At 62.3% G+C, this 41,814-nt stretch carries 31 protein-coding genes and 1 pseudogene; 19 read left to right on the top strand and 13 right to left on the bottom strand.

Annotated elements, in window-relative coordinates; translation table 11 throughout:
- Positions 1–334: 334 nt before the first annotated feature.
- A pseudogene (locus QCE73_RS11385) lies at positions 335–1,357 on the top strand (IS110 family transposase).
- Between the two features lie 293 nt (positions 1,358–1,650).
- On the opposite strand, the gene QCE73_RS11380 reads toward QCE73_RS11385, so the two are convergent.
- Positions 1,651–4,629: a glycosyltransferase gene (locus tag QCE73_RS11380; protein WP_309881260.1), complete on the bottom strand. Its 2,979-nt coding sequence runs from the start codon at positions 4,627–4,629 to the stop codon at positions 1,651–1,653.
- 607 nt (positions 4,630–5,236) lie between these two features.
- On the opposite strand from QCE73_RS11380, the gene QCE73_RS11375 reads away from it, so the two are divergent.
- The 6 genes from QCE73_RS11375 to QCE73_RS11350 all read left to right on the top strand — a co-directional run bounded on the left by QCE73_RS11375 (position 5,237) and on the right by QCE73_RS11350 (position 10,652).
- Positions 5,237–6,181, top strand: a complete 945-nt coding sequence (locus QCE73_RS11375) for an NAD-dependent epimerase/dehydratase family protein (protein WP_309881259.1) — start codon at positions 5,237–5,239, stop codon at positions 6,179–6,181.
- Positions 6,182–6,319: 138 nt separating this feature from the next.
- Positions 6,320–7,381 carry a dTDP-glucose 4,6-dehydratase gene (gene rfbB, locus QCE73_RS11370; protein WP_309881258.1) on the top strand — a complete coding sequence of 354 codons (1,062 nt, stop codon included), beginning with the start codon at positions 6,320–6,322 and terminating at the stop codon, positions 7,379–7,381.
- 10 nt (positions 7,382–7,391) lie between these two features.
- A complete protein-coding gene (gene rfbA, locus QCE73_RS11365; RefSeq protein WP_309881257.1) occupies positions 7,392–8,285 on the top strand; it encodes a glucose-1-phosphate thymidylyltransferase RfbA in 894 nt (297 codons plus the stop codon).
- Positions 8,270–8,821, top strand: a complete 552-nt coding sequence (gene rfbC / locus QCE73_RS11360) for a dTDP-4-dehydrorhamnose 3,5-epimerase (protein ID WP_035500877.1) — start codon at positions 8,270–8,272, stop codon at positions 8,819–8,821. The genes rfbA and rfbC overlap by 16 nt, the downstream gene beginning before the upstream one ends.
- Positions 8,822–8,835: 14 nt before the next feature.
- On the top strand, positions 8,836–9,735 hold the full coding sequence (rfbD, locus tag QCE73_RS11355) for a dTDP-4-dehydrorhamnose reductase (RefSeq protein WP_309881256.1): 900 nt from the start codon (positions 8,836–8,838) through the stop codon (positions 9,733–9,735).
- Positions 9,717–10,652: a glycosyltransferase family 2 protein gene (locus QCE73_RS11350; RefSeq protein ID WP_309881255.1), complete on the top strand. Its 936-nt coding sequence runs from the start codon at positions 9,717–9,719 to the stop codon at positions 10,650–10,652. Before rfbD ends, QCE73_RS11350 begins: the two co-directional genes overlap by 19 nt.
- Before the next feature lie 18 nt (positions 10,653–10,670).
- Here QCE73_RS11350 and QCE73_RS11345 read toward each other — a convergent pair whose 3' ends face one another.
- Positions 10,671–12,518 (bottom strand): glycosyltransferase family 2 protein, encoded by a 1,848-nt coding sequence (locus QCE73_RS11345; RefSeq protein ID WP_309881988.1) that lies wholly within the window; start codon positions 12,516–12,518, stop codon positions 10,671–10,673.
- Between the two features lie 730 nt (positions 12,519–13,248).
- Between QCE73_RS11345 and QCE73_RS11340 the strand changes: the two genes are divergently transcribed.
- The 5 genes from QCE73_RS11340 (at position 13,249) to QCE73_RS11320 (ending at position 20,661) form a co-directional block, all read left to right on the top strand.
- Entirely contained in the window at positions 13,249–14,067 is an 819-nt protein-coding gene (locus QCE73_RS11340) for an ABC transporter permease (protein ID WP_309881254.1), read from the top strand.
- A gap of 3 nt (positions 14,068–14,070) precedes the next feature.
- A complete protein-coding gene (locus tag QCE73_RS11335) occupies positions 14,071–14,784 on the top strand; it encodes an ABC transporter ATP-binding protein (RefSeq protein ID WP_035500883.1) in 714 nt (237 codons plus the stop codon).
- Between the two features lie 165 nt (positions 14,785–14,949).
- Positions 14,950–17,127: a glycosyltransferase gene (locus QCE73_RS11330; RefSeq protein ID WP_309881252.1), complete on the top strand. Its 2,178-nt coding sequence runs from the start codon at positions 14,950–14,952 to the stop codon at positions 17,125–17,127.
- 39 nt (positions 17,128–17,166) lie between these two features.
- On the top strand, positions 17,167–18,462 hold the full coding sequence (locus QCE73_RS11325) for a hypothetical protein (RefSeq protein WP_309881251.1): 1,296 nt from the start codon (positions 17,167–17,169) through the stop codon (positions 18,460–18,462).
- A 9-nt stretch (positions 18,463–18,471) separates the two neighbouring features.
- Entirely contained in the window at positions 18,472–20,661 is a 2,190-nt protein-coding gene (locus tag QCE73_RS11320; protein ID WP_309881249.1) for a glycosyltransferase, read from the top strand.
- A gap of 29 nt (positions 20,662–20,690) precedes the next feature.
- Here QCE73_RS11320 and QCE73_RS11315 read toward each other — a convergent pair whose 3' ends face one another.
- From QCE73_RS11315 to QCE73_RS11300, 4 genes are all read right to left on the bottom strand, one after another.
- Positions 20,691–22,415, bottom strand: coding sequence for a polysaccharide pyruvyl transferase family protein (locus tag QCE73_RS11315; RefSeq protein WP_309881248.1), 1,725 nt, complete (start codon positions 22,413–22,415; stop codon positions 20,691–20,693).
- 200 nt (positions 22,416–22,615) lie between these two features.
- Entirely contained in the window at positions 22,616–24,571 is a 1,956-nt protein-coding gene (locus QCE73_RS11310; RefSeq protein WP_309881247.1) for a hypothetical protein, read from the bottom strand.
- Complete coding sequence (locus tag QCE73_RS11305; protein WP_309881246.1) at positions 24,532–24,948, bottom strand: GtrA family protein; 417 nt, start codon at positions 24,946–24,948, stop codon at positions 24,532–24,534. The genes QCE73_RS11310 and QCE73_RS11305 overlap by 40 nt, the downstream gene beginning before the upstream one ends.
- The gene (locus QCE73_RS11300) at positions 24,941–25,891 is read right to left on the bottom strand and encodes a glycosyltransferase family 2 protein (RefSeq protein ID WP_035500899.1); all 951 of its coding nucleotides are present in this window, start codon (positions 25,889–25,891) and stop codon (positions 24,941–24,943) included. Before QCE73_RS11300 ends, QCE73_RS11305 begins: the two co-directional genes overlap by 8 nt.
- Positions 25,892–26,243: 352 nt before the next feature.
- On the opposite strand from QCE73_RS11300, the gene QCE73_RS11295 reads away from it, so the two are divergent.
- Positions 26,244–27,677, top strand: coding sequence for a DUF2142 domain-containing protein (locus tag QCE73_RS11295; RefSeq protein ID WP_309881245.1), 1,434 nt, complete (start codon positions 26,244–26,246; stop codon positions 27,675–27,677).
- Between the two features lie 11 nt (positions 27,678–27,688).
- Here the strand turns inward: QCE73_RS11295 and QCE73_RS11290 are convergent, their stop codons facing one another.
- Positions 27,689–28,552, bottom strand: coding sequence for an FkbM family methyltransferase (locus QCE73_RS11290; protein ID WP_309881244.1), 864 nt, complete (start codon positions 28,550–28,552; stop codon positions 27,689–27,691).
- 104 nt (positions 28,553–28,656) lie between these two features.
- Here QCE73_RS11290 and QCE73_RS11285 point away from each other — a divergent pair, with 104 nt between their 5' ends.
- Positions 28,657–29,055, top strand: coding sequence for a GtrA family protein (locus QCE73_RS11285; protein WP_035500904.1), 399 nt, complete (start codon positions 28,657–28,659; stop codon positions 29,053–29,055).
- A 1-nt stretch (position 29,056) separates the two neighbouring features.
- Here the strand turns inward: QCE73_RS11285 and QCE73_RS11280 are convergent, their stop codons facing one another.
- Genes QCE73_RS11280 through QCE73_RS11270 form a run of 3 tightly spaced genes read right to left on the bottom strand, consistent with a single transcriptional unit; the run spans position 29,057 to position 32,535 of the window.
- Entirely contained in the window at positions 29,057–29,797 is a 741-nt protein-coding gene (locus QCE73_RS11280) for an SDR family oxidoreductase (protein WP_309881243.1), read from the bottom strand.
- Positions 29,794–31,110: an FAD-binding oxidoreductase gene (locus tag QCE73_RS11275; RefSeq protein ID WP_309881241.1), complete on the bottom strand. Its 1,317-nt coding sequence runs from the start codon at positions 31,108–31,110 to the stop codon at positions 29,794–29,796. The genes QCE73_RS11280 and QCE73_RS11275 overlap by 4 nt, the downstream gene beginning before the upstream one ends.
- A gap of 3 nt (positions 31,111–31,113) precedes the next feature.
- A complete protein-coding gene (locus QCE73_RS11270) occupies positions 31,114–32,535 on the bottom strand; it encodes a UbiA family prenyltransferase (RefSeq protein ID WP_035500909.1) in 1,422 nt (473 codons plus the stop codon).
- Positions 32,536–32,781: 246 nt separating this feature from the next.
- On the opposite strand from QCE73_RS11270, the gene QCE73_RS11265 reads away from it, so the two are divergent.
- From QCE73_RS11265 to QCE73_RS11245, 5 genes are all read left to right on the top strand, one after another.
- Positions 32,782–33,606, top strand: coding sequence for a glycosyltransferase family 2 protein (locus QCE73_RS11265; protein ID WP_035500911.1), 825 nt, complete (start codon positions 32,782–32,784; stop codon positions 33,604–33,606).
- The gene (locus QCE73_RS11260; RefSeq protein WP_309881239.1) at positions 33,603–34,577 is read left to right on the top strand and encodes an NAD-dependent epimerase/dehydratase family protein; all 975 of its coding nucleotides are present in this window, start codon (positions 33,603–33,605) and stop codon (positions 34,575–34,577) included. Before QCE73_RS11265 ends, QCE73_RS11260 begins: the two co-directional genes overlap by 4 nt.
- Before the next feature lie 180 nt (positions 34,578–34,757).
- Complete coding sequence (locus QCE73_RS11255) at positions 34,758–35,783, top strand: glycosyltransferase family 4 protein (protein ID WP_309881237.1); 1,026 nt, start codon at positions 34,758–34,760, stop codon at positions 35,781–35,783.
- A gap of 12 nt (positions 35,784–35,795) precedes the next feature.
- Entirely contained in the window at positions 35,796–37,694 is a 1,899-nt protein-coding gene (locus QCE73_RS11250; protein ID WP_035500915.1) for a nucleoside-diphosphate sugar epimerase/dehydratase, read from the top strand.
- A gap of 15 nt (positions 37,695–37,709) precedes the next feature.
- Entirely contained in the window at positions 37,710–38,810 is a 1,101-nt protein-coding gene (locus QCE73_RS11245; protein ID WP_309881236.1) for an ADP-heptose--LPS heptosyltransferase, read from the top strand.
- On the opposite strand, the gene QCE73_RS11240 is transcribed toward QCE73_RS11245, so the two are convergent.
- The 3 genes from QCE73_RS11240 to QCE73_RS11230 form a co-directional block, all read right to left on the bottom strand.
- A complete protein-coding gene (locus QCE73_RS11240; RefSeq protein ID WP_309881235.1) occupies positions 38,737–39,666 on the bottom strand; it encodes a LysR family transcriptional regulator in 930 nt (309 codons plus the stop codon). The genes QCE73_RS11245 and QCE73_RS11240 overlap by 74 nt on opposite strands.
- Positions 39,667–39,779: 113 nt before the next feature.
- The gene (locus QCE73_RS11235) at positions 39,780–40,367 is read right to left on the bottom strand and encodes a phosphatase PAP2 family protein (protein ID WP_309881234.1); all 588 of its coding nucleotides are present in this window, start codon (positions 40,365–40,367) and stop codon (positions 39,780–39,782) included.
- Positions 40,368–40,413: 46 nt separating this feature from the next.
- Positions 40,414–41,472, bottom strand: a complete 1,059-nt coding sequence (locus QCE73_RS11230; protein WP_309881232.1) for a helix-turn-helix domain-containing protein — start codon at positions 41,470–41,472, stop codon at positions 40,414–40,416.
- Between the last annotated feature and the right edge of the window lie 342 nt (positions 41,473–41,814).

The raw sequence follows: 41,814 nt of genomic DNA, 5'->3' as shown, positions 1-41,814 counted from the left end.
TCCGGAGGAAATCGCGTATCGCAAGAAGTGGATCGGCGAGGAACAACTGCTCGCGCTCGCCAAGCCCTTGTCGAAGAACGCCTACGGTCAATATCTGCTCAATCTTCCGAAGGACCAAGTCGCATGGCCGTCTGCGTGACGCGGCTACGAAGCAACGTCACGCGATGACCTCAGAGGAAGAACGGCACGGGCAACCGCCGCTAGTCGCCCGAGATGGAATGGACACCACCCTCCCTCCGGGGAATTGGGCCTATTGAGGGCCTCCAGGACCGAACGGCATCAATGTGCCAAAGTGGGAGTTGCGACACAACCACTTGAGGAACGGAGGCCCCAGATGAATGCTACGACATACGGACTCGACATTGCAAAACGGGTGTTCCAGATGTACTGGGTCGACGCCCAAACTGGCGAGATCGCGAATCGGAAGTTCGGACGAGACGATCTAATTGCATTTTTGGCGCAGCGCCCCACCGGTCGCGTCGCCCTCTAAGCTTGCGGTAGTGCTCATTGGTGGGCGCGCAAGATTCGCGCGCTCGGACATGAGGTGGTGCTACTACACGCGCAATTCATTCGACCTTTCGTGCAAACGAACAAGACTGACGCGGCGGACGCCCGGGCAATCTGGACTGCAGTGCAGCAACCCGGCATGCGCACGGTTGCCGTAAAGACGGAGGATCAGCAAGTGATGTTGAGCCTTCACCGTATGCGCTCGCTGCTCGTCAAGTTCCGAACAATGCAGATAAATCAGTTGCGCGGGTTGCTGTATGAATTCGGCGTTACGTTTCGCGCAGGACGCGTAGCAGGACTCGACGAGATCAGGAAGCGCATGGCAGAACTCGAAGAAACACTGCCACGATCGATACTTCTTAACCTTCTCGAACAGTTGCGTCGCATCAACCTGTTTGAGGAGGACATCGATCAACTCGAGAAGCGGATTGGTGCCTGGCAGAAACACGAAGCGGCATGTCGTGCGATCTCCGAAGTGCCGGGTATCGGCCGCCTGACTGCAACGGCTCTGGTGACAACAATTGGAGATGCGAAGACATTCAGGTCGGGGCGCGAGTTCGCTGCATTTCTGGGACTTGTTCCTCGTCAGAATGGTACCGGAGGAAAGATACGGCTGGGCTCGATCTCCCGACGTGGTGACCCATACTTGCGTACGTTGCTGATACATGGAGCGCGTTCTGTTCTGTGTCACACCAAGGTACCAACCGCATGGCAAAAGGCGATACAGGTGCGACGTCCAGCAAACGTAGCAACAGTGGCCATGGCGAACAAAATGGCGCGAATCGCCTGGGCGATACTCGCTCACAGAACTCCCTACGAAGCGCATCATGTGAGCAACAGACCTGCATAGCAGGATGAGTACTTTGAACGTTGTGGAACTGGTAGGTTGCTAAGGATGATTTCAATGTGATGGCGAGACAGGTCGGACCGCAGGAACGCAAACCTGAACACAGTCTTGTGCTTCAAGCACGTGGCCGAGATGAGGACGTTCCTGGCGTATTCCATCAGGGCCCGCAGCTTCGGCTTGCAAAAGGCCGCATATAAGACCGCAGCCGATACCTCGTTCACGTATCACACACAATCAACTTGGCAAACCGGGCGGTGTCCATATAAGACTGTGAGGGAAGCTCTCCCTCATTCTGATCACGGTCGCGTCAACTTCCGAATCAAGCGGTAACCTGCGCGGACAACACGTCGAACGTAGCGAGAGAGTCTTGGGCTGGAGGCAGCTACTTCACGAAGCTTGCGCGTTGCACGCCAGGTCGTGCTTGCTTCTATTGCGGAGAGTCGCTCGAGTTCAGCCTGACTCTCCCGCATCGACAGTTCCATCTCCTGCATCGACAGTTGCGTTTCCCGCATCGACAGTTCCAACTCGCTGATTCGATGTCGCAGCGAATCCTGCGCGCTCAAATGAAGAGCATTCGGCGTCAGCACCGCGCGCATGGTCGTGAAGCGCTGGTTGGCGGGAAGGCCAGGGAACGCATGTGAAAGACGAATCCAGCCCGGAAACGTGGGGTAGGTTCTCAACATCGAAGCAGGCCGAACGCGATAAAGAAAGCCGACTTTGGGCATTACCCAGACTTCCTTACCCAATCCGGCCATTCGGGAAAAAAGCTGCCAATCTTCCCATGTGCCTCGGCTCGTGTCGTCCCATCCTCCCAGTTCTTTCAGGACACTTGTCCTGAAGACCGCCAGGGAAGGTCCGTACGGATTTTCCGTAAGGCCTAAACCAAAATCCATTCCAATCGGACGATAGATGTAATCGTTGGTGATAGATTTTTCACCGAACCAATTGTCTCCATCGTTGAATGCCCGGTCATAGCACGTGACGGCCGCGACATGAGGATTTTCATCGAGTATCCTGCAAGCGTCGCCGAGGAAATTATTCAGCATGATGTCGTCGTTATCATGCGTGCAAACGTACGGAGCCTTTACATGCTGCAATCCAGCATTTCGGGCGCCCGCGAGGCCGACATTACGTTCGTTTCGAACGACCAGCGTTTCCCCGCCGACCACGGTTTCGGAAACTTCCGCCATCGTCTGGAATTTTTCTTCCGTACTTTTATCGTCGACGAATATGGTTTTCGCGGGACGATGGAAGGAGTTGTTGATTCCGAAGACCACGTCGGCCAGATGCGCCCGGCTGCCGTTGAAATTGCTGATAATCAAATCGACATTGCCACGGGGCTGTTGTGCCAATCGCGGGCTCTGCTTGAACGATTCAAGCATCGCCAGGTAGCTTTCGCTATGCAGTCGGTACATCGACGCCATTGCGTGCCGTGTGCGGGCAATGAGCGCGGTCCGTTCATGGAACGGCATTGACACACTGCGAGCAATCGCGTTGGCGAGCGCTAGCGAATTTGGCTCGCACATCACCTCCGGGTGCACGACCGTCGGAATTTGTTCTGGCAGCCCGCCAGCCTTGAATGCAACGAACTGGCAATTCGCTCCGACTATTTCGAAAATAGACAGCGGGTGGTTGTCTCCCTTGTAGGGGAGAATCGCGAGGGAATCAATTGAAAGCTCCTCAAGCTTCGTTACCACCGCATTTCGGCTGTACTTGCCGCAGCTAATCTTGACGTCGGGAATCGCATACAGGCGCTCGTCGGCGCGCTCGGTTCCCAGAACCACGATCTCTTCGATTTGTCTTGCGACGTCGACGAATTGCGGATCCGCGAATAGCTGAAGCAGCGCATTGCAGAACTCGGGATAACCCTTTTGCGCGTTCGGCTTACCGTAGAACACGATCTTCGAGATTCGTCCGAATTTCGTCTCGAGAAGATCGGCGTCCGCGAGTTGAACAGGATATGGCTGAAGTCTGTGCTGACGCGGTAGAAACCCGAGTTTGTTGAGGTAAAGATCCTCCATGAACCGCGTCGGAAACACGAGGCAATCTGCCAGCTCGGCGCTGAGCCGCTCCATGGCATCGTACTTTACCGGCCGCTCCCTAGAGATTTCGCCTGCGGCGTTATCGAGATAGCCGTGATTGCCGTGCGCATAAGCCATGAGGAAGGTTTCGGGAGGAAGCATTCCCGCCCGTTTCGCTTGCGCCACCCTGAAGCCGATGCCGACATAATCCTGATATTCGACCAGCTTCACCGCGTCGTAGATGAACAGAGCGATCTGAAGAGCCGTTAGCACCTCCTCCGCATCGATTTGAAGGTCGTCCCTACGCGCTGCCGAGCGGCCGCATAGTGCGGTTGCGTGCAGCCAGCCAGCGTCATGAGAGAACGTTACCCAATCCTCGGGCAGTCCGGTCGAACCGGAAAACAGGACGATTCGCTTGTGTCCGGAATGTTCTTCGGCCACCTGATAATACGTGCCAATTCCGCCAGTACTCAGCGCATTGGAATGTTCGGACGTAATGACGAGGTGGTCCGACTGCTCGGGAAGGCCCCTGTCTCGAAGAAAGGCGGAATAGAAGTCGTCGTCACATGACACCTCCGCCAGAATGGTCCGCGAGAACTTGTCGAATTGATTTTGCGGAACGAGCGCAAGATTCTTGACGTCGAGAGCGGAAGCGCGCAGAAAGACGCTGAATTCACTCGCATTCCACTGGCGCGCATGAGCCGGATTATCGGGAATATTCTTCGAACTGATGCCGTCGACGCGATCGCGATCGGGCGTGGATATAATCAGCCGATTGGCGCGATTCCTTTTGAGGATTTTCCGGAAAATGCGGATAATCGGACGGACATCATTCAGATGCTCGATGACATCCGAGAAAATAATCAGCGTCGGAGTGTCATCATCGACGGCTCTGCGAAAAAGCTCGACATCCCGCGGATCTTCGAGATTTGCCTGCAGAAAAGGCGGAAGAGGCTTGCCTTCAACACGATCCCGCTTATCTGCCCAGTCGACCTGCAAAAACTCGCCTTCATAATCGGCAAAAGCGGCGAGCAATTTCTGCCCGCCACCGACTCCCACATCCACGATGCGCCGCGCGCGCTGCGTCTCCGCAATTGTTCGGGCATGTTCATAGACGGACTGCTGCCAAATCACGGCTGCGTCGGAGTGAAGCCGATTAATATCTACGACTTTTCGGGCATCGCCACCGGCACCGAAATTGTGTTCGGGAGAGAGCAGCGCCAAATCAAGAATTGCTTGCGGAATTTGTTTCATCGTGCTAGGCGAATTTATTCTTTAAAGGAATTGCGGCGCGGCGAACGTATCTCAGCCCTGCACACCAAGCAGGTCGGGCCGGTAAAGCTTGCGGAAGAGCAAATCGGTCACACTCGGCATACATGCTCGCTTACGCTTCGGTGCGCCAATTGATAAGGACTTGGAAGTGAAGCCGGACCCGAATCTCCCTGGATGTCGACATCTTCGCAGAGATCGCAGTTTAGCGTAAACGTTTGATTCGACAGCTTCTCGTCCGAAGTAGGCGCGTCACGGGTTAGCCGGAGGGACCTGGGCTTCGGCCTCCGCCCGCAAAGGGCGTCGTGGCCCGGCAGCGCGCGATGGCCGCCGTGCCGGACGCCCGTGCACCGCTCAGGCGCTGACCGGATTGCCGATCGATCGGAAATTTGGGATCATTCGGTGCGTCGTGACCGGAAAATTGAAAGTTGCGAAAGCGCATTTAGCAAAGCATTGCATCGCGATATAGCTGATTAATCGGGAAATAAGTGTTTCCTTTGGTAATTTTTAATGCGGGCGGCACGTGATTCCGGCGATATTGAGCGATTGATATGCGGCGATGATTCCAAACGGTCCGGTTGGTGTGAGGCGAGTGTTGAAAACAAAAACGTATCTGGTTACTGGTGCTTCCGGATTCATTGGGCGGGCTCTCGTCGAGCGTCTTCAGGCTGATGGGCATTCTGTGCGTCGGGCACTGAGACATGAGCCCAATAATTCCAACGACATCCGCTGTCCTCTCGACGCCTCTTCTGATGAATGGGCTCGCGCGCTGGAGGGCGTCGATGGTGTTTTCCATCTGGCGTGGTCGACGGTGCCACGCAGCGCGAACAGCGCACCGCTCAGTGATCTGACGACTAATCTCGCCGGAACGGTTGCACTGCTGGAAGCCATGAGGCGTTATCCGGGCGTACCGCTGATGTTCGTCTCTTCCGGCGGAACTGTTTATGGAGCGCCCACCGAGACGCCCATCAGCGAAACGCATCCGCTGAAACCCATCAGTGTGTACGGCGCATCCAAGGTTTCAGCGGAAACCTATGCGCTCGTTTATCGTCGCCAGTTTTCTGTCGATACGCGTATCGTTCGGCTGAGTAATCCATTCGGACCTGGGCAGAATGCGCGAGGGCAGTTTGGCGCCGCTTCAGTATTTGCGTGGCGGGCGCTTGCTGGTCGTCCTATCGACGTCTGGGGCGATGGCTCGATAATTCGCGATTATATATTCATCGACGATACGGTGAATGCGTTACAGCGCGTAATGAATGCGCCAGCCAGTGTTTTTTCGGATGTCGATCCGGTATTGAACATCGGCTCTGGAAAGGGCACATCGTTGCTGGAGATCGTTCGGGTAATCGAAGAACTTCTCGGGGTTCGACTCCAGATTAATTTCCAGCCCGCGCGTGGATTCGATGTTCCCGTCAATGTTCTCGATATTTCTTTGGCGAAGCGTCTGCTGGGATGGTCGCCGGCGACGAGTTTCGTCGAAGGAATGCAAACGACCCTGGCTCAACTTGGAAAACGTTCGACCGATGTTTCGGCATGATGTAAGCGGTAATTGGAAAAGTGTTGAGAAGATTCGATCTTCAAGCGCTTCGCTCTTCAAGGAGCAGCGATCGGGAAGCGGCACTTCTTAATTATTCGATCTTCTTCGAACGTAAAAGCTGCTTGAGGAGAGACGCAAATGATTTTGGTAACAGGCGGCGCCGGTTTCATCGGCGCCAATTTTGTTCTGGATTGGCTCAACGGTTCGGATGAGCCTGTTCTGAACGTCGACAAGCTGACGTACGCGGGCAATCTCGGCACGCTCAAGTCGCTCGAAGGCGATGCCCGCCACGTATTCGCGCGCGCGGACATTTGCGACCGCACCACCATCGATGCGCTGCTGGCCACGCACAAACCGCGCGCCATCCTGCATTTCGCCGCCGAAAGTCACGTCGATCGCTCGATTCACGGCCCGGCCGATTTCGTGCAGACCAACGTCGTCGGCACGTTCACGCTGCTCGAAGCCGCGCGGATGTACTGGAGCACGCTCCCCGAAGACGAGAAACAGGCGTTTCGCTTTCTGCACGTGTCGACCGACGAGGTGTACGGCTCGCTGTCGGCCACCGATCCACAGTTTTCCGAGACCACGCCGTACGCACCGAACAGTCCCTATTCGGCGACCAAAGCGGGCTCCGATCACCTGGTGCGCGCGTATCACCATACGTACGGCCTGCCGGTTCTGACGACCAATTGCTCGAACAACTACGGGCCGTACCAGTTCCCTGAAAAGCTGATTCCGCTGATGATCGCGAACGCACTCGCGAGCAAGCCGCTGCCGGTGTATGGCGACGGCCAGAACGTGCGCGACTGGTTGTACGTGGGCGATCACTGCGCCGCGATTCGTGAAGTGCTCGCACGCGGCGTGCCGGGCGAGACCTACAACGTCGGCGGCTGGAACGAGAAGAAGAACCTCGAAGTCGTGTACACGCTGTGCGATCTGCTGGACAAGGCGAAGCCGAAGTCGGGCGGCTCCTATCGCGATCAGATCACCTATGTGAAGGATCGTCCGGGCCACGACCGTCGCTATGCCATCGATGCGCGCAAGCTCGAACGCGAACTCGGCTGGAAGCCCGCGGAAACGTTCGAAACGGGTCTGGCGAAGACGGTCCAATGGTATCTGGACAATCAGGCGTGGGCGGACGAAGTGGCCTCCGGCGAATATCGCAAATGGGTCGAGACGAACTACGCGCAGCGCGCGTAAGGAGCTGACGATGGCACGCAAAGGCATCATTCTGGCGGGCGGCTCCGGCACGCGGCTCTATCCGATCACGCATGCGGTGTCGAAGCAACTGCTGCCGGTGTACGACAAGCCGATGATCTACTATCCGCTGTCCACGCTGATGATCGCGGGGATTCGCGACGTGCTCGTCATCTCGACGCCGCAGGACACGCCGCGCTTCGAGTCGATGCTCGGCGACGGCAGTCAGTGGGGCATGAACATCCAGTACGCGGTGCAGCCGTCGCCGGACGGGCTCGCGCAGGCGTTCATCATCGGGCGGGAGTTTGTCGGCAATGATCCGTCGGCGCTGATTCTCGGCGACAACATCTTCTACGGGCACGATCTGGCCAAGCAACTCGAAGGCGCGAGTTCGCGCACGGAGGGCGCCACGGTGTTCGCGTATCACGTGCACGATCCCGAGCGCTATGGCGTGGTCGAGTTCGATCAGCAGTTCCGCGCATTGTCCATCGAGGAAAAGCCGGCGACGCCGCGGTCGAATTACGCGGTGACGGGGCTTTACTTCTACGACAATCAGGTGTGCGAGATTGCCGCGGACATCAAGCCGTCGGCGCGCGGCGAACTCGAAATCACGGACGTCAATTCACGCTATCTCGCGAGCAAGAAGCTCGATGTCGAGATCATGGGGCGTGGCTATGCGTGGCTCGACACCGGCACACACGATTCGCTGATCGAAGCGGCGACGTTCATCGCGACGTTGCAGAAGCGTCAGGGACTGGTGGTGGCGTGTCCGGAGGAAATCGCGTATCGCAAGAAGTGGATCGGCGAGGAACAACTGCTCGCGCTCGCCAAGCCCTTGTCGAAGAACGCCTACGGTCAATATCTGCTTAATCTTCCGAAGGACCAAGTCGCATGGCTATCCAAGTAACCGCTACCGCGCTGCCCGAAGTCAAAATCATCGAACCCAAGGTGTTCGGCGATGCACGCGGTTTCTTCTACGAAAGCTTCAACGCGCGCGAATTCGCGGAGCACGTGGAAGGCGGCCTAGAGTTCGTACAAGACAACCACTCCCGATCGGCGAAGGGCGTGCTGCGCGGGCTGCATTATCAGATTCAGCATCCGCAGGGCAAGCTCGTGCGCGTGGTCGAAGGCGAAGTGTTCGATGTCGCGGTCGACATTCGCAAGAGCTCGCCGAACTTCGGCAAATGGGTGGGCGTGAATCTGTCCGCGGAAAACCATCGGCAGGTGTGGGTGCCGCCCGGGTTTGCGCACGGCTTCGTCGTGCTGTCGGAAACCGCGCAGTTTCTCTACAAGACCACGGACTACTGGTATCAGGCGCACGAGCGCAGCATCTTGTGGAACGATCCGGAGATCGGCATCGAATGGCCGATCGATTTCGAGCCCTTGCTCGCGGCGAAGGATGCAGCGGGCACGCGCTTGGCAGATGCCGAGGTATTCGCTTGAAAGAAGAGAAAGTCATGACCGCACGGGCGCCACGCACGATCCTCGTCACGGGCGTGAACGGGCAGGTGGGCTTCGAACTGAGACGCTCGCTGCAAGGACTCGGGCGAATCGTCGCGGCGGACCGCGCCGCGCTCGACCTCGCTGATCCGGTCAGCATCCGCGCGTGCATTCGGTCGGTGAAGCCCGACGTCATCGTGAACTCCGCTGCGTACACCGCGGTGGATCAGGCCGAGAGCGATACAGCGGCCGCGCGCACGATCAACGCGGAAGCGCCCGCGGTGCTCGCCGACGAAGCGAAGCGCCTCGACGCTTTGCTCGTTCATTATTCGACCGACTACGTATTCGACGGCACGGCGACCCACGCCTATCGCGAAGACGACGCGACCAATCCGCAAAACGTCTACGGCGCGACCAAACTCGAGGGCGAGCAGGCCATCGCCGCTTCGGGCGCATCGAATCTGGTGTTTCGCACGAGCTGGGTCTATGGGCAGCGCGGCCGCAATTTTCTTCTGACGATGCTGAAGCTCGCGGGTGAGCGCGACGAACTGCGCGTCGTCGCGGATCAGATCGGCGCACCGACCTGGTCGGCGACCATCGCTGCGCTGACCGCATCCGTTATCGCGCAGGGCCTCGCGCACGACGCCAGCCTGGCTGACTGGGCACGCGAGAAGAGCGGCGTCTATCATCTGACGTCGGGCGGCTCGACGTCGTGGGCAGGTTTCGCCGAAGCGATCTTCGCCGAAGCGCGGCTCGAGCATCCGCCGCGCGTGATTCCGATTCCGTCGTCGGATTATCCGACGCCCGCACGGCGCCCCTTGAATTCCCGGCTGGATGGCGGCAGGCTGGCCCGCGCGTTCGGGCTCGCCGCGCCGGACTGGCGCGAAGCGCTCGCACTGTGTCTGGCGTCGCGCTGAACGTGGCGGATCAGGCTTGCGAAGCGCGCCTCGCGGGACTCGGCGCCGTCATCGTCTTCTATCACCCGGATTCGGGCTGCATCGAGCGGGCGAACCGGCTTGCGCGCTGGTGCCGGTGCGTGGTCATCGACAATACGCCCGTGCCCGAGGAAAGCGAACGCACGAAGGCGTTGCTCGACGATGCCGTAATCTATCTGCCGAACAACGCGAATGTCGGCATTGCGACGGCGCTCAATCAAGGTATCGAGCGATTGATTGCCGACGGTTACGAGCTCGCCATGCTGTTCGACCAGGACAGCGAATCGACGCTCGAACTGATCGGCGGTCTGACGGACGTGATGCGGGCGTGCATTGCGCGGCGCGAACGGGTGGCGCTCGTCGGACCGGCCTACGAGGATGCTCGCCTGCGTGGTGTCGCGCCGTTCGTGCGCTTCGGGTACTTCAGACTCGAGCGCGTGATGCCGGCCGGCGACGCACCGCTCGACGTCGACTTTCTCATCAGCTCGGGTTCGTGCGTGAATCTCGCCTGCTGGCGCGACGTCGGTCCGATGGACGATGCGCTTTTCATCGATTTCGTCGATACCGAGTGGTGCATTCGCGCGAAATCGCGAGGTTTCCGCGTGCTGGGCGTGCCGTGGATCAGCATGACTCACGAACTCGGTGAAGAACCCGTGCGCGCGTTCGGCCGCAACTATCCGATGCACAGTCCCGTGCGGCATTACTACCTGTTCAGGAACGCCGTCACGCTGCTCAAGCGCGGCTATGTGCCGTGCAAATGGAAATCCACCGAGCTCATCAAGCTGCCGGTGCGCCTCGTGATCTATGCGTGCTTCGTCCCCGACGGCCGCACGCACGTGAAGATGTCACTGCGAGGCCTGTGGCATGGCCTGATCGGGCGTCTCGGCCCGCTGGCCTGAACGCGCGGGCGCGCGCCTTCAGTCGAACTGGCCGATGCGCGGATCGTCGGCGAGCGCGAAGGGCCGCCTGGACGTGTCGAGCGAAAGATTCGGGTTGTAGGCCGGATCGCGCAGCAGGGCGTCACCCCAGCGGCTTTCCATCAGGCGCACTTCGCGCTGAAAGCGCTGGAATTTCTCCGGCGCCATGTCCGAACCGCGCGTCGCCGACTCGTGGTGATAAAGCTCGGCGTGCGGCGTCCACACGTTGCGATAACCCGCTTCGCGCACGCGGATGCAGAAGTCGACATCGTTGAAGGCCACGGCGAAATCCTCGTCCAGGCCGCCGACTTCCTCGTAAATCGACCTGCGGATCACGAGACATGCCGCCGTCACGACGGACATGTTCTGCACGGCGACCGCGCGGCCGAAGTAACCGAAAGCGCCGCGTCGCATCTTGTAGTGCATGTGGCCGGCGACGCCGCCCAGGCCCAGCACGACGCCGCCGTGCTGCAAGGTATCGTTCGGATACCAGAGACACGCGCCGACCGCGCCGTTTCCGGGCTGCGCCGCGATCGACACGAGTTCTTCGAGCCAGTCGGGCGAAATCACTTCGATGTCGTTGTTCAGCAGGCAGACGAATTCACCCGCGGCGAGCTTCACGGCCGCGTTGTTCAGCGCGGAGAAGTTGAACGGGCGGTCGTCGCGGATCACGCGAACGGCGGCCCGCGCGCGCAGCGTGTCGAAATACGCGTGCGTCTCGGGCTTCATGCTGCCGTTGTCGACCACGATGATCTCGAAGTTCGGATACGTGCTCTTCGCGAAAATGCTCTCGATGCACTGGCGCAGCAACTCGACGCCATCGCGGGTCGGAATGACGATGGAAACGAGCGGGGCCGGCGAAGGGGGCGCATAACGCACGCGCAGGATGCCGATATCGCTCGCGAGCTGGGAAACCGCGCCCTGCACGCCGGTGCGCGCGAGATGCTCTTCGACCGCACGGATGCCGGCGGTGAGGGCGTAGGGCTTTTCCGTGCCGGCGCCCGCCGTGCTGCCCGGCACGATGCGCCAGTGATAGAGCACATGCGGAATGTGATGGACGGCGTCGTGTCCGGCGATCTCGATGCAGCGCAGCGCGAGATCGTGATCCTGACTGCCTTCGAAGCCTTTGCGGAAGCCGCCGGCCTGCCGCACCAGCGCCGTTTCGTACACGCCGAGATGCGAGAACAGATTCTGTACGAGGAAAAGCTCGGGATTCCAGTCGCTCTTGAAGTAAGGCGCGCTGCGCCGGCCCTCGGGCGTGAGCTTGTCCTCGTCGCTGTAGAAGAGGCGCGCGCGCGGATGCGCGTTGATCGCCGCGGCGACCTGATAGAGCGCGTGCTCGGGCAGGATGTCGTCGTGATCGAGCAGCGCGACGAATTCACCCGTGACGAGCGCGAGGGCGCTGTTGCTCGCCTCGGAGATGTGGCCGTTCTGCTCGCGCAGGGCGATCTTGATGCGGGCGTCGCGCGCGGCGTAGTCCCGCAGAACCGTGACCACCTCGGGGTCGGGCGAGGCATCGTCGGCGATGCACAGTTCCCAGTGCGAATACACCTGCGCCTGCACCGACTCGATCATCGCGCGCAGCAGCGCAACGTTGCTGTTGTAAGTCGGGACGAGAACGGAGATCAGCGGCTGCCTCGGCAGTGCCCGTGCTCGCGCGAGAAGGCTGTCGCGCTTGGCCTCGTCGATCGTGTCGTACTGTTCGATCCAGCGTGCGTAAGCTTCGGGGCTGTCTTCGAGCTGCTCGCTCGCGAGAATGCGACGCCCGCGCCGCACGATGCCGTCAATGCCTTCCTTGCGCCAGATCGCGTAGTAGTGCGCGAGCGCGGCGCGCAGTCCGCCGCGCATCCGGATGGCGTGCGCCGCCGACTCGACCGACCGATTGGCCTGACTCGCCCGCACGGACGCCGCCCGCAACGGCGCCGTGACCCGCCACGACATCGACATGCGCAGTGCGGTCAGTTCCGCTTCCAGCAACGCGATGGTTTTCTGCTGATCCTCGATTGCCGAATTCGCGTGTCCGGACGACGTCAGTTTGCGTTGCAGATCGGCGACCGTCGTTTCGAGCGCCGCGATGCGCTCGGCATCCGACGCTTCGCGCGCGCCGCGCTCCTGCGACGGATCGGTGTTGTGCGGGGACGACGGTGTGTCGCGCGAAGTGTCTGGAGTCATTCGGGGTGCGGGCGGCCCGCAGCCTGGGGGTGCAGTGCCGTTTCTCGGGCGGATTGCAAATTATATCGGAGGGCCGCCTGAGCTCCGGCCGGCGGGGCGGCGGGAAAGTGCTTCCAAAAGTAACGCGGGTGAACCCGGATACGGGGCGGGCGGTCCGAACACCGTCGAGAACGAACGGCCTCGCCGCGGTGTGCGGCGTACGCACGTTGGAACTTCGGGGTCTCGACTATTACAATACGGCCTCGATATTCAGGCCGGCAGCCCTTCCAGTGCGCCGGTCGCGCGGCGCGGGCCGCACTCCGTTCCGTTCATCGCGGCTCATCCGCGCCACCGCCAGGTGCGCTCCGGGCTACCATGGCCCCATCGCGGAACCGCTATCTGGAATCAAAAAGGGTCTAACTTTACAATGCAACAACAAATTTCGGTACGAGGCGGCGAGACGAAAGCAGTCCTCGCCTCGCGCGACGTGGTTGACGGCATTCATGCCTACCCGATCTGGTCGACGCTCGCGTGGCAGGATATCCGCCAGCGCTACCGGCGCTCGGTGCTCGGGCCGTTCTGGATCACACTCACCATGGTGGTGACGATCGCCGGCATGGGCCCGCTCTACGGCGCGCTGCTGAACATCAGCATGGAGGAATTCGTTCCTTACCTCGCGCTCGGCATCATCACGTGGGGCCTCATTTCGACGCTCATCCTCGACGGATGCATGGTGTTCATCGGCTCGGACAGTATCGTGCGATCGGTGCGCCTGCCCATCACGCTGCACGTGTACCGCACCGTCTATCGCAACGTGCTTTTCTTTGCGCACAACGTCCTCGCGTATATCCCGGTGATGCTCTACCTGAGGCTCGCGCCGCGCCTCGAATGGCTGATGGCGATTCCCGGGCTGCTCATCATCGTGATCGCCGCGGTGCCGCTCAACATCATTCTCGGCATTTTCTGCGCGCGCTGTCGCTACATGCAGCCAATCGTCGGCAGCGTCGTGCAACTGGCGTTCTTTCTCACGCCGATCTTCTGGAAGCCGTCGGCGCTCGGTCATCGTGCGTACGTCGTGGACTTCAATCCGCTCTACATGTTCGTCGAACTCGTGCGCGCGCCGATGTACGGCGCGGGGCTCAATCCAAAGATCTATATCGGCGCCGGCATCACGACCCTGATCCTCTATGCGATCGCGATTCCACTTTTCATCCGCTTCCGTTCTCGCATCGCGTTCTGGATCTAAGACATGGCATTCCTCAAACTCGAAAACTGCAGCCTGCATCTGCCGGTCTATGGCGCGGGCAATCGCTCGCTCAAGCAGATGGTGTTGTCGGCCGCGACCGGCGGACGCATCGCCGCGGACAGCCGCAAGCTGACCGTCGTCGAGGCGTTGCGCAACGTCAGCCTCGAAGTGAGCGCGGGCGATCGCGTGGGTCTCGTCGGCCATAACGGCGCGGGCAAGACGACGCTTTTGCGGCTGCTCGCGGGCATCTACGAGCCGACGGCGGGCTCGTTTCAGTCGCAGGGACGCGTGACGAGTCTTCTCGATCTCACGCTCGGGCTCGATTACGAAGCCACCGGTTACGAGAACATCGTGCTGCGCGGCCTGATTCTGGGCGCGTCGAAGGCGGACATGCTGCGCCTCACGCCGCAAATCGCCGAATTCTCCGAACTCGGCGATTATCTGGACATGCCGGTGCGCACGTATTCCAGCGGTATGGTGCTGCGCCTCGCCTTCGCGATCGTCACGAGCGTGCATGCCGACGTTCTTCTCATGGACGAGTGGCTCTCCGTGGGCGATGCGAGTTTCGTCAAGAAGGCCGAGGCGCACATGCAGGAGTTCGTCGGCAAGGCGGATATTCTCGTGCTGGCGTCGCATAACGCGAAGATCATCGAGGATCTCTGCAACGTGATCGTCGAGCTGGAGCATGGCACGGTCAAGGACGTGCGTCGCATCTGATTTCCGGGTGCCCGGGCGCGGGGCGGCGGGCGCGACGCCGACGAGTCCGGCTCGGCCCGCGGGCCATCGCCGTGATGCCTTCGTGCGCGGATACCGGGTAGCACGCTCGCGGCGTGATCCGGCGTCGCGAACCGTGGGAAATCCCAGTCAAAAATCGAGTGGTCTATGCCGGGTTTGATCGTTTTCGTTACGCGCGAGTTGTTTCCCTTCACACAGGGCGGAATCGGCCGCGTGCTGGCGAACATGCTCGACGCGGTCCGTTCCACGAGCGGCGATGCCGAGCGCATCGCGGTCGTGTTCCTCGATGCGCCGATCGAAGCGTCGAGATTCGCGGCGCGCTTCCCGGGTGTGTTGCTCGTCGATGCGTCGCCTGCAACTTATACGGAGCGCGACGACGGCTTTCGCTATCCTCCGGCCGATCAATACACGACTCACGCGCTGCACGCGGATTCCGTTCGCGCGATGCAGGCGCTGAAGCGTCTCGAACGCAAGCACGGTCCGCTGCGCTACGTGGAGTTTCCCGACTGGGGCGCGGTCGCGTTCGCCTCGGTGCAGGAGAAGCGGCTCGGGCTCGCATTCGAAACAGCGACGATTGCCGTGCGCCTGCATACCTCGAGCAGTGTGCTGAACGCGACGGAAGCCAATCTGATCGACCGCACATCGCTCGCGCTCTACGATCTCGAACGCAAGGCGCTCGCCGATTGCGATGTCGTGATCGGCCAGGTGAGCGCCACCGCACGCGCGATGCAGACGTTCTTCGACTTCGCCGACGACGAATGGCTGCCCCGGCTCGTGATCGATGCGCCGCCGGTCGTGCTCGATCACGGCGCTGCCGCGTCATCGTCGATCGTGCCGGACAGCGACACGCCGATCGTATTCTCGTCGAAGGTTCAGCGGATCAAGCGGCCCGACGTCTTCGTGCGCGGATGCAGTGATTTCCTGCACAAGCATCCCGAGTATCGCGGCACCGTGCATCTGATGGCGGCGGCGCCCGACGCCGCCTATCGCGACGAGATCCGTCGTCTCGTGCCGGACGATCTGGCGCACCGCTTCACGTTCCAATTTGCCGCGGATAGCGAGGCGCGGCACGCGCTCATCCGCCGGTCGGTCTGCGTATTCCCGAATACGTTCGAGTCGTTCTGCCTCGCCGCGTACGAAGCGTCGCTGGCCGGCGCGCTGTGCCTCGTGAACCGGTCGAATCCCGCGTTCGCCGACGCGACGCCGTGGGTCGATGGCGAGAACTGCATCAAGTTCGACGGCGCGCCCGCCGATCTCTCGCGGGCGCTGACAAAAGCGTTCGACGCGCGCACCGCGCTGGCCGTCGCGCGGTCCGCAGCGCATGCGTGCCCGTGGGAGTCGAGCGCAGCGCGCGAGGTTGAACCGGCTCCCGCCCGCGCGGAGCTTCCGCTGGTCAGCGTTCTCGTGCCTCACCATAATCTGGGCGCCTATCTCGAGGACACCGTGCGAAGCGCGCTGGCGTCGGATTACGCGAATCTCGAGGTCGTCGTGGTCGATGATGCATCGACGGATGCGCACAGCGTCGAAGTCGTCGAGCGTCTGACTGCGAATGCAGACCCTCGCGTTCGCGTCGTCCGCTCGCCGCAGAATCTCGGGCTTGCGGCCACACGCAACGTTGCGCTCTCGCATGCGCGCGGCACGTATGCGCTCACGCTCGACGCCGACGATCTGATCGATCCGCGCTTCGTCCCGATCGCGGTGAAGGCGCTCGGGCGTCATCCCGAAGTGTCGTTCGTCGTGCCGCAGACCGCCTATTTCGACGACACGTCCGGTGCCGATCCGGCGCAAGCGCCGTGGCCGCAGTGCATGACGTTCGTCGGCGAGGCGCGCGCGTCCGGACTGCTGCAGAACCGCTTTTCCACTGCGACGATCATGGGGCGCGTCGACGCGTTTTGCGGCCTGGCCTACGATGAATCGCTCAGCGCGTACGAAGACTGGGACCTGTACATGCGCGCGGTCATGGCGCGCCGGCGTTTCATCGTCACGAACGCGGTGCACTTTTACTACCGGAGGCGCGCCGGTTCGATGATCCACAGCGAGGCGGCGCTGCGCCGCGTCGGCCTGTACTACCACGACATCGTGCGCCGCAAGAACATCACGATCGGGCTGAACACCTTGCCCATGTATGTCGTCGAAGCGGCGGCCGACAGCGACGCGCTGGCGCTCGCGCGCGCGCAACTGGCCGCGTATCAGAACAGCAAATTCGTGAAGGCGGCGCTGCGCGTGCGCGCGTTCGCGAATCTTTTGCCGAAACCCGTGCTGCGGGGCCTTGGACGTACCGCCGGCTTTTTGACGAAGGCACGCGCCGCGCGTCGTGGAAAATGATGGCCGCGCAGTTCAAGGCCGAAGACATCAGGATTGCGTATGACAACCTCTAATCAGAACGATCGCGAGCTCGCGCAGCTCGAGGGCCGTCTGCAGGACCTTGCCGAAGAAAATGCGGCCCTCGCCAGAAAGGCGGAGGCGTTGCAGCGTACCGTCGAGGAGCAGCAGCGCGCCATGAAACTGCTGCGGGACGGGCAGGACTTGCGCAAGCGGCTGTATCAGACGCTGGCGCAGGCACATCAGGAGTCTCAACCGATCCACTCGGTGCCCGAAACGAGCGACGACGCCGCCGGCGTGAGCTTTGCGCGCGCGTTTCCCGCGGAGCGCACGTTCGAATGGCAGGCGACGCGCGACACGATGTACGCCAACCCCGACGAGCGTTTCCAGGCGGTCTGCCACATCTTTCATCACGACTGGGTCGGCATGCGCTCGGCCGTGGGCGCGCTGCCCGGCTGGAAGCTGTCGATTCCGTCGGCGAACGGATTGCCGGTGCAGGAAATCGAACTCATCATCGGGCTCTTGCAGAAGCACAGGATTGCAAAGCTCGTCATGCACGGCATCTCCGATCCGATGTACGCGCTCTCGCGCGCGCTGACGCAAGCCGGATACGACCAGCAATATCTGGTCTGGCACGGCACGACGACGCAGTGGGTGTGGGACGACGAGCGCCGCTTCGCGCAATCCGCGATTCAAATGGCGCGTGAAGGCAAGGTCCGGCGCTTCAGCGCGATCCGGCGCGGCCTCGGCGCGATCGTCGGCGAACGGAATTTCGCGCCTCAGCTCGTGAACATGCCGCCGCGCTTCGCCGATGGCGCGGTCGCGCATCGCTCACACCGCAGCGAGCATTGCAGCGCTCTCGCGCCGTCGTGGAACGACTTGCGCAAGAACCTCGCGACCAATGTGCTGGCCGCGCAGACCGTCGATCGGGTCGGCGAGATTTTTGTTGTGGCGAAGAACTTCGATCTGCCCTCGTGGCTTGCGCCGAAGGTGCGCAAGGTGCCTTACCGCGATCACACGAGCATGCTCGAAATGATGGCGACGATGGACATCGTCCTGAATGTGACGACCATCGACTGCCATCCGATGGTGGACCTCGAAGCGATGTCGGTCGGTACGCCTTGCGTGCGCGGTCCGCTCTTTCTGGACGGCCTGGAAGATCATGCGTACGTGCGCGCCACGGCGGTCGACAATCCGATGAGCGTCGAGGACGTGGGCCGTCGCATCGACAGTGTGCTGAGCATCGAGGCGCAGGAACTGCAAGATATGATGACCGACTACAAAGGCGCGTTGCTTGAGCTGTCGCGCCAGCGGTATATGGAATTTCTCGAGATTTGAAGGCGGCCAATGAGAGTATTCGTCACGACAGAACTGTTTCCTTTCACGCACGGTGGCATTGGCCGGTCGATCGCGAACATGCTTTCGGTGTCGAGCGAGGAGGAGTTGTCGCGCACTGCCGTCGTCTGGGTCGGCGACGAGTGCGATGCCGCGCGCTTCGCGATCCTCTATCCGAAGGTCAGGCTGATCGTCGCGTCCCGTGAGAGCTATCGGCTTGCCGATGACGATGGCATCAGCTATCCGCCGCAATGGGCCTTCACGGATACGGACTGGCACTGGCATTCGGTCCGCGCATTGCAGGGACTGCTTCGGCTCGCGGCGGAAAGCAAACTCGATTATGTGGAGTTTCAAGACTGGGGCGGCTTGGGCTTCGCGTCGATCCAGGAGAAGCTGCTGGGCCGCGCGTTCGCCGATACCGTGCTCGCCGTCAGGCTCCATACGGCGGACAGCCTGCTTGCGGACGTCGATAGCCGCCCGGTCGACAAGCGCGGGCTCGCGGTTTACGACCTGGAGCGCAAGGCGCTCGCCGATTGCGATCTGATCGTCGCGCAACTGCCCGAAGTGGCGCGCGCGGTGCAGACTTTCTTCGCCTTCGCCGATGACGACTGGAACGCGCGCGTCGTGCTTCATGCGTCGCCCGTGGTGCTGGATATCGGCGCGGTCGCCGAGCACTCCATCGAGCCGTCGGGTGACACGAACATCGTGTTCTCGTCGAAGATTCAGCACCTCAAGCGCCCGGAATTGTTCGTGCGGGGATGTTGCGGCTTCCTTCGCGCGAACCCGGACTATCGCGGTGCGATCGTGTTCGCCGCCCATGCGTCCGACCAGAAGTATCAGCAGCGCATCGAGCGCATGGTGCCGGCCGACCTTCGCGGACGCTTCCAGTTTCTGGACAAGCTGAGCACGACCGAGCGGCATGGCGCCGTGTCGCGCGCGGTCTGCGTATTCACGTCGCCGTTCGAATCCTTTTGCCTCGCGGCCTACGAGGCGTCGATGTCCGGCGGCATCTGCGTGCTGAACGGTACCAACCCGGCGTTCGGCGATCATTCGCCGTGGATCGATGACGTCAACAGCATCAAGTTCGACGGCAGCGCGCCGGGGCTCGCGGCGGCGCTCGGACGGGCGGTCAGGGGGGGCGCGCGCGACGTGGTGCGCGTTCCGCAAACGCCCGCGCCGTGGACGCTTGCGCCGGCGCGTCGCGCGGATGCGGCGCCGGCGTCAGTCGATTCGATGCCGCTGGTGTCCGTGGTGGTGCCGCATTTCAACCTGGGACATTATCTGGTCCGGACTCTCGATTCCGTGCTCGCGTCGACGTATGCGAACGTGGAGATCGTGGTCGTCGACGACTGCTCGACGGACCGTTTCAGCCAGGTGGCGATCGAGCGGCTGGAGGGCGTTCACGAGCGTCTGCGCATCGTGCGCAACGAGATGAATCTCGGACTTGCCGCGACGCGTAACGTCGCATTGCGCCACGCGAGCGGCGAGTATGTGCTCACGCTCGACGCCGACGATCTGATCAGCCCGGGCTTCATCGAAATGGCGGTGGGTGCGCTGAATGCGCGGCCTGGCTATGACTTCGTGATCCCGCAGACGGGCTTCTTCTTGGATGCCGACGAAGGGGCGATCGGCACGCAGGTGGCGTTCACCGATTACGCCGTGTTCTACGGCGAAGCCGCGGCGGCGGGCATGTACGAGAACCGGTTCTCCACGGCGACGTGTCTTGCGCGCACGCGGACCCTGCGCGAACTCGGATATCGCGAGGAACTCGAGGCGTACGAGGACTGGGATCTGTACATGCGGGCGACGGCCGCGGGCAAGCGCTTCATCGTCACGAGCGGCATTCACTTCTTCTACCGGCGTCGTCAGGAGTCGATGTTTCACACGCCGGAGCGCGCTGCGCGTCATCGGTGGCTGTATCACGACCTGATGCGCAAGAAGGCGTTGCGCACGGGCGTGTTGCGTATGCCGCTTTATGTGATGGAGAGCGGGAGCGCGGACAGCGGCAGCGTGGAATCTTTGTCGGAGCAGATCGAGACGATGCAGGCGCGGCTGGATCACTTCCAGCGCAGCCGCGCGGTGGCCGCTGCGTTGAGGCTGCAGGACTGGACGCGCCGCAACGCGCCGTGGGCGGCGCCCATCGCGCTCAAAGGTGTGAGACTCGCCCGCGCCGTGCGGCGGCGTCTGCGGCGTCCTGCGTAGTCTTTCACGCAGCGACGCCGCTTCGAGAGTCACGACTTGTCGAACATGCGGCGCATGCGTGCGCGCGCCGAAGCCCAGTCGCCGCGGAGCACGCTGGCGCCGAAGCGCAACGGCTTGGTCAGACGCCACGTGCGAGAGTTCAGCAGTTGCCGATTCTCTGCCGCGACGGCGTTGCGCTGCGTTTCCACCGCGGCCAGTTGCTGATTCAGCGCGTTCAACTGGGAGCGCAAGCCTTCCGCTTCGCCGATCGCGTCCTGCTCGCGCTGGAGCGCTGCCTGATTGGTCAGGGTCAGCTCGCCGAGCTGGACATCGAGGGTTTCGGCCCTTTGGTTGAGGGTTTCGGCTCTCTCGGCGAGGGCTTCGGCTCGTTCGTTAAGGGCTTCGGCTCGTTCGTTGAGGGCTTCGGCTCTTTCATTGAGTGCGTCGGCCCGTTGGCGCTCGGAACCGAGGAGCGAATGCAGTTCGCCCACTTGCGCATCCAGCGCTCCGATTCTCTGCTCCTGCCGCTTCGATTGTTCGAGCCATTGCCGCATCCGGTTGCCCTTGAATCGCCAGGGCAAAGGCGCGGGCTCGTCCGGGTAGGGAAGTGCGCTTTGCCGCATCAGCGACGGAGCGCGCCGAATCACGTCTTCGACTTGCGCGAGCCACGCGCTGCGCCGTTCCAGATTCGTCGAATGATCGGCGAGATGCGGATCCTGCATGAAGGCATCGAAGTCCTGTTCGACCTGCAACGCGTGACGCTTCTGCTGATAATAGAGGTTGCTGCCGCGCAACCAGCACGGAATCCCGGCGAGCTGCAGCCAGAGCGTGACGTGATACGACGACGAATAGCCGATGGCGCCTTCAAGGGGAGCGGCAAGCGACGGCCATCCTTCGAACGCGAGCCGCGAGAGCTCCAGAATGCGGTAGTCCGAAAACGGAAACGCTCGTTCGAGTTCCTTGATCGCTTCTCGCGCGTCGAACACTTCCAGACGGCGATCGCCATAAGCCTGCAGTACCGTCGTGCCCGAACGCGCTTCGGCGCTCGACGCGAGGACGGCCAGTTCGCGCGGGATGCCGGACGGGTTCGTTGCGTTACCCGTATACCCGGAGACGTTCATGTGCATCAACAGGCCCTTGCCTCGACGCAGAGGCAGGTTCGCCGTAAGCGTCTGCAACTCTTCGACGGCGTCGTCGAATGAGAATGAGGGCTCATATCCGGTGGCCGACAGCCATTGATACGAGAGCTCGTCTCGCACACCGAACAATGCAGGCCGACACTTCCTGATGTGATCCAGCACCTTCGATTCGAAGGGCGAAGTGACCTGTAAACCCGAAGCGAAATAAAGCACGGGCTGCACCGATTCAAGCAGATACTCGACGATGCCGACGACGTATTCGCCCCATTGATCGTTGAAGAATCCACCGCCGTACAGATGCAATGCGCCTACATTGCGCACGGCCCGAACGCGCTGGAGAACCAGTCCGCTGTCCGCGAAATCGTGCGCGACCGGTGACATGAAGACGACTGCGTCGGCGCCGTAGGTGCGGCGCGCGAACTCGGGAAAATCAGCGTTGCCGATGGCGTCGGTGGCCATGATGAGCACGATCTTGTGTCGGCCGAGACGTCGGTGCAGCGCAATGGTGCTCATCAATTGCGCGATGTCGCCGAAGTTCGGATAGCCGAAATCGCTGCCCACCAGGAAAATTTTTTCGTCGAGACTTTCGAGAGTCGCGAGGCTTGCTTCGTCGCAGTAACAACAGAATGATTGCATGGGTCCGTGGCCTAAACGACGCGCGTCTGCGCGGCAGTGGGCATCTTGATCTGATCGATACGCGTCTCTGACAGACGCGGCTAAAGCGAAACGGCTAGTCTACTAGATTGCCGCGTGCGGCGAAAATCGGGCATCGGTTCATGCTCCTGAAGCTTGGCAGAACGATGCTCATTGGCGCGGGCACTTCCGAAGGCGGCGAGTCAGCGCGGTCTGCTGGCGTCTTCGAAAACACGTCCGCCGAGACGGGTCAGAGCCAGTATGGTGACGAGCAGCAAGCTCAGGAATGTCATCAGATAGGCAAGCGGCGCGTCGTCCCGTCTCACCAGCGGAACCGTTATGTCTTTCGAGCCGGAGTCGGGCGAGTAGAGATCGATGGTCTCGTCAAAACCGGAAGACTGAACGCGCACGATGCCCGACTGGCCTTGAGCCTTGAAGACGAATGTCGTCGCCACGCCGCTGCCCTGATCCCGCCACGTCGACGTACTTGCAGGATGACCCGCCGAATACCACGCACCGTCGATGAAACTCCAGTTCCTCGACAGCGCGCCCGCGGTGACGCCGCCGTCCGCGTCGCGAATCTGCTGTAGCCATACCTCGCTGTTCGAGGACGCGGCATTGCGCTCACCCGTGGCCGTGATCGAGATTGGCGCCGTGCTCATGAGCCAGTTCGCGGGAAAGTGCGCCGTGAAGATGAGGCCTGTCGCCAGCGTTGCGGCGCTTGCCCTGATTCCGATCGACCGTCCGATCCTTTCGTTCGATGCGGGTCGCCCGGTCGACCACTCCGCGAAAAAGAGTATGACCGCGAGCGCGATCGCGATATAGCACCAGTAAAAGTAGCGAAGGTCCGATGCAACACCGATCGGGAAGTAGGTGAGCGTATAGATCGCCGCCGAGCAGGCGAGCACGAAGGCAAACCTCCCGCACGCGGAACTTCTCTCCCAGAGGAATCCCTGGACAAGCAGGCCGATCGCGCAGAGCGCGGCCCAGTACACGGGCACCGATGGCGGCTTGCTTACGCCGAAAGTCGTGTATCGGTTGATCAGTCGTGCGACCGGGTTCAGGTGAGCGGGGACGATCTCGCCCGCCGAGATCGTGCTGGGCGCATCGAGGAACGTTCTCAATCCCGGTGTCTTGAGAAAGTATTGATAGCTCGCGAGGCGGCTGCGCAGGAAAGCCGCAGGATGATGCGCGATTGCCGTGACCCACCGGGTCATCAACAGTTTGCTGCCCCACAACTGCTGCGCCTGAAGTCCCGCCAGGACGAACTGACAGTCGTCGAACGAGTGTCCCGTCGACCACGAGTAATTGTCCCAGGCGTGCGGCCTGTAGCAATTCCTGACGAGCATTTGCGTCTGTTCTGCGGACCATCGGCCCGGAAGGAGATTCTCGCCGGTGTAGTAGGACATTCCGCCGAGGCCATACACCTGGACGGACGAGATGGCGTGAGTTCGCGTCACGTTCAACGCCGCGTTCAGGGCCGTCGAAATCGCGGCAACGCCCACGACGCATAGCAGCGTGCCGATCAGCGTCTTCGATATCGAGCGGCGATGCAGCGCCCACATCAGAAGCGGTATCGCGGCGAAGATTCCGTTGGGCCGTATCAGAACACCGCACAGGAGCAGAATGACGCCCGCCGAAAGAGACCACGGCGCGCCTTTGCCGCTACGGATGGCGATGCAGCGGCTTCGGAACAGAAGGCCCGCGGCAGCCCACCAGAACGCCGCATGCAGGACATCCTTCCAGACGAGGCCAGAGAAGTTGAGGCACGTCGGCAATAGCGGAACTGCGAAGCATAGCAAGCTCGACCATCCCCATCTATGGCGCAACTCCAGGGCAAAGCAGGTCGCGCCTCCCCAGATTCCGGCCGAGATGAGCATCAACATGCCGAGCGCGCCCGGAACGATGTTGAGCATCCAGGACCAGAGCAGCGCCATGAAGACGGGATGCCAGTCGGAGAATGTGTGATGAACCGCCTGAAGATACTGGTCGCCGGAGTCCGAACTGATCAGACCGGGATAGAAAGCCGCGAAATTGAAGCAGAAGCCCGCCAGCCCGATGCCCGCGATGATGAGCGAGAGCGCGCGCGAGCGCCGATGGCCCGGCGGCGTGTTTTCCGCTATCTGCTGCGCTCGAGTCTGTGAGTCCTGAACACCCATACTTTCGCGATAATGAAGTTGACGAACATTCCGGCGATCGATCCCGCCGCCACCGCGATCAGCGGGCGCGCGGGGCTGTCGCTGAGCAGCCTGATGGTGGCCGCGTAGGTTGCGTAGTTGAAGACCCCGCCGACCAGCATCGCAAGCAGGTATTCATACGCTTCGCGCCATACGGAACGCGCGCGTCGCGCACCGGTGAACGTGAAGCGGCGGTTGATCTGCCACGTCGCGAAAACCGCGCTCAGAAACGACACGAGGCGCCCGACGTATGGCCCGGCGCCGAACCACAGCATGAGATACAGAACGCCGCTATCAACCACAAAGCCGATCACGCCGGCGAACGCGAAAGTAATGAATTCGCGGTGGATCTTAGGCATCGTCACTGTCCGGATGTAACGCCGGAATGGCGAGATACGCGAAGCGCTTGTTCTCATAGCGTCCGCGCGTCACGGTATCGAGCACGATGCCGCAGATGAGCAGAATCGCGCCCAGCAACATCAGTCCGCTGCTCAGGATCACGGTTGGAATGCGCGGCACCAGCCCCGTTTCGATGAAAGTCTCGAAGACGGGAACGGCGAGTCCGACCGACAGCAACATGCATAAGACAAAGCCCGCGGAAAAGAACGCCAGCGGCTTTTCGGTCTTGAAGAGCTTGAGGATCGTCATCAGGATCCGGAAGCCGTCGCGATAAGTGTTCAACTTGCTCGCGGAACCTTCCGGACGCGACTTGTATTGCGTCACGACCTCGGCGACCGGCATACGCATGCTCAACGCATGAACGGCGAGCTCCGTTTCGATTTCGAAGCCGGCCGAGTGCGCGGGGAAGGTCTTCGCGTAACGGCGCGAAAACACGCGATAACCCGAGAGCATGTCCTTGAACGTTCTGCCGAAGATGGTGGCTGCACATCCCGTCAGCATGACGTTGCCCAGGCGATGCCCCAGCCGATACGCGGTTTGCTCATCGGACAGGCGCGAGCCGACGACCATGTCGAGCCGGTTCTCGACGAGCATCCTGATGAGCTGAGGCGCAGCCGATGCGTCGTAAGTGGCGTCGCCGTCGACCATGACGAATACGTCGGCATCGACATCGGCGAACATTCTGCGCACGACGTTGCCCTTGCCCTGCAGCGGCACCGCAATGACCCGGGCGCCGGCGGCGCGGGCGACCTTCGCGGTGCCGTCCGTCGAGTTGTTGTCGAAAGCATAAATCTCCGCCTCCGGCAGAGCCGCCCTGAAGTCGCGAACGACGGTGGCGATAGCGGCCGACTCGTTATAGCAAGGCACGACAACTGCTACGCGCGGTGTAGATTTATTGCTCATATGGCGGCTTGCGGCGTCAATTTTTGCTTGTAAAACGGTTTTCACGTGATAATTTTTCGCGGCGATAAGAAAAAATCCGCAAAATATAAGAAAGGATGCGCGGAATGTTAGCGCATTCCCAACACGATGAGAAACAATCGCAATTTCCACCGCGGCACACCGCATGCCGTTTCGAAGCATGGGGTTGGCCGGGGCTGTCGACGGATAGTCTTGCTGTACACTGGCGCGTCCTTTCGGGCAGGTGGTTTCTCCGTTCGCCCGGCGAGCCGCTTCGGCTGATCGGCCGTCCCCGCGCTCGCGGTGACTTCGCAATATTTTCTTCCGCACGCCTGCGACTCTCGGAGATGAAGCGGTGCATTTGAATGATGGGGCCGCCACGGCCGTCGAACCGTCGCGCCGCCTGTGCAGCGGCCGAACCCTTTATAAGCTGTACGTGCTCTATGCGCTGTTTGTCGGCGTGTTTCTCGTATTCGCGACGCCGCCCTTTCAGACACCCGATGCCATCGCTCATTTCGAGCGGGCGATTCAGATTTCATCCGGCACGCCTTTCGGGCAGAAATTCGACGGCACATCCGGCGGCGAAGTGGATAAATCGGCAATCGAGTTCTCGGATATCTATTCGGTCATTCCGTTCCATCCGGACGTCAAGGCAACCGACGACATGCGGCAACGCGCCAATCGCCTTCGATGGTCCGATTCGACTGCACGGGCCGAGTTTCCGAACACGTCGATTTATCCGGCGTACACGTACGTGCCGCAAGCCATCGTGCTCGCGCTCGGACGCGCGTTCGACGTCAAGATACGAGACGTTTATATCGCCGTGTGTCTTGTCGACTTGCTGATCAGCGTATCGCTTACAGCATGGGCGATCGCAATCGCGCCCAGAGTCGCGCCGCTGCTCTTTGCGCTCGCGCTTTTGCCGTCGACCTTGATGATCTATTCATCGGTCAGTCAGGAAATAACGATTCTTCCGCTGTGCTTGCTTCTCGCCGCGTATATCGATCGCTTCAGCGCGAGCGGACAGCCGCTCTCCGCAAGCTGGCGATGGCGACTCGTCGCGGTATTGGCCGTGTGCGCATCTGCCCGTCCTCCATACGCGGGGTTGCTGTTCCTCTTTTTCGTTCCGACGATCGTGATGGACGAAGAGGGTGCTTATCGTTTCGGCCGACGCCTCATGCTGTTTCTCGCGTGCGCCGCGGCTTCCGTGGCGGGAATCGTCCTGTTCGGGTTTCGTGCATGGTCGAACTTCGGGCCGGAGCATTCCGTCGCTGGCCAGTTGTCTTATCTGCTGCACACGCCTTCGGCTGTCGTATCGATCGCGGTCGAGACGTTGCGGGTGCAGGGCGCGTTTTATTTCACCAGCTTCGTCGGCATTCTCGGTTGGCTGGATACATTTCTCGGCGTCGGATATTACAAGGCCGCATGTGTCATGTTGATCGCGGCGTTCCTGAGCGTGGCCTTGCGCGATCGCGAATCTGCACCGCCACGCGCCATGCAGCGCATGACGATCCTCATCCCGTTGCTGATCAGCATCGCGATGATTTTCGGCTCGCTTTATCTCGCGTGGACGCCGGTTCAGAAGAACATCGTGGACGGCGTTCAGGGGCGCTATTTTCTTGCGCTCGCTCCGCTCCTGGGAATAGCCATTCCCGCCATCGGCACGAGCGGGCCGACGAACCTGTGGCCGCGAATGCGTCTGGTGGTCATGACGTGCGTCGTCCTGTTTCCTTGCTATACGTTCGTACGTCTGATCGAAGCGGTGATCGAGCGCTTCTATCTGCACTGATGGCGTAGCAATCAGGGAAACTGGAATGAATTCGCGTTGAAGTCCTTTTCGATGAAGAAGCTCGTATAGACGCAGCGCGAAAACATCCGATAACCTTGCGCTTTGAGGAATCGATAAATCGCGGAATCATCCGGGGCATCAGAGGAAAACTTGATGTCCTCGATCGCGATGACCTTTGGTCTGTAACGCGACCAGTCGCCTGATTGAAGGACATCGACATCCAGATCTTCCACGTCGATATTCACGAACTCGGGCGTGCGATCCGAAAAATGTTCTGCCATGATCTCCGAGAGGGTCACGAGTTCGACCGACTTTCCCACCGGCATATCGAGATTCTGATTCTCGGCAATGACGCGGGCGAATTCCGGTGATGCGGTGTTGCTCGACGCCCAATCGTGGAAGCTGTAGTACTCGATGCTTCCGTGTTCCTTGCCGACAGCCTTGTTCAGGCTCACGTCGCGCGGACGCATCGCAAGACATTGCTTGATCATGAACGGATTGGGATCGACGTTCACGCCGCTCCAGCCTTTCCTGTAAAGCCGCATGGTGTTCGAATACAGCGCCGGATGGAAGCAGCCGATGTCGAGGTAACGACCATCCATCACACTCGAAAAAATGAACTCGACAATGAAATCCTCGCCCCAGTGCGAAAAGCCGGCCTTGGAATACTCCGGGAGAACTTCCTGAGCGGAGCCTTCGACGCCGCCGCCCGTCAGCGCGCTGAGCTCCGAGGAAAGTTCCGCCGCTTCTCGCTGAGCATCCTGTAACTGGCGTCGAGCCGCTTCAGCTTGCGCCATTGCGGTGTCGCGTTGCTCGAAAACACGACGAACTGTCGGGATGCTGCAGGCGACTTCCTTGATCATGCCACGTAACATGAGCGTCTCCTGACCGCAGGATGAGGGACCGGCAGAGACCCAATAATACGGGCTCCGTCGCTTCCATGCCGCCGTTTGCCCAACAATCGTTCTGTACCGGACCCATGCAACTCGCCCTGCTCTACACCTTCTTCGCCGCCATCGCGACTGCCGCCAACATCGGCGCCCAGGACCTCACCACACGCCTCTACACCGGCCCATGGCACATCCTTCTCTCGGTATTCATCGGCACGGGCGTCGGTCTCGTCGTGAAATACGTGCTCGACAAGAAATGGATCTTCCGCTTCAAGGCGGAGAACGCGCGCCACGACGCGACCATGTTCACGCTCTACGTGACGATGGGCCTCGTCACGACCGCGATCTTCTGGGGCGTGGAATTCGGCTTCAATCACATCTTCGGGACTGCCGAAATGCGCTACGTCGGCGGTTGCATCGGCCTGGCGATCGGCTACGTGATCAAGTACCGTCTCGACAAGCGCTACGTCTTCCGCACCTTCGCCTGACCTAGAGCGACGCTCGCTTGAACAGAAAGCCAGGCACATTGCGAATGATCAGCATGATCCCCCACCAGAACCACGGCGTATAAAGCACGTCCTTCTTCCTGTCGATTCCGCGCACGATATCCTTTGCGACCTTCTCCGGCGTCGCGACGAGCGGCCCCGGTAGCGGCAGACCCGCGGTCATCGGCGTGGCGACGAAGCCCGGCTTGATATCGACCACATGCACGCCCACCTTGAAAAGCCGCGCGCGCAAGCCTTCGAGAAACGCCTGCAACGCAGCCTTCGCGCTGCCATACAGATAATTCGACGGCCGCCCGCGATCGCCCGCCACCGATGAAATCACCGCCAGCGTGCCATGCCGTTGCGCTTCGAGCCGATTGGCGATCGGCGTGAGCAGCGCGATCAGCGAAAGCGCATTGGTATGGAACTCGCGCACCGCGACGGCAGGATCGTTCTGGCAGACCGCCTGATCCGGCAGCGTACCCGACGCAACCAGCACGATATCGATCGAATCCATCTGCGCGGCGCAGTCGGCGAGCATCGCGGCGTGATCGTCGAGCCTGTCGATATCGAGCCGATGCACAGTCGCCGCAGCAGCCCCGCGCGCGGTCAGATCGGCGGCGACCTGCTCCATGCGCTCCTGATTGCGCGCGACGAGAAAGAAGCGCGCGCCTTTGGCGGCCCATTCGCGCGCGCAGGCGATGGCGATGGCGGACGTGGCGCCCACGATGACGATGTTCTTCATAGGCCGGTCATTCGTTTCCAGAAATGCGACAGCATCGCGGGATCGCGAAGCGATTCGAGTTGCTGCCATCGAGGATAGGCGGCGCGAAAATCGGCGCCCGACATATGCGCGTCCTTGGCCGGATAGATGCGTCCGCCGGCTTCCCGCACGATCGTATCGAGCGCGCCGAAGAGTGACGAGTTGCGCATTTCGTGCTGCGGAAAGTCGAGCGCGAGCGAGGTGCCTTCCATCGGAAACGACAACAGTCCCGGCGATGGAATGTCCCCGCAACGCTTGAGCACCGCGAGAAACGAACCCGTGCCGCTCGATGAAATGCGATCGAGCATTGCGCGGACCGCATCGCGCGCGCTCGCCGCCGGCACGACGCACTGATACTGCTGAAATCCCGACGGCCCGTAGATGCGATTCCATTCGAGCAGGCTGTCGAGCGGATAGAAATATCCGTCGTAGCCCACGCGCGAAATCTCGATCGGCTTGCGCTGCTTGCGGTAATACAGTTCGTTGAACGCGCGCAGCGTGAGGCCGTTGATGAGCGACACGGGCGGCGTGAACGGCACGCGGCGCTTGTTGCGTTCATCGACATCGAGCGAGCCGTGAATCGCATGATCGCCGGCCATGAAAATGCCGCGTCCGAGCGCGGGCCCGCGGCTCGCGCAATCGACCCACGCGACGCAGTATTCATGCTTCGCGTCGTACTCCTCCGACAGATCGAAGAACTCGTCGAGCTTGCCGAAGCGGATACTCGTCACGTCGATGAGACTCGTGCGAATCGGCATCAACGAGAATTCGGCCCACAGGATGAGACCGGTGAGCCCGAGGCCGCCGATCGTCGCGTTGAAGAGTTCCGTGTTCGATTCGGGCGAGCATTCGATCAACGTGCCGTCGCTGCGCGCGAGGCCGAACGCGCGCACGTGTCGCCCGAACGTGCCGCGCACGTGATGATTCTTGCCGTGCACATCGTTGGCGATGGCGCCGCCGAGCGTCACGTACTTCGTGCCCGGCGTGACCGGCAGCATCCAGCCGCGCGGCACCGCGATCGCGAGGATCTGCTCGAAGGTGATGCCAGGCTCCGCGCGCACGATTCCGCGCATCCAGTCGGCGCTGATGATGCGATCGAGCGCGAGCGTCTGGAACACGTGATTCGAACTGGCGAGGCAGACATCGCCGTAACTGCGGCCGTTGCCGAATGCGAGCGTCGTGCCGTGCGCGCTCTGCACGTCGTGCCAGCGCGTCTGCGCTTCGTCGCGCCAGTGCGCTGCGTGCGCCGTCTGCGGCAGATGCGGGTAGCGGCCCCAGGAGAGCAGATCGCTCATCGGTCAGATCGCGAGCCAGAACGCGACGCCGCACAGCGCGACGACGAGCAGGCTCATACGATCGCGCGCCGCGAACACGATGGGATCGTCGTTCATTCTGCCGCGATGCGTGATAACCCATGTCCGGCTGAACCAGTAGAGCATCAGCGGACAGACCATCCAGATGAATTGCGGATGCCGGTAGAGCATCGTGGTGCGCTCGTCCTGGATATACAGCGCGAGCACGAGCACCGAGATATAGCCCGACGACGTCCCGAGCGACGACACGATCGAGAGATCGCTCGCCAGATAGCCGCGCCCACGGGCGCTGTCGCGGCCGGCCTTCATCATCGCGTGAAGCTCGGTGTAGCGCTTCACGAGCGCGAGGCTCAGGAACGCGAACATCGAAAAAGCCAGCAGCCAGAAGGTGAGCGGGATGTGGATCGCCGCGGCCCCGGCGACGATGCGCGTCGTGTAGAGCGCGGCGAGCACGACGACATCGATCATCACCTGGCGCTTGAGCGCGAGCGAATAGGCGAGCGTCAGCACGTAATAGCCGAGCAGGGCCGCGTTGAACTTCCACGACAGGAACGTGAGCGAGATCGAGAACGCGGCGGCAAGCAGGACAGGGCAGAGCGCCACGCCCCACGCGAGCGGCATCGTGCCGGCGGCGAGCGGGCGCTTGCGCTTCACCGGATGCTGGCGGTCGTCCTGGAGATCGAGCAGATCGTTGAGCAGATACACGCTCGACGCGCACAGCCCGAACGCGAAGAACGCGAGCACCGCGAACCCGATCGCAGTCGGCGATTTCAACTGATGTCCCGCGAGCAGCGGCACGAAAATCAGCACGTTCTTCAGCCACTGATGCAGACGCAGCGACTTTGCCCAGACCTTGAGCGTCGGCTGGCGATTCTCGAAGACCTTTTCGATGTTGTCGTGTTTCGACGCCGCGCGCACCACGCCCGCGTGCGGATTGACCACGTACGCGCGATCGGCGGCGGCCCAGACGGCGATGTCGTCGCGCGAATTGCCGACGTAGTCGAAACCCTTCTCGCCATACTCCGCGACGAGCCGGTCGCGCTTGCGATGCGAAGACAGATTCACATGCTCGTCGGTGGCGAACACGCGATCGAAGATGCCGAGATGCTCCGCGATCCGCTGCGCGAACGTCTCGTGGCTCGCCGTGGCGAGCGCGATCGTGCGGCCCGCGGCGCGCATCTCCCGCAGCCAGTTCACGACCTGCGTGTTGTAGGGCAGGGTCGTGACGTCGATGCTCACATGTTCAGCGAGCCGCGACTTCAGTGCGGGCTTGCCGCCGCTCGATAGCCATTGCAGCGGTTTGTAGAATCTCTGCGGAAACGACCTCAGGAAGGCGAATCCGCTCTCGACGAGAATGTCTGAGTGGATCAGCGTACCGTCGAGATCGACGACAATGGGCTTGTTCATACAATTCACGTCAGGTGATCGGTTAAGCCCACAGCGCGCCCAGTCCGAACCAAAGAAAAGACGCGGCAGAATCCTTCACGTGCTCGCGGAATTTAGCACAATCTGTAACAAGAAAAATTCGTCTTGCCGCGTTGTGTGCCATGCCGCGCGGTTGCCGAAACCCCCCACATTGAGCACAATCTTGGCGTCTTCCACTCGTCGATGCGGTCCGTTTTCCTTTCGTGGCGCGGACACCCCCTCTGTCCGATGAACGCGAACGCATCACCGATCACCCTCAGCATCTCCATCGTCGTCTACCGGCCCGATGCCGCGCTGCTCGCACGCACCATCGACACGCTCGAAAGCGCGCTCGCGCAGTTGCACGACGTCGCCGGGCGCCCGTGCCTGTATCTGATCGACAACGGCAATCCAGGCGAACTCGCCGATCTGCCCGCGCCGTCGGACGCCGAATTCGACACCGTGGTGCTTAAAGGGCACGGGAACGTCGGCTACGGGCGCGGCCACAATCTCGCGATTGCACGCGCCAACAGCCGCTATCACCTGATCCTGAACCCCGACGTCGAACTCAATGCGGACGGCCTGCGCCGCGCGCTCGCCTTCCTGCGCGATTCGCCCGAGACGGGCCTGCTCGCGCCGTGGATCGGCGGTGACGACGGCCGTCAGCAGTTTCTTTGCCGCCGCTATCCGACGGTGCTCGATCTCTTCGTGCGCGGCTTCCTGCCGTCCGCGCTGCGCAAACCCTTCGCGGGACGCCTCGCGCGCTACGAGATGCGCGATGTCATCGGCGAGACGAACATCGTGTGGGATCCGCCGATCGTGAGCGGCTGCTTCATGCTCTTTCGCACCGACGTGCTCGAATCGCTCGGCGGCTTCGATCCGCGCTATTTCCTCTATTTCGAGGACTACGACCTGAGCCTGCGCACGCGCCGCGTTGCGCGCATCGCCTATGTGCCGTCGGTGCGCATCCTGCATCACGGCGGCGGCGCGGCGAAGAAGGGCTCGGTGCACATCAAGCTCTTCGTCACGTCGGCGTACCGATTCTTCAACCGCTTCGGCTGGAAGTGGCTGTGAGCGATACCGGCCGACGCATCGCGATCACCGGCGCCAACGGGTTCGTCGGCCGCGCGGTGAGCCGTGGGCTGCTCGCGCGCGGCATCGGTGCGACAGGGCTCGTGCGGCGTGACGCGCAGTGCGAGCCGGGCGTCGAGATTCGCCATATCGACGGCCTCGAATCGATCGCGCCGGACGCGTTCGCTGGCTGCGATGCGGTGATTCACCTCGCCGCGCGCGTCCATGTGATGACCGACGCCGCGCACAAGAACGCCGAGGCGCTGCTGAACGCGTACCGCGCGACCAACGTCGAGGGCACGCTCGCCGCCGCCGAAGCCGCGCGGCGCGCCGGCGTCACGCGCTTCGTGTTGATGAGCAGCATCAAGGCGCTCGGCGAATGCGATCCGGGCCGACCGTTCACCGAGGACGACGAGCGCAATCCGCCCGATGCCTACGGCGTCTCGAAGGCCGAAGCCGAAGTGACGCTGCTCGAATTCGGCAGCCGCACGGGACTCGAAGTCGCGATCGTGCGGCCGCCGCTCGTCTATGGTCCCGGCGTGCGCGCCAACTTCCTCGCGATGATGCGCGCGATCGCACGCGGCATGCCGTTGCCGCTCGGCGCGATCGATGCGCGCCGCAGTCTCGTCTCCGTCGACAATCTGGCGAGCGCGACCATCGAATGCGCGCTCAATCCGGCCGCCGCAGGCCGCCTGTTCCATGTGACCGACGGCTACGATCCGAGCGTCGCCGAACTCGCGCGCAAGCTCGGCGAGCATCTCGGCAAGCCCGCGCGGCTCGTGCCGGTGCCGGCCGGACTCTTGCGCGGCGTCGCGCGCGTCGCTGGCAAGACTGCGCAGATCGATCGGCTGACCGGCAGCCTGCGGGTCGATTCGCGCCGCATCCGCGACACGCTCGGCTGGAACGCGCCGCAAACGCTCGACGAAGGCCTGGCCGCCACGGCCGCGTGGTTCCGTTCGACGCGCGGGCGATAACCGGTCCCGCGCCGTCGAAATGGCCGGTCGCGAACGTTAAAATACGCGCTGCTTCGACGCCGGCATTGCAAGGCGCCTGACAAACGTCGTCAGCGTGATTTTCCTTATTCTTCAGATATTTAAACTAAAACCCGGCGGTCGTTCGCGTATGCTTCGGGGTCGATAACTCAATAACATTGCATGCTGCATTCGTATTTTGAAGCTTCGCCGCTGCTGGCCGCGATGGCGGTGGCGGTATTGGCCTTCGCCGCGTGCGCGCTGATTCTGCGGACGCTCATTCGTACCGGCCTCGCGTGGCGCCTCGCCACCGATATCCCCAACGAACGCTCGTTGCACGAACGGCCCACGCCGCGCGTCGGCGGCTGGGGCATCGTGCCGGTCGCCGTGGTCGCGCTCATCGTCGCGGCGCCGTCGATGTGGCTGGTCGCGGCCTGCGCCGTCTTTCTCGCCGCCGTATCGCAGATCGACGATCGCCGGGGGCTGCCCGCGCGCGTGCGCTTCGCGGCGCACATCGTCGCGGTGGCGCTCGTCATCGTCGTGCATCCGGCGGACGTGCCGTGGTGGGCGCTCGCGCTCGTCGGCTTTCTGATGCTGTGGCTGGTCAATCTCTACAACTTCATGGACGGCTCGGACGGACTCGCGGGCGGCATGGCGCTGTTCGGCTTCGGCGGCTACGCGCTCGCGGCGCTCGCCGGACCCGCGCCGCAAGCCGATCTCGGCCTCGCGAGCCTCGCCATCGCGGGCGCGGCGGCCGGATTCCTGACCCTCAATTTCCATCCGGCCCGGATTTTTCTGGGCGATGCCGGGTCTATTCCGTTAGGGTTTCTCGCGGGCGCGCTCGGGTTTTGGGGCTGGCAACGGGGCGCATGGCCGGTCTGGTTTCCGGCGCTCGTGTTTTCGCCGTTCATCGCGGACGCCACGGTCACGCTGTTGTGCCGCCTTGCGCGCGGCGAAAAATTTTGGCAGGCCCACCGGGAGCATTACTATCAGCGCATGGTGCGCCTCGGATTGGGGCATGCGCGCACCGCAATCACGTGGTATCTGCTCATGCTGGCGGGCATAATGCTCGCAAACTGGGCGCTTCGTTTCTCTTTCGCGGGGCAGTGGGCGGCAGTTGCGGGCTGGGCAGTCGTGGTTGTGGCAGCGGGCGCGGTGGTCGACGCGCATTGGCGACGTCATGAGGCGCGCCATTCCGGACAATCTTGAGGGTCCAAGCTGATGAATCGAATAAAAGCTACATGGCTATCGGCGGGGGCGTTCGGCTTCGATCTCGTGGCCGTCGTCGGATCCTGGCTCATTGCTTATCTGTTGCGCTTCAACGGCGCGATTCCACATGACTTTCGCCAGGGCGCGCTCGCCGCGCTCATCTGGGTCGTGCCGGTGTACGCCATCGTGTTCCGCGTCTTCGGCCTGTATCGGGGCATGTGGGTGTTCGCGAGCCTGCCCGATCTGTTGCGCATCTCGAAGTCCATCGTCGTGGGCGCGCTCGTCGTGATGGTGGGCGCGGTGATGTCGCAGCCGATTCCGATCATTCCCCGCTCGGTGCTCATCGTTTCGCCGCTCCTGCTCTTCCTGTCGATGGGCGGCGCGCGCGCTCTCTATCGCGCGGGCAAGGAGTTCTATCTGTACGGCGGCCTCGTCGGGCAGGGCAAGCCTGTGATCGTTCTCGGCGCGGGCACAGCGGGCGCGATGCTCGCGCGCGAACTGGCGCGTTCCAGCGAATGGCGTCTCGTCGGCCTGCTCGACGACGATCCCGCCAAGCGCGGACGCGAAGTGCTCGGCCACAAGGTGCTCGGCTCGTTCAGCGAGCTCCCGCGCTTCGCCGAGCAGTTCAAGACGGATTACGTGATCATCGCGATTCCGTCGGCGTCGGTCGAGGAACAGCGGCGCGTTGCCACGTTGTGCGTGCGCGCCGGGGTCAAGGTGATGGTGCTCCCCGCGCTCAGCCAGTTGACGGCGGGCGAGGGCAACTTCCTGTCGCGCGTGCGGCAGATCGACCTCGAAGACCTGCTCGGCCGCGAGCCGGTGAAGATCGACATGCCGCACGTCGAGCAACTGCTGCACGGGCGCGTCGTGATGGTGACGGGCGCGGGCGGTTCGATCGGCTCGGAACTGTGCCGTCAGATTCTGCGTTTCTCGCCCGCGCAACTGGTCGCCTACGATCTTTCCGAGTACGCGATGTATCGCCTCATCGAGGAACTGCACGAGCGTTTTCCGGAATGCTCGGTGATTCCGGTCGTCGGCGACGCGAAAGACTCGCTGCTGCTCGATCAGACGATGGCGCGCTTCACGCCGCACATCGTCTTCCACGCGGCCGCGTACAAGCACGTCCCGCTGATGGAAGAGCAGAACGCGTGGCAGGCGGTGCGCAACAACGTGCTCGGCACATTGCGCGTCGCGCGCGCGGCGATGCGTCACGACGTGCGCCATTTCGTGCTGATCTCCACCGACAAGGCCGTCAACCCGACCAACGTGATGGGCGCGAGCAAGCGTCTCGCCGAAATGACGTGCCAGGCGTTGCAGCAATCCGCGCCGCGCACGCAGTTCGAGACGGTGCGCTTCGGCAACGTGCTCGGCAGCGCGGGCAGCGTGATTCCGAAGTTCCAGCAGCAGATTTCGAAAGGCGGCCCGGTGACCGTCACGCATCCGGAAATCACGCGCTTCTTCATGACGATTCCGGAAGCCGCGCAACTCGTGTTGCAGGCGTCGAGCATGGGGCGCGGCGGCGAAATCTTCATTCTCGACATGGGCCAGCCCGTGAAGATCGTCGATCTCGCGCGCGACCTGATTCGTCTCTACGGTTTCTCGGAAGAGCAGATCCGCATCGTGTTCACGGGCCTGCGCCCCGGCGAGAAGCTCTACGAAGAACTGCTCGCCGACGACGAAACCACCACGCGCACGCCGCATCCGAAGCTGCGCATCGCGCAGGCGCGTGGCGTGCCGAACGATTTCATCGACGCGTTGCTGCCCTGGCTCATGCAGCATCGCGTGCTCTCCGACGAGGAAGTGCGCCGCGATCTGCGCCGCTGGGTGCCGGAGTATCAGACGGCGACGCTGCCTGTTCTGCAAAGCGTCACGGCCGTGCAGACGGCGCGCGAGCGCGGCGCGGCGGGCTGACGCGCACGGTCACGCATGACCACGCTCGACGATGTTCATGCGCTGACCCACGCGGGCTCGCTGTTGTCGCCGGGCGGCGAGATCGTCGCGCCGTACGATCTCGAAGTCGCGCACGCCGATGCATCCGGTTTCGCGGACTTGCCCGCCGATATCCTGAACGCGGGCCGCGAATTCTTCGATGCGGACTATGCGCGTGCGCGCCGCGTGCATCTCGTCAACGCATTCGGCGTCACGCTCGGCGATTCCATCATCGGGCTATCGGCGCTCTTCGCGGTGAAGCGCCGTCATCCGCATCTTCGGTTCACGCTCTATCGTCCGGCGCGCGCGCCGCGCTACGTTCAGCGTCTCTACGCGCTCGCCGCGCCGGGGTTTGGCGATATTGTCGATTTGCCCGTGCCGCTCGCGAGCCTGCCCGCGAACGAACTCAGCATCGATATCGGCAATCAGCTTTTCTGGCCGCGCTTCGCTTCGATGCCGATGATCGATTTCTTCCTGTGGGCGATGGGCATCGCGCCCGAGAACATCGCCGCCAGCGACAAGCGCAATCGATGGCTCGCCGATGTGCCGCTGACACCCCTCGAAAGCGAGCCCTACGCGCTCTTCTGTCCGGACGCGAGCACGCCGGTGCGCAGCATTCCGGCGTCGGCGCGTGCGCGCATCGTCGCGCGGCTCGCGGACGAAACCGGCTTGCCGGTGCTGGGTTTCGGCGCGGTGGATCATCCGCGCTATCGGGATATCGCGCCGCTTTCGCGCGACACGGACGATTTCCTCGCGTGGATCGGACACGCGCGCTATCTGGTCACGGCGGATTCGGCGGCGCTGCATATCGCAGATGGCTTCGACGTTCCGACGACCGCGTTCTTCACGACGATTCCCGCCTTCATGCGCGCGCGGGATTACGCCAACTGCGTCGCGGTCGAATTCGCCTTGCCGCATCTGCAAGGCATTCACGCGAGCGCGCGGCCCGCCGATCTGGACGCGCTCGAACGCGCGTATCGCGACTACGACTGGCGCGCGATGCCGTTCGCACGCGAGGCATCGCTCAGTTCGAGTTCGGCTTGCCGCTCACCTGAAACGACGGCAGCCGCCCATACAGCTCCGCGACCCAGTCGATGAACACGCGCACGCGGCGCGGCTGATGGCGATTCGACGCATACAGCACCGACACCACGCGCGGATACGACGGATACTCTTTCAGCACTTCCCTGAGCGCGCCGCTTCGGATGAGCGGATCGAGTGTATAGCTCGAACTCTGGATCAGGCCGAGTCCCGTCACGCCTGCCGCGATATACGAATCGCCATCGTTCACGGCGATCTTGTGCTTCATCGCGACGATGCGCGTTTCGCCATCGACGACGAATTCCCAGTTGCGCACGCGGCCCGAGTTGTTGAGCACATAGCCGACGGCGAGGTGCTGTTCGAGGTCATCGAGCGACACCGGCTCGCCGTGCTTCTCGATGTATCCCGGCGACGCGCACGTGATCTGCGTATAAGCGCCGACGCGTTTCGCAATCAGCCCGACATCGCCGACCGCGCCCACACGCACGACGCAATCGACCGCTTCCTCGACGAGATCGACCTGCCGGTCCGTGAGCAGCAACTCGACGCCGATATCCGGATACGCCGCGAAGAATTCCGGCAGCGCGGGAATGATCGTGTTCTTCGCCATCACCGTCGGCAGGCTCACTTTGACGTTGCCCTTGGGACTGAGCTTCGAATGCGAGAGCGACGCTTCCATGTCGTCCACTTCGCCCAGCACGCGCACGCAGCGCTCGTAATAGGCTTCGCCGTCCTCGGTGATGCTGATGCTGCGCGTCGTGCGGTTGATGAGGCGCGCGCCGAGATGCGCTTCGAGTGCCTGGAGCGTGCGCGAGACGCTCGCGGGCGGCAGGCGCAGGGCGTCGGCGGCTTTGGAGAAACTGCCCGCCTCGACGACCCGCGCGAAGACTTTCATTGCAAGAAAGCGGTCCATGCTCGGGTTCCGGAAACGTGATCGCGCGCCGGCAAGGGCGCGCGCGAAAGGAGAGCGTGCGTTTTCAAGCGACGATCATACTTGGGATCGCCTCGACCGGACAGGCGATGAAATCAGATCCCGAGCCCCTGGCAGAGCCACCCCGAGTAGTGTTCGATCATGCGTTGAAACGGCGCGTGATGGCCGTAGGCGATCGACGACACGGCAAGCAGCCCGCAACCCGCGACGAGCGCGCGCGGCATCTTGCGCGGCTGATCGAAAACGCGCACGAGGAAGAGCGTGGCGATGACCGCGCCGAGCACCCAGCCCGCGACGACTTCCGCGGGCGTGTGCGCGTCCTGCATGATGCGGCTCGCGCCGATCGCCGCCGCGAGCGCGAGTCCGCCCGCCGCGCCCCATCGATACCAGCCGCCGCCGAAGCCGCCGAGCAGCAGTCCGCCCGCGACCGTATAGATCGATGCGGCGAGCATCGTGTGGCCGCTGATCATGCGCAACTGGATCGCGGCGATTTCGAAGCCGCAGCCGGCGTAGAGAATCTTCGACAGACCGACGAGCCCCATGCCGATCGCGAGCAGGATCGCCCAGCGCAACGCGAGGCGCGCGTCCACGGTGCGCAGCCACAGCGCGCAGACGAGGGCGAGCGGGAGCAAGAAAGCCGCGTCGCCGAGATTCGAAAGTGTCCAGAGTACCTTTGATTCCATGCGTGTCCGTTAGAGGCAGGCTGGCTCGCGGGCTCGATCGAAAGCGCTACGAACCATCGCCCAGTTTTCGGCGGCCGGCCAGCCGGTATTCGGTCGGCGATATCGACAGCCGCTTGCGGAAAATCTTCGCGAGACCATCGCCGCTGCCCGCGCCGCAACGCCGCGCGATCTTGTCGACGGGCAGATCGGTCGCGGCAAGCAACATGCAGCTCGCATCGAGGCGCGCGCGCAGCAGATATTCCGATGGCGTGAGCCCGATCTGCGCCTTGAAGCGGCGCAGGAAATTGCGCTCGCTCATCGCGGCGACGCGTGCAGCGTCGGTGATCGAGATCGGCCGCACGTAGTTCTCGCGAATCCAGCGCGCGGCTGTATCGATCTTCTGGCGCACGCCGCCGGCTTCGGTATCGTCGAGCACGGTGGCGAGTTTTTGCCATGCGCCCGGGATCGAACGCTCCGAGACTTCACGCGCGAGCGCCGCGCCGTGATCGCGCTTGATGATCGAAAGCGCCGCGGCGATCGGCCCTTTCGGATCGTCGAGCGTGAGCGTCTGCTCGGCGATGAAAAGCGGGTTCGACAACGCCGACGAAAGCGCGCGGTGCCCTGACTCTCCGGTGAAATCGAGCGAGCGGTTCTGCACGGTGAGATTAGCGGCGGCGAGAATGTGCGCGCCTTCGCCGATCGCCTTGATGAACGGAATCTTCGGCGCGACGCGGCCGAGCCGTTTTTTCAGCACGACGTCGTTGCGCGCATGACGGGCGCCGACGCCGCCCGCGATGAAGAGCGCGTCGCATTCGTTCGTCCAGCGCGTTTCGAGACCTTCCGTCCAGATGCGCATCGAGCAACTGCTCGCCACGCTGCCGCCTTCACTCGATAAAAACCGCAGCGAATAGTTCGGCGTTTCGGCGTGCTGGCCGGCTTCGGCGGGCATGTGAACCTGATTCGCGACCGAGAAGACCTCGGAGATCGAACTGACTTCGACGAGCGAAAAGTCCTCGAAGATCAGAATGCCGATCCGCTTCGCCGCGCTGGCCATATCGGCGGGCGGCGCGTCGGGCGCGACGGCGCGCACGACCTGAAGCCTGCCCGTACCATTGGCGTACACCATCGACTTCTCCCCGGTGCGGACTGAGGCCGGCGCTGTCACGCCTTGCCCGGGCCCGGTCCATGAAGGAACGTAAGTAACGGGAAAGTGAGCTTACATGGGTCGCACTATACGCGGCGCCCAACGGTCGCCGCGCCCCGAGTCCGAAATTGACGAACTGTTGGCAGATGATCTCGGTACGCGGGGAAAAGGCTCGCAGTCGGGCTGTCGTCTGATGAAATCGGGCGGTGCGATTGCGGCATCGCGCGCTCAAGAACGGAGCCTCGCGTACCGTTATCAAGGGAAGCAGTGATGATCGAAGGTTCTTGGCGGTAGGGCGGGCGGCGCGCAGCGATGCGCGCCGTT

Source organism: Caballeronia sp. LZ029, from assembly GCF_031451275.1.
In the GTDB taxonomy this organism is placed as follows: Bacteria; Pseudomonadota; Gammaproteobacteria; order Burkholderiales; family Burkholderiaceae; genus Caballeronia; species Caballeronia jiangsuensis.
Note: the sequence above shows the minus strand (reverse complement) of the source record. Positions and strands in the feature narration are given on the sequence as shown.

Bases quoted from the DNA above. Each gene is read 5' to 3' on its own strand.
- QCE73_RS11380 (WP_309881260.1), bottom strand. From the start codon at position 4,629: ATGAAACAAATTCCGCAAGCAATTCTTGATTTGGCGCTGCTCTCTCCC.
- rfbB (WP_309881258.1), top strand. From the start codon at position 6,320: ATGATTTTGGTAACAGGCGGCGCCGGTTTCATCGGCGCCAATTTTGTT.
- rfbA (WP_309881257.1), top strand. From the start codon at position 7,392: ATGGCACGCAAAGGCATCATTCTGGCGGGCGGCTCCGGCACGCGGCTC.
- rfbC (WP_035500877.1), top strand. From the start codon at position 8,270: ATGGCTATCCAAGTAACCGCTACCGCGCTGCCCGAAGTCAAAATCATC.
- rfbD (WP_309881256.1), top strand. From the start codon at position 8,836: ATGACCGCACGGGCGCCACGCACGATCCTCGTCACGGGCGTGAACGGG.
- QCE73_RS11345 (WP_309881988.1), bottom strand. From the start codon at position 12,518: ATGCGCGGCGGACTGCGCGCCGCGCTCGCGCACTACTACGCGATCTGG.
- QCE73_RS11340 (WP_309881254.1), top strand. From the start codon at position 13,249: ATGCAACAACAAATTTCGGTACGAGGCGGCGAGACGAAAGCAGTCCTC.
- QCE73_RS11335 (WP_035500883.1), top strand. From the start codon at position 14,071: ATGGCATTCCTCAAACTCGAAAACTGCAGCCTGCATCTGCCGGTCTAT.
- QCE73_RS11330 (WP_309881252.1), top strand. From the start codon at position 14,950: ATGCCGGGTTTGATCGTTTTCGTTACGCGCGAGTTGTTTCCCTTCACA.
- QCE73_RS11325 (WP_309881251.1), top strand. From the start codon at position 17,167: ATGACAACCTCTAATCAGAACGATCGCGAGCTCGCGCAGCTCGAGGGC.
- QCE73_RS11320 (WP_309881249.1), top strand. From the start codon at position 18,472: ATGAGAGTATTCGTCACGACAGAACTGTTTCCTTTCACGCACGGTGGC.
- QCE73_RS11315 (WP_309881248.1), bottom strand. From the start codon at position 22,415: ATGCAATCATTCTGTTGTTACTGCGACGAAGCAAGCCTCGCGACTCTC.
- QCE73_RS11310 (WP_309881247.1), bottom strand. From the start codon at position 24,571: ATGGGTGTTCAGGACTCACAGACTCGAGCGCAGCAGATAGCGGAAAAC.
- QCE73_RS11305 (WP_309881246.1), bottom strand. From the start codon at position 24,948: ATGCCTAAGATCCACCGCGAATTCATTACTTTCGCGTTCGCCGGCGTG.
- QCE73_RS11300 (WP_035500899.1), bottom strand. From the start codon at position 25,891: ATGAGCAATAAATCTACACCGCGCGTAGCAGTTGTCGTGCCTTGCTAT.
- QCE73_RS11290 (WP_309881244.1), bottom strand. From the start codon at position 28,552: ATGTTACGTGGCATGATCAAGGAAGTCGCCTGCAGCATCCCGACAGTT.
- QCE73_RS11285 (WP_035500904.1), top strand. From the start codon at position 28,657: ATGCAACTCGCCCTGCTCTACACCTTCTTCGCCGCCATCGCGACTGCC.
- QCE73_RS11280 (WP_309881243.1), bottom strand. From the start codon at position 29,797: ATGAAGAACATCGTCATCGTGGGCGCCACGTCCGCCATCGCCATCGCC.
- QCE73_RS11275 (WP_309881241.1), bottom strand. From the start codon at position 31,110: ATGAGCGATCTGCTCTCCTGGGGCCGCTACCCGCATCTGCCGCAGACG.
- QCE73_RS11270 (WP_035500909.1), bottom strand. From the start codon at position 32,535: ATGAACAAGCCCATTGTCGTCGATCTCGACGGTACGCTGATCCACTCA.
- QCE73_RS11265 (WP_035500911.1), top strand. From the start codon at position 32,782: ATGAACGCGAACGCATCACCGATCACCCTCAGCATCTCCATCGTCGTC.
- QCE73_RS11255 (WP_309881237.1), top strand. From the start codon at position 34,758: ATGCTGCATTCGTATTTTGAAGCTTCGCCGCTGCTGGCCGCGATGGCG.
- QCE73_RS11250 (WP_035500915.1), top strand. From the start codon at position 35,796: ATGAATCGAATAAAAGCTACATGGCTATCGGCGGGGGCGTTCGGCTTC.
- QCE73_RS11245 (WP_309881236.1), top strand. From the start codon at position 37,710: ATGACCACGCTCGACGATGTTCATGCGCTGACCCACGCGGGCTCGCTG.
- QCE73_RS11240 (WP_309881235.1), bottom strand. From the start codon at position 39,666: ATGGACCGCTTTCTTGCAATGAAAGTCTTCGCGCGGGTCGTCGAGGCG.
- QCE73_RS11235 (WP_309881234.1), bottom strand. From the start codon at position 40,367: ATGGAATCAAAGGTACTCTGGACACTTTCGAATCTCGGCGACGCGGCT.
- QCE73_RS11230 (WP_309881232.1), bottom strand. From the start codon at position 41,472: ATGGTGTACGCCAATGGTACGGGCAGGCTTCAGGTCGTGCGCGCCGTC.